Raw genomic sequence first — 57,671 nt, forward strand, 5'->3', positions numbered from 1 at the left:
TTTGATTAATTCACAAACCTAAAAAAATACAATGCCCTCCACAACTTTTGGAACTGATCCGCTTTAATATTCTATATAGGCTAAAGGGTTTTACTTTCAAAATTATATGGCTTATGGGGAAAAGGTGAAGTAACAGTAAAAGAAATTGCCCTGTCTGAGTTAGAATCAGAACAGGGCAAAGGGTTGGGGCGGGCCTTGGCACGGCGCGTTTAGTTTAAAGACCTGAACACCGTGGGTTCGATTCCCATGCACTCCACAAATTGGTAGATATTCTACCGAAAAAATATTGTCCGTCAGAGGTAGGAGTCTGACGGGTCAATCGGTAAAGCCCTCCAAACTGGTATTCGAGGGCCGGTAATACTCCAAGCCGTTGTTTGGAGTCACAATCACAAATGCTATGGCAAGGCCCACAGTATGCGATTCGTGTATCTTTCGCCGGTCTGCCCGTTTAAAAAACGGTCGGGTAATTTATGCCCGCAAAGGTAGCGCATTACGCATATGCGTTAATAAATGCAAATAGTACTAAAGTTTAGTTGACTGTTAAAATAACTATCAACTTGTATTCTGCTCTTCTTTTGGAGGTTTCTTTTAGGTAGTTTCGAGTTGACAATGTTTACTGTTGTTTGCTGAATCCCCTAAAGGAAACCTCATTCGTATTATTGAACGACGCTAGGAAAAGCTAATTTTCTTTCAAATCTAATGGGTCAAACTTAAAACACAAGCCCATGTAGTAAATTTACTATTTCTAGCATAAGCTTTGAAGTATCCGTTAGGTATAGTTTGACCAATAACCAGAACAGCGTTAAAACTGGCACTCAAGCAGGAGAAGCGATTGTTGCGAATACGCGAATACATTTACAAAAGTAGATGACCACTGCGTTAGACACATTTCAAACTACGTCCTGGCGTTATCCAGTCTCTGACCGGTATTCAATAAACTGCCGCGAACCAGATATGAAAAGTTGAGTCTCATCAACTTATTCTGCATTATATGGAATTGAGTTAACTATAGAACAGTCTCAGCATTCCGGCTAAGTTCTAGTCTTTAGTAAGCCTCTTTCGAAACAAAAGAAAGAGCACAAGAAAGGTTACTTCGCCTACCAGCGCCCAGGCTTGTGATTCAACTTTCCAATGAAATGGCTTCCATTCACCACTTAAATAAGCGATACATACGTAACTAACTAATAAGCTTATGACGACAAGCCCAAATGTTCTCATAGACTCATGTTATCTGGTTTGATCATTCTGCTTTAAAAGGCAATCGTTATAGAAAGGATTGTGCTACTAGTGGGTACAATGATTTATTCTTGAATACTCGTAAAATTCATTCGAAAGATAGGAATCTCTTTAACCGTACGCGACGGGTTTTGGTTGACAGTTATTGAAAGGTTAAGACTATTTTGCTACCCTCGCCCGGCGGTTTCCGGCCGGTATTTAATAAATTGCTGCCAACCAGATATGGAAGTTGACTCTTGCCAGCTCATTGTATATAAGCATACGTGTAGAGTTGACTGCATATATCGTAATTTACTGTCATGAAAAAACGTATTCAACTACTGATAAGCCCGTTGATTGTCTTAAGCTTATTGGCTTGCGGTCAGCAGCCGCTGGACAAAAAATACAATAGCACAACCATGTGGTATGACGTTCGGGTGGGATCGAAACCTAAAAACGACTCCCTGAATCACGAGTTATGTGCGCAGGCGGTTGCCGAAAACGCTAAACATGGGGTGAAGAATGAAGATTTTACCTATCAGGAGTTACTTGATCAGGGGTACGAATTGATGGGGAAAGCACACTCAGAAGCGTATGCTGATAGTGTGCAGAAAGCGTACAACCCATAGAAAAGCTGGAGCAGACTAACTTGATGGATTCGATTATACTGTCCTTTGCGCCCGCCGATGGTTTAAAAGGCTGACATTATCAATGTCCAACTACTACTTTTGACGCTTTAAATCGTTCAAACATCTCATAAGTCTGCCGGGCCAATGGATCTTTCTCAATCATTTCCTGCTCAATTTCATCAAAAAAAGGCTGCATAGCCATCCAGACACTGGCTCGTTGTTCAGCAGATAAATGATAATGCTGGAAAAATAATTCGTCCTTTATTGCTTGCTTGCTCGACTCAGTATCAGCCGCGTGATATTGGTCGATTAATTGAAGAATGATGCTTTCCATGTGTTACTTAGGAGTTGATTTAAGCGTGTTATCAATTGTATCAATCATGCGCTGGTAATAGGCGGCTTTTGTAAGTAGAAACCTATAATCAGCGTCGTTTGCTCTAGGCGGGTAATCAATAATTTGCTGCTGAGTTGCTTGCAGGTAAATAATTAATCTTTTACGTTGAGCTATCCACTCAGCACGTTCTTCATCACTCATAATTGGGGCGTTACGGGTAGGTTAACAAATGTACTAGCTAACCGTAATGTCCATAAGTATAAGGTAATAAATTAAATGGATACTAGTAGCGTTTTTGAGTCAAATCGCCTTACTTCTTCGCTTTTTTGCTCAACGACAAGCAGATTTAGAAAGTTACGGATTTTCGCCACTTGCTAATACCTCATTTCAGCAAATCCGCTAAATACGTCTTCACAAGTTTGATGCGTACCTGATAGAAATGATCGTCGGAGGAGAGCAGGCGGGTGCGCCGGAGTTGTGGTAGTTGTAAGGTCTCCGTAGCGAAACGGTGCATTAATGAATCGACCTGAGTGAGCGACTTGACCAGATCAACGTTCAGGGCTGAGTTGATACTTACTACTTTTTGGGCCGCAGCTGGTCCTTCCGTGGCCGGAATGCGCTGATAATCGACGGCTAACGTATCCACAAACAGGTTTTCGTCGCCGTAGATGATCCGGCCATTCACAATGGTAGCCCGTACCGAATGGTCATCCTCTGTTAGCAATGCATCTAAGGCGGGTTGCCGGGCCGATTGCTTGCGTAGAATGAAGAAGTCAGCGTTGTAGCCCGTTTCAATGGTACCGGCTTTTGCTTGCCCCAGGGCAGCGGCTGGATTCCGGGTAACCATTGCCAGCAACTGCGCATTGCTGACATCCAGGGATACGGTATCGCAGAAGTGCCGGGCAAACTTAAGTTCATCCCAAACATGTTTACTGCCGCTGGGTGCCCAGTCGGAGCCCAGGCACACGTTGATGCCGTGATCAAGCAGCGTTTTTACAGGGATCGTATCGCGATAGAGAATCAGATTGGATACCGGCGACCAAACGATGCTGATGTGATTGTCGCGCAGGAAACCGAGGGTAGCCGGGTCGGAATAATCTAATCCACAGGCATGGGTTAGGGTCAGGTGAGCCGTTTTTAGGAACTCAGGATTGGAGAGTTGCGCGAGCGCCTTCTGAAACTCCGTAAACTCCCGCCGACTGAACCCGTCGGGTTTTCCACGTTGAAGATAGCCTGATCGTCCTTCGGCAATATGTGCGATGGATGCATAAAATCGGTTATTGCCGTTTTGAACGGATTGCAGAAAATCATCGAAACTCGGGTGGCGCATCATGGGCCAGCCAGAGGTATCATCATTGGCCTGTAAGGGGCTGCCGGACGGATCGAAATTTGGACCCGGCCGGACAAAGTCGACCACCGAAAATACCTTTTTCGTAACCGGAAGCCCTAGTTCCTGAGGAGCGCCGGTGTTCCGAACGATAAAGCTCGGCAGGCTGCCGTTATTTTCTAACTTAATGGTTTGCTGAAGGAGCGTAGTGCCGCCCGCTACAGCCTGTAATTCAGTAACAACGCCGTACATTTTCTGGATTTCGCTGATGGCCGAGGCCATCGAAACAGCCGTTGCTGATTCTGCCTTTTCCTTCGTAAGCGACTGGACTATGGGCTGTACAAAGCCCAGATAATCGTTTACCCAGCGCGATTCAATGTAATCTTTAAAGCTCTTTATTTCCCGAAGGTATTGCTCATTGTTTCGCCATTGATACCGGTTGCTCCAGACCGCTGGGCTTTGCCAGAGTGGGAAAATATTGTACTCGGAATGGACATGTAAATTGATCAAACCCGGAAATATGACTTCATCATCAGCCAGTTCCAACAGAATTAAATCCGGGAGTGAGAGGGGTACTTTGCCATTCTGAATCGTCTTGATTTGACCATTTTGAACAAGAATCGTTTTGATGGATTCACGTCCCTGAGAATCAACTACATTCCCCATGATGCATAAGGGGCGGCCAGACGATGAGTACATAGAAGTTGAGTATCGTTTTTCTTTTTGTGGATAATCTACTATTTTATATTGTGTAAATAGGTATTAGAGGTAGATTAATTGGTATTGTCGGCTGGGTTGCCGTATTTAGCTATAGAGCGAACTGACACTACAGTTTACCATGGCTACCAGAAAAATCAATCCGTTGCAGACAGAAACACAACGGCTCAATAGACTTTTTATACGACTTGTTTTTGGGTTAGCCTGCCTTCAGTTATCACTGGGTGTTTCGGCCCAAAAACTGAGCGTTACTAAAATGGACGCGCTGGTTGAGAAACAGCTATGGCCTGCTCTCGATGAACTCAGCGATTATGTGTCGCTCCCAAATGATGCGGTCAATGCGGAGGATATTAACAAAAATATTGCCTGGACCGAAAAAGCGTTCGCGAAACGAGGCTTTCAGACGACCGTACTCAAGACCACGCATTTGCCACTGTTTTTAGCGGAGAAATCCATCCCGAAGGCAACACAAACGGTTCTGTTCTATTTTCATTTAGATGGCCAACCCGTACGGGCTAACGAATGGAATCAGAAAGATCCGTGGGTGACGGTATTCAAAGAAAAAACGAGCACCGGTGACTATAAAGAATTGGGGGGGGATCTGCCGAAAACGGTTGTCAACGATGAATGGCGACTGTTTGGTCGCTCTACCTCTGACGATAAAGGGCCAATTATTATGATGTTGAATGCACTCGACATTGCGCAGGTCGAGAAACAGACTCCACCTTTTAACATCAAGATTATTATCGATACAGAGGAAGAAAAAGGTTCGGCAGGCTTAAAAAGCGCGCTGGATTCCTATAAAGAGAAGTTGAAGGCCGATTACATGATTGTCATGGATGGCCCCATGCATTCGTCCAATATCCCGACCCTGACCTTTGGGTGCCGGGGCAATGCTGGTTTCACCATGACAACCTATGGGGCCATCACGCAGCAGCATAGCGGCCATTTTGGTAATTACTCACCCAATCCAGCCTTTCGACTGGCCCGGTTGATTACGTCCATGAAAGATGAGCAGGGGCGGGTGCTGATCCCGGGTTTCTACGATGGGATTACGTTTGACGATGCCACCAAAAAAATCATGGCCGCCGTGCCCGATAATAAACAGGACATCAATAAAACCTTGCTGATTGCCGACGAGGAGAAAGTGGGTGCCAACTATCAGGAGTCGCTTCAGTATCCATCGCTGAACATTCGGGGTATGAAGGCTGCCGTGGTGGGGAAAGGGTCTGGTACCATTATTCCGGAAGAAGCCGTAGCCAGTTTCGATATTCGACTGGTGCCCGAAACGGATGGCAAACGGATGGTCGAGCTGGTTCGTAAACACATTGAAAAACAGGGCTTCACCGTACTGGATCACGTACCAACACCAGAAGAACGGCTGAAATACAGCCAAATCGTGTTCTTCGAAGGTAATGCCGGAACGCCTGCTTTCCGTACCAATATCAACGAACCGATGGGTAGCTGGCTGCGGAAAGCGGTTACGAGCAGCTTTGGTAAAGACCCTGTCATCATCCGAATTATGGGAGGCACCGTACCCGTGGTTCCGTTCATTCAGGCGTTGAAAGTTCCGGCGGTCATTGTGCCGTTAGTGAACATGGATAACAATCAGCACAGCCCGAACGAAAACCTGCGGTTGGGGAATTTACGGACGGGAATAAAAACCTGTCTGGCTATTCTGACGACGCCCTTACCATGACGTATTTTTGTGATTCCGACCTTAGGTCGGAATCACAAAAACTATAAAATTATGAGGCTCCTGCTCCTTTTGTTCACAACCTTACTGACAACGGCTGCTCTGGCCCAGGCGCCTTTTGCTGAACAGCTCGCCAAACACCGCGAAACCTATAAAAAGGATTTACTGGTATCGGCGGGTGGTCCATTAAAAGCGCAGGAGGATTTGGCGTATATCCAGTTTTACGCTCCCGACTCCACCTATCGGGTAACGGCTACGGTGCAATTAACGCCCAAGGCTGAGCCGTTTGAGATGCCTACCTACAATGGGAAAACCAGGCCGCACGTGTCTTATGCCATCCTGTCGTTTGTGCTCAATGGTAAGCCCCAGACATTGACCCTCTATCGGAACCTGAATGTGATCCGCATGCCCGAATACCGAGATTATCTGTTTCTGCCGTTCAAGGATGCCACATCGGGTATGGAAACGTATGGGGGCGGCCGGTACATCGACTTTCGAACCGGCGATATTCAGAACGGCCACCTGACCATCGACTTTAACAAGGCTTATAACCCCTATTGCGCCTATCAGGAGGGTTATCCCTGCCCAATTCCCCCTAAACAGAACCTGCTATCAGTCCCCGTTACTGCTGGCGAAAAGAACTATGGAAAAGCGCATTGATGGGCGCATTTCGCACACCGAAAGGTGCTGAAAGCCAGATAATTCCGGGTTGGATTAGGGAATACAGGCAGCTAAACAACCCTTCATTGTTGCCGCTTTCTGCCGATTTGTGAATATTATTTCAAAGAAACAACTTATTCGGCAAATATCGGGTTGACTAATTAGTGGGGTATCTAAACCCTCATAGATGGGCGGAGTGCCGTCGAAGTAACCCACCTCTCTAATAATACATCCTGACGAACACACGCAGGCTGATCTCACTTAATACCGATAAGGAATGGAGACATTTAGTAAAAAAGAAAAAGAAAAAGCAAGACAAAAAAAGAGAAAAGACAAGGAAGAAAAGCGAGAAGAACGGAAAGCGAGCGCCCAGAAAGGGCAAGGGCTTAATGAGATGTTGGCCTATGTGGACGAAAACGGGAACATAACCTCGACGCCACCAGACCCAAGAAAAAAGAGAACGATCGATCAGGAAGATGTTCAGATCGGCGTATCAAAACAGGAAGCAATGGCCCCGCAGGACAGCGTCAGACAGGGTATTGTTAGCTTCTTCAATGCGTCGAAAGGATACGGCTTTATACGGGATTTACAGAGTCAGGAGAGCATTTTTGTGCACATGAATGGCCTTATAGATGCCGTTGGTGAAAGTGATAAGGTAACGTTTGAAGTGACCAGAACACCCAAAGGGCTCAATGCCGTTGAGGTGAAAAAGGCTGTATAAACGGAATCGACAACTCGGTTTATAAACCATATTTTCACAATTGACACTAATTGGGGATAAATAGGGTTATCTTTATAGACCAGGTGCCACTCGGACACCCGGCTCATCCTTATCTCCTATATTATGAGTAAGCCGATTTACACCTCCATTCCCCCCACCACCGATAATGTATACTGGATGTTGAAGTCCTCGGATGGTAAAACCAGTATTTATGTGCCACGGGATAGAGATCTTGACCGACAGCTAAAGATTAAGTTTCAAGCCGAAGTCGCTGCACGGACATCAATCAAACGGAAAAAGGAGTATCGGTAATCACTAAGGAATAACTACGTATACTACTATAGCCTGGCCTCTCAGCCAGGCTTTTTAGTTAAATGGCTCTTTGGTAAGTGACTGTAAGATAGTTACTTACCAAAGAGCCATTGTTTATTCTTATGGGTTAGTATTACTGTTTGCTGTTTTGAAAAATAAGGTGCTCATCTTCAAGCGGTTCCTTATTGTCGAGCTTAAGGCTTGACGTAGTCGATTCCGTATTTACGTTCCAGGTTTGATTTAGCAGATCGAATGGCTTCGATGTTCCCAAGTTGAGCGTTAACGAGGAAAGCCCATTTCCTCCATAGTAGGTTACAGCAGGTGAATAAATCCAGGACCCTTTGGTCGATTTGTTTCCCTGAGTGGCAGTCACAGACCCATCCGCCGAGAATACGAACGTAATGTCTTTGAAGCTAGACGACTTATCTTCTGTTCGTTGTTGGAACAAACGAACAGACCAATTGCCGGTTGGCATCACCGATTTTACATCGATTGTAGTTGCGGTTGTCGTAGCAGGAGCCACGTCGTCGGATTTTTTGCAGGAAAATGTCGTAGTAACCAATCCCACTAATAGAAGCACAAGAAGTTTCATAGGAAAAGCGCGTTTGGATTTTTGTACAATACGACGTAACCCTGGTTGAAGTTGCGTGAACTACTTAGTAAATTTTACTTAGTATGCATCTGGGTTATCAACTGTCCATAGACTGACTCATTCTTGGCTTGTCATTAAGATTCATTAATCTCCGGGAGGCTTCCAAACACGAGAGAATGGTTGGTGGTTAACCGTACAGAATCAGTGTACGTTTCTATTATCAACTAGTATGGCAAAGACAGGAGCCGACCTACTGGTCGAACGGTTGTTGGAATGGGGTGTCGATACGGTATTCAGTCTTCCCGGCGATGGTATCAATGGCATCTATGAATCACTGCGAAACCGACAAGACAAGATTAAGCTTATTCAGGTGCGACATGAGGAAGCGGCTGCCTTTATGGCCTGCGGTTATGCCAAATTCACGGGTAAACTCGGAGTTTGCATAGCCACATCAGGTTGCGGGGGAATTCACTTGCTCAACGGCCTGTACGATGCCAAATATGATGCTCAGCCCGTACTGGCGATCACCGGGCATACCGCCCATGATATTAGCGGAACGTTTTTTCAACAGGATGTTGATCTGGTCAAAGTATTTGCCGATGTGGCCGTTTATAACGAGCGGGTTATGGGGCCAGACCACGTCGTTAACGTATTGGATCAGGCTATTCGCACGGCGCTGGGTCAGCGTACGGTAACACACATTTCATTCCCGAAAGATTATCAGGACTGGACAATACGTGATGATACCCGCTCGTCGACCAACGTTCCTAACCACAGTAGCGCGACTCAGGTTAGTCAGACAGTTGTTCCCGATGCGAACCAGTTACAGCGAGCGGCCGATCTAATTAATGCGGGAGAAAAGGTGGCAATTTTTGCTGGCCGGGGTTGCCTAGGTGCCCGTGACGAAGTACTCGCCCTGGCCGATGCTGTAGGTGGTCCAATTATCAAAGCCTTGCTGGGCAAAGGTGTTGTACCCGATAATGATCCATACACCACGGGCGGCCTGGGATTGCTGGGAACGGCTCCTTCGCAGGATGCAATGCAGGAATGCGATACATTGATCATGATTGGAACGCGGTTTCCATACCTCGAATTTTACCCTAAAGCAGGCCAGGCCCGAACGGTTCAGATTGATCTTGACCCATCCCATATTGGCCTCCGAACTCCCGTTGAAGTCGGGCTGATGGGCGATAGTAAAGCTGTGTTACAGGCCTTACTGCCATTAATTCATCGTAAAAAAGACCGCAGTTTTCTGGAGAAAGCGCAACAGCGAATGACCTACTGGAACGAATTGATGACCGAACGGGGCACCCAGGATATGATTCCAATGAAACCACAGGTGATTCCGCATACGCTTAGTCCACTCCTGAATGACGATGCTATCGTTACCTGCGACTGTGGCAATAACACGACCTGGGCCGCCCGACATATTCAGATACGGGGAGATATGAAATTTTCAACCTCGGGGCTATTAGCTACAATGGCTTCGGGCTTACCCTATGCCATTGCTGCGTCAGTGGCTCATCCTGGTAAGCAGGTTGTCGCTTTAGTGGGCGATGGTGGCTTCACCATGCTCATGGGCGAGTTGGCTACAGCGGTAAAATACAAACTACCCATTAAGGTGTTCATTTTCCACAACAATTCGTTTGGCCAGATCAAATGGGAACAGATCGTGATGGAGGGCAACCCCGAATTTGCGGTCGATTTACAACCCATTGATTTTGCCGCCTACGCCAACGCCTGTGGAGCAAAGGGTTTCACGATCGACGATCCCAAACAGGCCGAAGCAGTTATTCGGGAAGCGATGACCCATGATGGCCCTGTTGTAGTAGATGCCATTGTTGACCAGAATGAGCCGCCTATGCCAGGAAAAATCACAACTGAACAAGCTATCGAATTTGCCAAAGCCCTTGTTCGTGGGGAACGTGATCGGAGTGAAATTATCAAAAACGTGATCAGCAATCAGTTTCACGAGGCCATTGCTACTAAAGGACGCAGTTTGCTGGATATTTTGCCAGGCAGAGGGTAATTAATCAAATGCTTATTCTTTCTAATGTAGTAGGTTGATCGTTAGGAGATTATATATCAATAGCTATGAGCTTAGAAGAAGAAATAACGATCTATCAATTCGGGCATGGCGTCTATTCCGTTAGTGATAGTCTTGAGCGCTTTAACCAACTGGATGAGCACGCAAAAAAGATATGGTTGTATGAGCTTTATTCGCTGATACAGCAATTGAATCCCGTTGATGCTGATATTGAACAGGCGATAGTTGATAGCTCGTTAAATCCTACAGATACGCCTTGCATTTCGCTGAAAGCTCGCCGATTCAGGCCACGTCTGGTATTCCTGCCTGATGGTGAGCCTGAAAAAATAGCTGAATTGCTACTCTACGTATTTAAGGTAGCTTACCAACGGAGCTACGCGCTGGAAAAGGAAAACCCAGGCGAATGGTGGTATTCGGATTTCTCGAAGCCTGACATCGTACAGACTATACTAGCGAGACATCATGCGCTAGTCGATGATATATACAATAACCCCAGCTTTCGATGCGAATTTGTCACCCTTACTAAGCTGTGGTATAAGCGAATAACAGGATCACAGACAAAATCATCAGAACCAGAACCCATTTCTGAAACCCAGACTCACTTTGATTTCCTTACCTATGACGAGATAATAACGAAGCCTATTGCCGTACATAAGCAAGAGAATGCAATATGGGTACTGCAAAATTCAGTTAACAAAGGATTAGCCAAACAGTATGGATTAAATTCTGATCAGGCAAATCGATTAGTGATGGCTGTGGTTGAGCGGCATATGCAGGAAACGTACAATACCGGACTTTTTTAAGGCCTCACTAATGTCGTTTTTTACCTTCTTGATCGCTATAATCTAGCTTAAAAGCTACGAGTAAAATCAGCCTACTGAGGCCTTTTCGTGCTGAAAAACAGCTTAGTATACGCTTGCTCAGTATAAAAAATCCAGCCTATGAACTGGTGGATGGTGTTTCATGTGTGATAGTGGGTGTTTACTATAAATAACCTGCCGGAGGGTTACCTCTTGAGTGATCAGACTTTTTTTGCTCAGTCTATAAGCCAGCAAACTATAGACCTGGAAAAGCCCGATACACTCTTATTGGATATTGCCCTGTTTCAGGCTACGAATGAAGCCCGTCGGCAGGCAGGTTTACCTCTGCTACAGTATGATCTGGCTTTGTATCAGGCCGCCCAAAAACACGCTCAATCAATGATAGCCTACAACTATTACGGCCATGAGAATTTTCATAGCCTGAGTGAGTTGACGCCCATGAAACGCATTGATAATCAAACAAAGCAGTTTTGGCGAATTGCCGAAAATATTGGCCAATACCAAACGATAGATACACCTGAGTGGTTCTGCGTCCGTTTTAATAAACGAACGCATCAATACGAGTACCTGGATTCTCAAACCCGCCAGATTTTTCAACCGCACACTTATGCTGGTTACGCTCGATATGCGGTAACGCAATGGCTCAATTCACCCCATCACCGGGCTAACTTACTTAACCCTTTGTTCACGCATGTCGGTTGTGCAGGCCGCTTATCGACCAATCCGTTCAGGGAGCGAAAAGCGCCATTTGGGCGGTTGGTGCAGAATTTTGGGACAAAACGTTTATTCGCTCAGGCTGATCATTAGGCGTATTCCCTTCTCTACCGATCAGCCTATTTTTTTGCCCAGATCAGTCCATAATCCATCTGCGTCGGAATATTTTCGGCAGTCGGCTTAAGGCCAGCCGCCGAAAACCAGCTTCGGTATTCGGCGCGGCTGTAACAACGGCCTTTGGTATTCCAGAACAACTGGGCCGAATAATCGGTAACAGCTAGTGGGCCATCTAAGTCATCATTCAGAAAAGCGTCGTGTACCCATAGTTCGCCACCGGGGCGCAGGGCTGAGGCAAAGCGATGGGCAAGCAGCTGGCAGGTGGGTGTTGGCCAGTCGTGAAAAAGACTGGCTGCCAGTAAAATATCCGCTTGGGGAAGCGCATCGGTTAGCATGTCGCCCGATAGAAACGTTACCCGATCTTTCACCGTATCTGCCCCCGACCGACCACTTTGGCTGAATTCATCCAGTAGTTCAGTCGCTACGGTCAATACCGCCGGACGATCCAGTATAGTTGCCGTGGAGTCAGGGTTGATCAGCAGCCATTCGTAGGTGTAAAAGCCGGTGCCTCCTGCAACATCCAGTAAATGCCCTTCTCGTTTGGTCAGGTTCATGGCTACAATGGGCGAAAGATGACGGGCGCGTCCGGCCAGGCCAAGGGTAAATTTTCGAGACAACTCAGGGTCGTCCATAGGGGAGGGTTCTTCGCCTTCCTTCACAAATGAAATACCGTCTGGTGCCTGAAGCGGACCATCGTTTTTAAGTCGGATAGCCATTTCGAGTACGCCTGGATCGTCCTTTTCTAAACCCGTGTAGCCCGTTAAATTAGGCGTTTGGGTTTGTACCAGATAGCGACCTAATTCGGTGATGCCTAGCCGTCCCAATTCGTCCTGCTCGAGTAGTTCCATAGCGCACAAAGCCGGAAATAATACCATTGCCGGACGTTCGCCTACCTGTAAACGATTGCGTAAGTCAAGTGGGGATAGGGGGGCACTACTTAATTCCTCAAATACATGCAGATGATGAACGGCTGCCAGTAACAATCGGGAGCCAAACATTGCTCGCAAGTGGCGTGTAATTGGAGCGAGGTCGGGTTGGGTCATAACGGATATCCTAAACTAAAAGATGAGCGACAAAATTGGACTTCAAAGATAGAGCTCATTAACTAAAGGAGACAGGACATACGCCATATCTCTGAAGACGTGGTGTATGTCCTGTCTCCTTTAGTTAATGCTCTTTTAGAAAAAAAGTAGTGAGTAGCTAGCCCATAGTAATGGGTTTTGTGTCTTAGTAAAGAACCCTAACACGATTTAATGACAAGCACAGCTATTCAAACAGTTTTCCAGCGCTTTGCTTCCCTGAAGGTGGGCGTTATCGGCGACTTTGCCATTGACCTTTATTTTACGCTACAAACCCAAACCGGCGAACTATCTCTTGAAACAGCGCTGGAGGTATTTTGGGGCAGCCAACCCAGTGCATCACTAGGTGCTGCGGGTAATGTCGTTCAGAATCTGGTCGCTCTGGGCGTCTCGGATATTCAGGTGATTGGCTGTGTAGGCAATGATTTATTCGGGCGGGAGATGCAGCATTTATTCCGTTCGCTGGGTGTGCAGACGCAGCATTTACGGGTACTCGACCAGACTTGGGATACCTGCGTGTACACCAAACCGAATCTAAACGGCCAGGAGGCTAACCGGATCGATTTCGGTATTGCCAATACGCTGGATGATGCCGTTTTTATAGATCTGATCATGAGCCTGGAGCAAGCCATAACTACGCTCGATGTACTGATCATTAACCAGCAGTTTGCTAATCCGTTACTCGCTACCAATCGGGCTACTATCCTTAATGACTTAATTGCCCGCTATCCCAATGTTCAGTTTTTGGTCGATATGCGTGATGTCGGAAAGTTGGTACAACAGGCTACGCTAAAAGTAAACACAGCCGAACTCGCCAAATTTCTGGGCATCGAAGCGCCCGAACACCCTGATCTGGACTGGTGTATCCAACAGGGCAATACCTTTCGCGAACAAAGCGGTGGCCCCTTGCTGATCACACGCGGTCACGATGGGATTTTGTACCTGGATGATGCCGGCGCACAGTTAGTTGCAGGACTGCCACTACAAGGGGAACTCGATACCGTTGGCGCAGGCGACACCGTTGTGGCAACCTGGGCGGCCTGCATAGGTGCTGGTGCTTCACCCGAGCAGGCCCTGGCGATCGCTAATCTTGCGGCTGCCGTTACGGTTCAGAAATTAAATCAAACCGGTACAGCCAGCCTGGCCGAAATCCTTGCCCTGAATAACACCTACCATTCTCATGACTAACGAAACCTTACAACAGTACCGTCAGGAGTTACATGATCACCTGACCAATGAGTTATTGCCTTTCTGGACGCAACGGGCCGTCGACCGCGCAAACGGCGGCTTTATCACTCACTTTGATCAGTACGGGAACGATTCGGGCGAAGATGAGAAATCGCTCATTGCGCAAACCCGTTCTATTTATACCTATTCGTCAGCTCATCGGGCCGGTTATGGTACTGGCGAACTGGCTGATATGGCCCGTCACGGCGTCGACTATCTGTTGACTAACATGTGGGATCAGGAACACGGCGGCTTTTACTGGATGACGAACCGCAAAGGTGAGGTGCTGAACGATCAGAAAATCGTGTACGGTCAAAGTTTTGCCATCTATTCCCTGAGCGAATATACACTGGCAACGGGCGATACGCGTGGTATAGATTATGCACGGAAGGTGTTCGATCTGTTGCAGAAATATGTAGTGGATACCTGCCACGGTGGCTATTTCGAAATGTTTCACCGTGACTGGACGCTGAAAGGGCCGGGTGCTGCCGGAGGTGACCGTAAAACGCTCGATGCCCATATGCACTTGATGGAGGCTTTTACAACCCTGTATGAATGCACCAAGGAGCCTATTCATCGTCGTAAACTACTGGAAGTCATTGAACTTCTGGTTACGAAAATCATGCACCCAACCTATGGTACAGGTGTGCCGCAGTTCTGGGCCGACTGGCGGGTGGCTCCTCAAATCAAGTTCGATGTCATTTGGGGCTGGGATCGGTTTACGGAAGATGGCATTAAGCGGGAGGCTGAAGATAACACCAGCTATGGCCATAATGGTGAGTTTGCCTGGTTGCTGATTCACGCCCTCGATATACTTCAACTCCCTTATGATACTTATCACGATCAACTGTTAAAATCCTTCTCACACGCCGTTGACTACGGGGTAGACTGGGAGCATGGGGGCGTTTTCGTAGAAGGATCGCATAGTGGTGACGTATACGATCGCGAAAAAGAATTCTGGCAGCAGGCTGAGGTGCTGATTGGTTTTTTAGATGCCTATCGGATTCTTGGCGATGAAAAATATTGGAATGCCTACGCAAACGTCCACCGCTTTGTACTGGACAAAATGGTTAACCATAAAGTAGGGGAGTGGTGGCCGCTTATGACCCGGCAGGGTGTTCCCATCTGGACGCACATGAGCCATTCCTGGAAAATCAACTACCATACCGTTCGTTCGGTAGTGCAATCGATTCGGCGGCTGGATAAACTGATAACTATAAAAAGCGATTAAAAATGTACTCTTATTCCAGTTGATTGCTTAAACGGATTGAGCTTATTATTATGTAGAAAAAGTGCAAAATTATAGTTGTATATTTTAATTTACTTCAATAACTTGACCGTTAAATCAACCCTTTTACGGTCATGAAAACCTCACTTTTGGTAATTGCCCTTTTGCTGAGTACCGTTCTGCGTGGTCTGGCTCAGGCCGACAACGATGCTATTAAGCGCGTGCTGCTTAATGAGACCGAAGGTTTTTTTACACGAGATAAAGCGAGGTGGTCAAATGCCTGGGCGCATACCCCTTATGTCAACTTTGCCGCTAACTTATATGGCGGAGATTTCAGGCTCATAAAAGGCTGGAGCGATCTGGAAAAACAATTTGCCAGTCAGTTTAAAAGCTCCAAAGTAACGGATAAAGTTATGGTTCAGAACGCCAATTACACGATTCACCAGAATGGTAATATGGCGTTTGTTAGCTACGATCAGACCTTAGTAGATAGCCACGGGAAAACCACGTCGAAAGAAACCCGGGTGGTGGAGAAGCTGAACGGACAATGGAAGATAATCAACGTGATCGCGCTTACGAATCTCCAGAACTTTGCGAAGAAATAAGGCGTGTGGAAGTAAACAAAAACGGGCTGGATTCCTCATCCAGCCCGTTTTTGTTTATTCAATAGTGTTTAGCCTGTTAAGCACCAAACTGTTTCACCAGTCCTTCCAGCGTATGCAGTGGCTGAACGCCTGATTGACGCCAGACAATCTTGCCGTCTTTAAACATAATCATCGTTGGAATGCTCCGAATCTGATATTGCTGAGCGGCTGCCTGCGCTTTATCCACATCAATTTTAATGACCCGGACTTTGTCGCCAGCGCGTTCAGTAAGTTGTTTCAGGATAGGAGCCTGTTGTTTACAGGGACCACACCAATCGGCGTAAAAATCGACCAGAACCGGCTTATCGCCCTGAATGAGGTCTTTGAATGATTGCTTGTTCATAGAAATGTTGTTTGAAGTCCGACATTTGTAGGTTGAGGTTTGGAGTTCATTACAACGTCAAACCTCAACCTACAAACATGAAACTACTTTTATTGTTCTTCGTTGACGGGTTCATTCATGATTGTATGACCCATCTTATCGCGCTTTGTTTGCAGGTAACGTACATTATGAGGATTAGACTTAATTTCGATGGGTACCGTGTCGATGATTTCCAGTCCATAACCCATTAAACCAGCTCGCTTTTTCGGGTTGTTTGAGATAAGCCGTAGTTTACGAATACCGAGATCCCGTAGGATTTGCGCGCCAATACCATAGTCGCGGGCATCCATAGGCAAACCCAGGTCCAAGTTCGCTTCGACGGTATCACGGCCCATCTCCTGAAGTTTATAGGCTTTCAGTTTGTTCATCAACCCAATGCCTCGCCCTTCCTGAAACATATACACAATTATACCCTTGCCCTCGGCTTCCACCATCTCCATAGCAGCATGTAGCTGTGCGCCACAATCGCACCGGCAGGAGCCGAAAATGTCGCCCGTAACGCAGGAAGAGTGCACACGAACCAGAACGGGTTCATTTGGCTCCCAACTGCCTTTAATGAGCGCCAGGTGCGTATCGCCCGTGTTGCTTTGCTTGTAAGCAATCAGGTCGAAGTGCCCCCAGGCGGTGGGCATATCCACACCAATTTCCCGATGGATCAGCGTTTCGGTGCGGAGCCGGTATTCAATCAGATCCTGAATACTAACGAGCTTCATCCCGAAACGGTCGGCCATCACCCGTAATTGGGGTAATCGGGCCATAGTACCATCTTCGTTCAGTACTTCGATTAGCACACCTGCGGGTGACAGACCTGCCATTTTCGCCAGATCGACGGCCGCTTCGGTGTGGCCCGCCCGACGAATAACGCCACCCTCTACCGCCCGAAGTGGGAAAATATGACCAGGGCGTCCCAGGTCATCTGGTACAGTGGTGGGGTCAACCAGCGCCTGAATCGTTTTTGACCGGTCTGAAGCTGATATCCCTGTGGTACAGCCACGACCCAATAAATCAACCGACACCGTAAAGGGCGTGGTATGAACCGATGTATTGCTCGTGACCATCATGTCTAAACCTAGTTCGTCGCAGCGTTCGACCGTTAGCGGAACACACATGAGTCCACGGGCTTCGCGTACCATGAAATTGACCATTTCAGGCGTAACCATTTCGGCCGCACAGATCATATCTCCCTCATTTTCGCGGTCTTCATCATCGACTACGATCACAATTTTGCCCGCTTTGATATCGGCAATAGCTTCCTCAATGCGGTCCAGCCGGATAGGTACTATGTCGGCCTGGTTTAACTCGTTACCGGCAATTGGCTGTTGGCCAGTGCCTTCAGAGTTGGTACTATTATTGCTCATCTTTTTTGGTCTATGCGTGTCGGTGAAAGTATATTTGGTAGCTAATTCGCTGGCTGTCCAGATGGCCAGAAAATACAGTTGACCTACACTCAGTTTGATCTGAAAACTGATTTTAAGAAAGATACGTTTCGCCGGATGCGAAAATGTCCGTTGAGCCGTTTTCAAGCATAGGCAGGACTAAATTAAAAAACGATAAAAAAGACCCTCTGTGCGAATTTTACGATTGTGGCTGATTGAAATTGGGGCGAAGGCCAGTGTAGTGGCTTATTGGATAATTATGGCGCTGGTTGGCCTACTGATCTTCGGCGGATCGCCTGCCGCTCAGGCCCAGAATGCCTGTGCAAATCCACTATTCCCCGGTAATTTTTCGCTTACGAAAGATAAAATCTGCGTTGGCTCACCCGTTAGTATTACGAATGTTCCTGGCAATATAATCAATGCCGGGTATAATTTTCAGTATGATGGTAAGAGTTCGATTGACAAAGTTACCCTGTCAACATCGACCACTTTTTCCTATACTGCTCCTGGCTCGTATACAATTATACAGGGAGGTAGTGGTAACGGAACGGGGACGGGCACGATCTTGTGTAAGGAAGTTACCGTTCTGCCCGTTGATCAGGTGAAGTTTACGGCTAAGTCTTGCTCAGGCCGAAGAGCCCAGGTCGTTCCCGATGCATCGACATTAGGGCAGTATGATCTGTACGAAATTTATTGGGGCGATGGTGTTCGGGAACAAAAAACACGCGCCGAGATGGCTCTTGAGCTATCTCATACCTATTCAAATGCGGGGTCCTATACGATAACGCTACAGGGAATTTACAACGCTCCAGCCAGTTGCCGATCAACAATAACCCAGGCAGCACCTATTACGGTTTCTGCTACGGCCGCACAGCCTATTATCACAGCTTTAAAAACGGTCAGTGACAATTCGATTGACATTACCTATCAGGCCAGCACTGGCTCATCGGTGCAGCTTTATCAGAAGGTAAACGGAACCTATACCGCAACAGGCCAGAATGGTACGGGCGCAGGGTCGTTTACCGTTCAGACCGATGCCAAACAGGTTCAGTGCTTTCAGGTACAAACGCAGGACGCCTGTAATAGCACCCCCCTAAAATCCGACGAAGTATGCAGTCTGGTACTAGATGCCAAAGCGGCTAACAAGCAAAATAACCTAAGCTGGCAACCCTACGCCGGGACTATATCGGCAACAACGCAGTTTAGAAAATACGTTATCTATAAAAACAACCTGCCTTCTGGTACACTAACGAATAGTGCTGCCAGTACCTATAGTGATGCCAGTAACATTACCTGTGGGGCGCAGTATTGCTATACGCTTGAAGCCACTATTTCGGGTACTGCACAGACCGTTGTCACATCGGCACCTACCTGTGTACTGGGCATTAACGGGGAACTACCGGGTGACCTGGGCAGCACGGTTGTATCAATAGAAGATAACCATCCCCGCCTGGTGGCCTCGTTGCCAACCACAGGTGCATCGGCCAGTTATACGCTCATCATCAGCCGCGCCAGTGGCTCTTCGGGTGCGTATCAGGAAATTGCCACAGTCGCGAATAAGAATACATTTATTGATGAAACCGTAGACCCATCGACAGGTTCGTATTGTTACAAGGTAACCTACATTAGTAATTGTGGACTGAAATCAGCCCCGTCGAGCCCGGTGTGTACGGTTTTTTTAACGTCAAAATCAGAGACTGGCATTGACTGGACGGCCGAATCTCCCTTTAATCCGGAGAAAACAGGTAACTATGTGATCGAAGTAATCGATTCCGTGAATAATACCAGACGAGAGATCACAAATATTGGTGTTAATACGCATTATGATTTGAGTGCTACGGATCTGGACATACAATCGCAGAAATACCGGATCATTGCTATTTCTGAAAATGGAACAGTTAGCTATTCGAACTTCTTCACTTTTCGGCGCGAAGCTAAAATCTGGATACCTGATGCATTCACCCCAAATAATGACGGGCTGAATGATACATTTGTTGTAAAAGGAGTCTATTTCGATCAGTTTAGACTGATCATGTACGACCGCTGGGGAGAAGTTGTTTATGACACAAGGGATAAAAACCGGGGATGGGATGGTAAAGTAAAGGATCAGGATGCCCAACCCGGCCAGTATATGTACCGCGTTGAAGTAATTGATCTGACCGGCGTGAAAACTGTTCGGACCGGTGCCGTGTTGTTGATTAGATAATGGGAAAGGAGTGAAGTAGGTGGAGTAAGTGTAATGCGTAAGTTCGATTCACTCACTCCACTTATTACACCTACTCCACTACTTACTAACTACTTAAGACTATGAATATGATGGATATGTTCGGGAAGATGAAGGAAGTTCAATCCCGAATGAAAGATGCTCAGGAAACCCTAAGTGCCGTTACCGAAACGGGTGAATCGGGAGCTGGATTAGTTAAAGTGACGGTGAATGGCCTGAAAAACGTCCTGAAAATAGAAATCGATCCTGATCTGATACGGCCCGACGACCGTGAAATGTTACAAGACCTCATTGTTGCAGCTACCAACAAGGCAATGGGCAATGTTGAAACAAAAGCCCGTGAACACCTCCGTCAGGCCACCGAAGGACTATTGCCTAACATTCCCGGCCTAAATCTGGATGGTCTGATGGGCTAAAAAAGGTATACGGTATACAGTTTATGGTTTTCAGTAGTCGGTTTTTAGCAGAGTCTTTGCCGCCGGATACTGAAAACCGTAACTTGTAAATCGTAAATTTGCGGTGTGACTACCCTTGCCATCGTTATTCTTAATTACAACGGACAACCGTTTTTAGCCAAATTTCTGCCTGCGGTTCTGGCCACTGCCGATGGACACCCGGTTTATGTAGCCGATAGTGCTTCTACTGATAACTCCGTTTCCTTTCTGCGAGCTACGTTCCCCGACGTTCACGTTATTGAACTTCCTCGTAATGAGGGGTATGCAGGAGGTTACAACCTGGCTCTCGATCACATTCGAACCCACTATGGGGGTGCTACCTATTATGTTCTTCCCAACTCCGATATTGAAGTAACACCTGGCTGGATTTCGCCTGTGCTTGATCTGATGGAAGCCAATCCGACTATTGCAGCCTGCCAGCCCAAGATTCGTTCATATAGTGAGCGCGAGCTGTTTGAACATGCGGGAGCTGCCGGTGGCTTTGTCGATTGGTTAGGCTACGTTTTCTGTCGGGGACGTGTGTTTGCTACGTTCGAAACCGATCATGGACAATACGACGACAACCGGCCGATTTTCTGGGCAACGGGCGCCTGCCTGTTTGTAAAGGCTGAGGTATTTCACCAGACGGGTGGTTTCGATGCATCGTTTTTTGCCCACATGGAAGAAATTGACTGGTGCTGGCGAATCCAGCGATTAGGCTACCAAGTCTGGGCCTGTGGCCAGTCGACGGTATATCATGTTGGGGGAGGTACGCTCCACAAATCTAATCCGCATAAAACCTTTCTGAATTACCGGAACAGCCTGCTGATGCTCTACAAAAACTGGCCCGCGGATGGCTGGTTATGGGCCAAAATTCTTTTCCGGCTGGTGATGGATGGCGTATCATCACTGCTCTTTATACGGGAAGGGCAATGGCCTGATGTGTGGGCTATTGTGCGGGCGCACTTCGCTTTTTACGGCGCAGTACCGAAACTTCACCGGCAACGGAAGGTATTGAAGCAACAGCAGATAACCGAGGTAAAACTATACCCTAAAAGTATTGTCTGGCAGTATTTTGCCAAAGGCAGGAAGACGTTTGGAGAAATGAATAATGGTTAATGTAAAATGGATAATGACCCAGCGTTGAGATCATTATCCATTTTACATTAACCATTATTCATTTATACGTTTACAACTCCCAAATGGTTGGGTGTGCGTGCCGACGCATATGCTTTTTCATTTCCATCCAGAAAGCCAGTATTAGATAAAGAACAACTGGGGAGCCAAGGGTCAGAAAAGAGGTGTAGATAAAATATAAACGAATACTGCTGGCTGAGATATTCATCTTTTCCCCTAAACGGGAACAGACACCGAATGCCTGGCTTTCAACAAAATAACGAATCTTATTCATTTTTTTTGTTCAGAAGTGTGTAATACCCGGTCAGTACTAAACTGTAAAACTAACGATGGTATTTGATAGAATGTTTGCCGTTTACGAAGAAAGCCAATATAAACTTAGTGAAATTAGGTAAAAAGTCCCTCTAAACTAATTGAAGTCAGAACATTTTTGTTTTCTTTGTGTTGTGACGGGGTTAACGGCACATAAGTGCCATTTTCACCATTACATTTAACAAAGTTCGTTGATTCTCAACTAAATATCTTAACAATTTGATGTTACGGTATTTGTTTCCTGAATCTTTGTTAATAACTGACCCCTTAAATGTTTAATTGTTTAATTGTTTACGTTTTATGCAAACAGGTGAAGTAAAATTCTTTAACGAAAGTAAAGGCTACGGATTCATTGTTGAAGATGGTACCAACAGAGACATTTTCGTTCACATCACTGGCTTGAATGGGATCACCATTCGGGAAAAAGACCGGGTGCAGTTTGAAGTGGTAGACGGCAAAAAAGGACTCAATGCCGTAAAGGTGCAGAAAATTAGCTAATTAGATTACTCTCCAGCATCGACTAACGAAATAGAAACCCCACCCGGTTTTCAGGTGGGGCTTTCCTTGTTTAATTACCTGTCCAGCCCTTTACCTGATCCAGGCTAGGCATGGGAACATCCATTTTTAATTTCTTGCGAACGCCCCCAAGGTCGTTAAAGAGTTTGTTGGGATTGCCTGCACGAAGTTGTTCTACCGTTTGAAAGCCTAATTTCTGTACCGCTGGAACCCACTCTATCGGAACGCCAGCTGCTACAAAATCACTTTCATCAGATTGCTCCAGTTTCTTTTCGGGGCGCATCTGAGGAAAGAACAGGACATCCTGAATGGATGGCTGGTTAGTCATAATCATCGCCAGCCGGTCGATACCCAGACCCACACCCGCCGTTGGCGGCATACCGTATTCAAGAGCACGCAGAAAATCTTCGTCCAGCGCCATGGCTTCTTCGTCACCTCGTTCGGCCAGGCGCAACTGCTCTTCAAAACGTTCGCGCTGATCGAGAGGATCGTTCAACTCTGAGTAGGCATTCGCAATTTCTTTCCCGTTGCAAATAGCTTCGAACCGCTCTACCAAACCCGGTTTACTCCGGTGCTTCTTGGTCAACGGCGACATCTCAACGGGGTAATCTGTAATGAATGTCGGCTGAATCAGGTTCGGTTCACAGGCATCACCGAATAGCTCGTCAATTAACTTCGACTTGCCCATGGTACTATCGACTTTAATACCCCGACTTTCGGCCACTTGCCGAAGTTCAGCTTCCTCCATAGCCGATACATCCACACCCGTATATTCCTGAATAGCCTCGAACATGGTCAGGCGTTTCCAGGGGCGTTTGAAATCAATAACATTTTCACCAACCGTAACTTTGGTGGTTCCCGCTACATCCAGCGCCACTTTTTCGACCATCTCCTCAATGGTATCCATCATCCAGAGGTAATCTTTGTAGGCCACGTAGAACTCAACCTGGGTAAACTCTGGATTGTGCGTACGGTCCATACCTTCGTTCCGGAAATCTTTGGCAAACTCGAACACACCATCGTAGCCACCCACAATCAGGCGTTTCAGGTATAACTCATTGGCAATCCGCATGTAGAGCGTCATGTCGAGAGAGTTATGATGGGTACTGAATGGGCGTGCGGTTGCTCCACCGTGGATAGGCTGCAAAATGGGCGTTTCGACTTCCAGATAGCCTTTTTGACTCAGAAACTGTCGAATTGAATTGACCAGTTTCGTCCGTTTTACGAACACATCGCGCACTTGCGGATTCACGATCAAATCCACATACCGCTGGCGGTAGCGTTGCTCCGGATCTGTAAAGGCGTCGAAGGTTTCTTTTTGCCCCTGTTCATTGATGACTTCCTTTACCACAGGCAATGGACGCAACGACTTATTCAGGATCTTAAATTCCTTCACGTAAACCGACAGTTCGCCGGTTTTGGTCGTGAATACATGACCCCGAACACCAATGATATCGCCAATGTCCAGCAGCTTTTTAAAGACGGTATTATACAGTGTTTTATCCTCGCCGGGGCAGATGTCGTCGCGCCGGAAATAGCATTGTATCCGCCCGGTAGAGTCCTGTATCTCGGCGAATGATGCGCTACCACTAATGCGGAATACCATCAATCGGCCTGCCAGTTGAATATTACCCCAGCGCTCATCGTCCGAGAAATCCTGTTCGGGTTCAGCAGTTGGGAAAGCCTCCCGGATGTCGGCAATGGTGGCCGTTACGTCAACTAGTGCAGCGGGGTAGGGGTCGATTCCCATCCGCATTAATTCTTCGCGCTTTTGTCGGCGGTTTATTTCTTGTTCACTCAGTTGCATGATTGTCAATAAGTTGGTCAATCAGCAGGTTGACCAGTAATTAAGGCCGCAAAAATAGTGAAAAGGATTGGCGTTTGCAGAGTAGCGGCATTAGTTACCTACGGCTTTACTTCCACCATCGCCTTAATCACTCCATTGGCCGGGTTGAGCCAGCTGGCAAATTCGTCGCTAACCTGCCCAAAGGCTACCCGATGCGTAATGTAGGTCGTTGGATCGACCTGGCCATTTTTCATGGAGGCAATCACATGCTCGAAATCCTGTCGGGTTGCATTTCGACTGCTCATGAGGGTGCCTTCCCGCTTATGAAACTCCGGGTGACTGACCGAAATTTCGCCTTTCTGCAAGCCAACCAGGACATAACGGGCGCTGTGGGCCATATACTGAAAGGCATTGTTAATAGCACGCAGACTTCCCGTTGCATCAATTACTACAGTAGGCATTTCGCCGTTTGTGATCGTTGCCAATTGCTCCAGCACATCTGGATCTGTTGCCAATACCGTGTGTTTTACGTTCAGCCGATTTTGGCAGAAGGCAAGTCGTGATGCATTGATGTCGAGGGCAATCACGTTACCCCCGGCAATGCGGGCAAACTCCATTACGCCCAATCCTATGGGACCAGCGCCAATAACCAGCACCCACTCCCCCGGCTGTACACCGGCCCGGCGAATCCCGTGTGCGCCAATGGATAAAGGTTCTACTAAAGCCAGTTCGTCAAAACTTAGTCCATTGCCATGCACTAAGGAGTAGGAGGGAACCGATAAGTATTCCACCATGCCTCCATCTTCATGCACACCACTTACGCTAAGGCTTGCACAGCAATTGGGCTTGCCCGATCGGCAGGCAATGCAATGCCCACAGTTAAAATAAGGAATAAAGGTTACGGCTTCGCCGGACTCAAATCCAGGAGCATCGTCGGCTTCAACGAGTTCTCCGGCTAGTTCATGGCCTAGAATACGAGGATAATTGAAAAACGGCTGTGTTCCTTCAAACGCATGGAGATCGGTACCACAGATGCCAATTCGCCGAATCCGTATGATGGCATTTCCGGGAGTCAACTCCGGCTTGATACCTGATTGATAGATTAACTGCCCTGGCGTTGTACAGACTAAGGTTTGCATTAAAGTTTGTCGTTTGTCGTTTGTCGTTTGAGGTTCACAGAGGCCGGAAACATCGAACCTCAAACGACAAACTTATTTTAAGAAGCATTAGCTAAGGCCCGGTCGAGATGAACGTACCCGCCATCTACGTAAAGGAGTTGACCAGTAGTGTGACTGGAGCGATTGGATAGTAAAAATGCAGTGGTATTGGCAATTTCTTCGGCGGTTGTCATCCGGTTTTCGAGGGGAATATGCGCAACGATCGACGCCAGTTTTTCTTCTGGATTGGGTAAGGTATTGATCCAGCGTTCATAGAGGGGTGTCCAGCATTCGGCCACAACAATAGCGTTAACCCGGATGCCGTATTTGAGTAACTCGACCGCCCACTCGCGAGTCAGTGCGTTGCGGCCTCCGTTGGCAGCCGCATAAGCAGAGGTGCCTCCCTGGCCGGTATCGGCAGTTTTGGAGGTGATATTAACAATAGCTCCCTTTGATTCCTTCAGCGCAGGTAGCGCATGATGCACGATCAGGTAATAATGCACCAGATTCTTATGCAGCGAGGCTATAAACGACTCGTAATTGCCGTTTTCCAGACCAACGCCATCATTTACGCCAGCATTATTAACAACCCCATCGATCCGTCCAAATTGGCTCAGCACAGCCTGAACAGCTTTAGCTGATTCTTCGGGCTGGGTCAGTTCAGCTACAACCTGAAAGGCCTGATGTCCGGCAGCTTCAATTTCCGCCACGACTTTCTGATTATCGGCTTCATTTCTTCCAATAATAACAGGAATAGCACCTTCGGCGGCTAACACGTTTACAATGCCTTCGCCAATGCCCTTGGCACCACCCGTAACGAGGATAACCTTGTTTTGCAGTTGTAAGTCCATATCTATGATTAACTCAATACATGTTCGATGAAAAAAAGAAAGCCCTCACGCAAGCCGGTGGGGCTTTCCGAACTACCAACCTATGAAAAAACTCCTACATAATGGAGTTATTGCCGTTGTCTGAAGCAGCTTAACCTAATTCAGAGATATATCATTCGTAACTAATTTTAACCACAGGGACACAGAGAATAAGGAGTTGTATTGGATTGATATTGAGGTGATTAGTGTTTTGTATTCTCTGTGTCTCTGTGGTTAAAATTTAGTTGGATATTTCACTAATGTGAAGCGGTTAGCGTCACGTTCTTGACGGTAAAGTTCTTTATGGCGAAATACAAAATGGGTAAAAAGCAGATAGCCGGAACCAAATAGGCCGTCTGCATGGTGGTTAAGTCAGACACTCGGCCCATAATAACCGGGAAAAAAGCCCCGCCCGCTATGGCCATAATGACCATGGATGACCCAAGCTTGGTTTTTGATCCAAGCCCCCGAATACTCAGCGCAAAGATGGTTGGGAACATGATCGACATAAAAAACTCAACGCCAATCAGCGCATAAACTGGTATCAATCCATGACCAAAAACGGCAATAGCCAGCAACCCAATGTTGAGCAGGCTGTAGGCGGCTAACAGATGGGGCGGGGTTATATATTTCATCAGGAACGTTCCAAAGAAACGCCCGATCATAAAGCCCAATAACGCGCCCGATAGCATATAGGCCCCTGTTTTTTCGTCAATACCGCCGACTAATCCCACAAAACGGATGAAAAAACTGCTGACACAAACCTGCGCACCTACGTAGAAAAATTGGGCGATTACGCCGACTATCAGATTTTTCTCGGTCAGGATAGAGCCCCGACTGGCCGTTGGCGAATCATCTACTTCATCGATAACAGGCAGCGCTGTACGGCTAATCAGCAAAGCCACGAGCAAAACGACGCCCCCGATCACCAGAAAAGGAACCTGTACCGAGGAAGCTTCTTCTTTCAGATAAGCTTCGAACTGGCCAGGTACCATTGCTTGCTGCTCGGTAGCTGACAGATTCTTACCCGACAGTATAAACCTGCCTCCGGCAAGAGGTGCCAGAAAAGCAGCTAACCCGTTAAACGACTGGGCAAAATTAAGCCGTTGCGTGCCTGTTTCAGGGTCACCCAATACCGTGATATAGGGATTTGCAGCTGTTTCCAATAAAGTCAGTCCACTCGCAATGACAAATAAGGCCACCAGGAAAAAATTGAACTCCCGTAGTTCTGCCGCCGGGTAAAATAGAAATGTGCCCCCTGCAAACAGCAATAGTCCGAGTGTAATCCCCGCCTTGTATCCGTAGCGTTTCATAAACAAGCCCGCGGGTAAAGCCATCAGAAAATAAGCGATGTAGGAAGCTGAATCAATCAGAGCCGATTGAAGGTCGCTCAGTTGACAGGCTTTCTTCAGGTGCGGAATCAGAATCGGATTCAGATTCAATGCAAATCCCCAAAGAAAGAAGAGAACCGTTATTAAAGCGACGGCGAAGCGGGTATCAGGTTTAGACACAGGACTTTTTTGGGTTTAGGTGTAAATCCCGTAAGATTACGGTACAAAGTAACTCTATTTCTTAACTCCTATTTTGTAGGAATTTACCCAGATACTAAGCTATATTGGCATGACTTCAGAAATAAGGCTATTCCTGAAGAATATTTTTATGAAACCCCAATTATTAAAAGTAAGTACTGGACCTACCCGTTCGTTCAGTGTACGGCAGGATCAATCGCCTAATATAAATAACCGTTGGCATTTCCATTCTGAAGTTGAGTTGATTCAGTTTCACAAAGGCACTGGCACCCAGTTTGTTGGTGATAATATTAAACGATTCGGGCAGGGCGATGTGGTGCTTGTAGGGGCCAATCTGCCCCATTATTGGCGCTATGATGAGCAGGAACTGCCTGATAATCAAAATTTACAGCCTTACGCTACCGTTATTCATTTTACGGAAGATTTCTGGGGAGATCGGTTTCTGACGCTACCCGAAACTAAGCCGATCAAACAGGTTCTGGAAAAAGCGAAACGAGGAATTCTGCTGACGGGGGCTGACCAAGCCTCGATCGGTTCAAAAATTGAGACGCTTTATCAGTTGGAAGGCGCTTACCAATTAATTGCGTTGCTAGATTGCTTACTGGCTATTGCCCAGACAAAAGAAGTCGAATTGCTCTCCTCACTCGGTTTCGAATACGACTTTGCGGATGCAGAAAATGAGCGGATCAACGCCATTTATGAGTTTACATTTAGAGAGTTTAAACAGAAAATAAGGCTGGATGATGTTGCCTCTGTGGCGGGTCTTTCCCCCAATTCATTTTGCCGATATTTCAAGTCTCGTACGGGTAAGACCTATTCGGAGTTTCTGACAGAAATACGGGTTGGCCATGCCTGCCGTCAACTAATTGACAATCGAAGAAGCATTCAGCAGATCTGTTACGAAAGTGGATTCCAAAACGCAACCTGCTTTTTTGAGAAATTTAAAGCCGTTACAGGACAAAGCCCCCTGAGTTATCAGCGTTTCCACCGTAATAATCTATAACTATCCGTCTATTGCCATTGGTGGAGTTGGCTGACCACTCCTCTATATTTTGACCGATCGACAGTAATTTTCAGTATCATTGTGCTATCAAAATGATATTACTTATTCATCTGAATCCTTACGGTCATGGAAGAGAAAAAACTTATTGCCGTTTCTGGTTATCTGTTTGTGTTGCTTGCTTTGGTGTGTTTTGGCCTGGCAGCCCTATTTGTAAGTTATGGCTCAGTTGTCGGCGCTTTATTATTTGTTGCGGGTGGATTCATTCTTAAAGGCATTGTCGTGATTTACCCCAATGAAGGGATGGCCGCTACGTTTTTCGGGGATTATGTAGGGACAATCAAGGAAACCGGTTTGCGTTGGGTAAACCCGCTTTATAGTAAAACTAAGATCAGCCTGCGCGCTCGTAACCTGAATGGACAGACCCTGAAAGTCAACGATAAAATGGGTAACCCTGTGGAGATTGCGGCCGTAGTCGTCTGGCAGGTGAAAGACACGTCCAGAGCCCTATTTGATGTGGACAACTACGTGAATTTCGTGCAGATTCAATCGGAAGCGGCCGTTCGGAAGTTAGCGAACTCGTATCCCTACGACCACATGGAAGACGAAACCTCATCGGTAACCTTGCGGGATAGTACGGGCCAGATCAATGTATTTCTGGAGCAGGAACTGAACGAACGACTCGAACGAGCCGGGGTTGATATTATTGAAGCCCGCGTTAGCCACCTAGCTTATGCCTCTGAAATTGCGGGCGCTATGCTCCAGCGTCAACAGGCATCGGCTATGATAGCCGCCCGACGTTTGATTGTGGAAGGGGCAGTTGGTATGGTTGAAATGGCGTTGGAACGCCTTGAGAAAAATGGCGTTATTGCATTAGATGAGGAACGTAAAGCCGCAATGGTCAGTAATCTGCTGGTTGTGCTCTGTGGTGAAAAGTCAGTTAGCCCCGTTGTTAATGCTGGAACGTTGTATAATTAAAGGAGGAAAGGGAGGATGGAGGAGAGGGAATAAAGGGAGAAAAGGCTGACGCCCGAACTCCTCTCACCCCTTTCCTCCCTCTCGTCCTTTTCCTCCCCCTTCCTATGGCTGCTGAAAAGAAAGCATTTGTCTTACGAATACAACCCGAAACGCTGAAGGAACTGGAACGTTGGGCGCAAGACGAGTTTCGGAGCGTGAATGGGCAGATTGAGTTTCTGCTTAACGATGCGCTTAAGAAACGGAAAAAGCGGGTGCAGGCATCTAATAGTGAGTCATCAACGCCTTCTGATGAGTAACAGCTATTCGGGTGCAACAACAATACCTTTAGCCGAAGCAGTTTTAGCATCCTGCTCCACTAGTGTATTGTACCGATCTATTACGAGTAGTCGGCCCAATAGACTTCGGTCATTAATATTATGGACTTGTACGTAGTGCTGTAATGTTTTGTCGTGCGCCCTCATCAAGGGCTCATAAATGTCGGTGTGAAATCGCTCCAGTGCCCGTAACCGACCCGCATCGTAGACAAAGTAGTCGAAATGATCGGTGTTTTGTGCCATCTCTGGCTGATCCGCGAAGTAGGCCGGATGAGTAAACGTACGATTGAGTAAACCGTGCCGTTGTCGTAAATGCCTGACAACAACCAGCGATCCATCCATACAAATCTCGAAAATTGCCGGTCTGCTAGGCACGTTGGGCTCATCACGCGCGAGGACTCTAAAGTCCCTATACTTATGAATAGAAAAGTCAAACCAGCCGAACTGACTAAGTTGATTCGCCGATAACGTACGCACTCGCCCATCAGCCTGGCGAAACAATACGGTTTCCATTAACCAATTATAACTTAAATCGCCTTCTAAAACGGTCTTGTCCCTGAGCGTTAGTTTACCGGATTGCCAGGTTGGCTTGGGCAAGGCAGCCTGGATAGAAAAAACATGAAAAAGTACAATTGTAATGAATGATGTAAGAAAGTAGCGTATTTTCATCGTTGTTGACGTTAGGTAAGAAGCGGAATCTCTTCGTGTCTGACACCCTCATAAATACATGCATGGGGTAAGACGCCTACATCAAGTTACTGAATAGGTAAGTAGCTTGTTATCAGCTAAAAAATTATCCTATTCTCTATTATTTAATTATGTTTAGATAGAATAGAACGGATGGGAGAAAAGAAATGAAATATTCTATTTTCCTACTTTTAGGTTAAATACAGGATATGCAAGAGATTTATTATACGGTCTAAAAATAATTTCCACTTTTTTGTCGCTCTTCAAATAGTACAATAGCTAAAAGCCCTCTGTCGACACATCGGTAAAAATGTGATGGCAGAGGGCTAGCGATTAGTACTCGTTTACGAGGGTTATCTACTATTGGTTGACGACGTAACGAATTCACCAATCAAACGAACACCTTCCAGCGTCAATGACGGAACGATGTCGGTAAAAACATCGTGCAACGATGGAATCCGACCCGAGAGGCCACCTGTTGCTACGGCTATGCAGTTGCCGTTGAGTTCGGTTTGAATCCGGCTCACCAGGGAGCGAACCAAGCCTTCATAGCCCAGTACTACGCCCGCCTGAATAGCATGCGTCGTACTGGTTCCAAGCGCCGACGAAGGCACTTCAATGGGCACTTCGGGTAGTTGGGCGGTATTGGCAAATAACGACCGGATGGCAGTTTTAAGGCCAGGTGCAATAGCCACTCCCAAAATTTTGCCTTTCCCCGACACAGTGGTGAACGTCAGGGCCGTACCAAAATCGACAACAACACATGTCCGTTTATAGCGCGTATAAGCTGCCAGCGCATTAGCCACAAGGTCGGCTCCTATTTCGTGCGGACGCAGAATCTCAAGGGGTAATAGCGGATAAACGCCTGGCCCTACTACTACAGGGTCAAATCCAAACAATTCGGCTAGCATGGCCCGCATAGTAGGCGTTAAATCGGGCACAACGCTACTCAGTACGGTAGTTTTGATCGCACTCAATGGGATACTGGCTTCGAGCAACCAGAGCCGCAACCGACGTTCGTAGGAATCTGCTGATTCTTCACGCCAGGAAGGAGTACGCCAGATGTGTTGCCAGGTAGTTTGGTCATAAAGTCCGAAAACGGCGTCGGTATTGCCAATATCAACGATAATCTGCACAGGAGCGGGAAATAGACGGTTGTCGGGGCGAAATAAGGGGAAAAACCGCAGATTCTCGCTCTATGATAAATTATGTTTTTGACAGGATTAACAGGATAAGGCAGGATTTTACAGTCAGTACTACTCTATAAAGCCTGTAATCCTGTCAGAGATTGGGCAAATAATACTGTAGGATTGATTAAACCACCAGCTTTTTAGGCTGTGTAGTCATGAAGTCTTTCAGATAGAATGGCTCGAAAGTGGCCAAATTCTCGAATTGACCTGCGTCATAAACTGAGGTTGCCAATTGGCCAATCGTGCGGGCTGATGGGACAATATGGATAGCAGGAAAGAAAGCGTTTGGGTGTTCGCCCAATAGTGACCGGCATTTTGCGGCCCCATCGCCGAAGAACACCACCGGGCCTAGTGTCAGCCAGTTACTGAATGAATTTTCGTCAATGATTTGTGCCGATGTGGGTTGGATTTCAAGCCCACTTGTGTCATAAAAGGCACAATAGACCTCCATCCGGCGGGCATCAATCATGGGGCACAGGGTATAACCGGCAGGAAAGTATTCTCGCACCTGACCAGCCATACCTGCTAACGTATTTACGGCCAGCAGCGGTTTGTCTAACGCAAAACATAGCCCTTTAGCCGTTGATACCGCAATACGCAGCCCCGTATAGGAACCTGGCCCCTTGGCTACGGCCACTGCATCCAATTGCCCTAACTCATATCCTGCCTGCTGAACAACATCACTGATAAGTGTTGTAAGCATAGATGCAGACGTGCGTTCTGTAAAGAGTTCATAACAACCCAACAGGCTGCCACCCTGATGGAGAGCCACGGAACAATTGGCTGTGGAAGTATCTAGAGAGAGAATGAGCATGGAAGGGAGGAAAGGGAGGAAAGGGAGGAAAGGGAGGAAAGGGAGGAAAGGGATATTCTTGCGTCAGCAACCCTTTCTTCCCCCTCCTCCCTTTCCTCCTTCCTCCCTTTATTATTTTCCTTTTAAAATAGTTGAGTACCGACCCATGTCCTTGAAGAGGTCCAAAGCGGCTTTCATTTCAGGATCCGTAGCAAATGAGGCTTCTTTGAGGCCTTTTTGCAGGTAATAATGGCCCGCAATTTCCTGCTCAAGCAACGTCCGGATCTCCGTTTTAAACGTATTCAGGTCGGCGTCTTTGCTGTGCGACATCTTGGTCTTAAGCGATTTGAGTTGATCCTGAATCTGATCGAAGTATTTTTCTTTCTTAGCTGAGGCTTCGAGAGTGCCGAGGTCTTTTTCAACCTGTGTAGTGTAGTCGTATTCTTTGTCTCCTACCCACTTGGCAAAATCACTGTACTCAGCGTCTGTCAGACGGAATTCACGGGCGGGTTTAATACTCGGGTGTTCGTGACGGTATTTCACGGCATAATCGAAAATCAGCCCTTTATTCGTCAGGCTAAGGGCAATAGGCGTTGGTGTTTGGGCTTCAATGACTACATCAGGCAGAACACCACCCCCATCATACACCACCCGACCGGCTTTAGTTTTAAATGCTGTTTTCAGAGAGTCGGGAATTTTGCCAACACTACCATCTGGGTTGCGGTGACTGTAGTCGATGGCCTGAATACAACGTCCACTTGGAATGTAGTACTTAGCTGTGGTGATTTTAAGCTTGGTATTAAACGATAACTCGCGGGTGGTTTGCACTAAGCCCTTGCCGTACGTACGCTGACCGATCAAAACACCCCGGTCGTAATCCTGAATTACCCCCGATACAATTTCGGCGGCCGATGCGCTGTGGTTGTTCGTCAGCACAATAATTGGCATTTCGAGGTCAAGTGGTGGATTCAGCGCCGTGTAGGTTTTGTTCCACTCGGTCACTTTCCCCTTCGTTGTAACAACCTCTGAATCCTTTGGAATAAACGTATTACAGATGTCGATGGCCATGTTGAGGAGTCCACCGGGGTTTTCACGAACATCAAGAATAAGTTTCTTCATGCCCTTGCCCTTCAATTCCTGAAAGGCTGTACGCACCTCCCGTGAAGCCGTTGCTGTAAAATCCTTGAGGTCTATGTAGCCAACATCTTCCGAAATCATGCCGTAATAAGGCACATTGGTCATTTTTACTACGTCGCGAATGACACTGAGCTCAACGGGGTTTTTCTCCCCGTATCGCTGTACAGTTAGCTTTACAGCGGTGTTATTCTGCCCTTTCAGCAACTTGCCCGGATCAGACTCTTTGCGCGTTTTTATATCAATGCCATCAATTTTTATGACCTCATCACCAATTTGAAGGCCTGATTTTTCGGCAGGCGTTCCTTCATATACCATCAGTACAATACTCTTTCCCTGGCGCTGTCCAATAAGTGCACCAATGCCGTTGTAACGACCGGTGGTCATGGTCATGTAGTCCTCGATTTCATCCTCCGCAAAAAAGTTGGTGTAAGGATCGAGCGCCTTCAGCATGGCGTCGATACTGGTTTTCACCATCCGGTTTGGATTAATCTCATCTACATAATACAGATTCAATTCTTTGAACAACGTGGCGTAGATGTCGAGGTTGCGGGCGATTTCGAAAAAACGATCATCGTTTTTAAACGAGAAAAAACCAATGCCACCGGCTACAAGCACTGACGAGGCTAAAAGAGTAAGGCGTTTAGGGAAGCGCATAGTAGCTTTTGAATGAAGAATGTATACTGAAAAATGTATAATGAATGCTGAAGAGTTGACGAGACATATTCTTCATTATACATTCTTCATTATACATTTTGCTATAGCTAATTTCATACCTTTTTCTATCTCTTCAAACGAAATTATCTGTTTTGCGGTATAAAGAAAGGCAATATATTCCGGTCTTGATTGACCGGGTAAAGGCTTTTCCTGATTAAATAGATACTTATTGAGTCGATAAGCTTCCCGTACCCGTCTACGAATGAGGTTACGGTCAACGGCGCGCTTAAAGGTTCGTTTCGGTACCGTAATGACAATAGCTGGCAACAAAACGTTGCTTTCGGGAGTAAATTCGGGTTGGGGGAGATAGAGCACCCGAAATGGAAAAAGGTAGAACGTCCCTACGGTCTGACGTGACCCGGTCGCACTACCCTTTTTAAATAATTCTCCGAGAATTTTTTTGCTGCAAAGCCGTTCCGATTTACTGAAGGTTTGCGGCATACAGTTTAACGTTTGTAGTTCGTAGTTTGATGCTTTCTATGATCTAAAACATCAAACGTCGGACATCAAACCGCTCCGGCGGCCCGGGTCAGACTATTAAATTTTAAAGCGTTCGCCTTTTTTCTCGTCAGAGACGGTCAGTTTGTGACGGCCTTTGGCACGACGGCGGGCCAAAACCTGACGGCCATTGGCACTAGCCATCCGCTCACGGAAGCCGTGTTTGTTTTTCCGCTTACGATTTGATGGTTGGTACGTTCTTTTCATGATCTATCTTGTCCTAAAACTCTTGTTTTTCCAAATGAGTCCGCAAAGATACGCGAACAGACTTAGTTTACCAAGCCTTGTTTTAGATTTGTAATCAGTCAATGAAGTGTAGTAAGTGAAATAAGTGTAGTAAGTTGCACAGAATACGCTTTACGCTCTGAACTTGCCAAACAACTTCACATACTTAACCTACTCAACCAACACCAATGCATTATCGGCTTTCTTCTGATCAAACTACTCCTCATTACATCGCCATTGACGCTCGGCTAACCGATATTAGTGCACCGGAGGTAGAGCTACAATTGCCAGCCTGGCGACCAGGACGCTATGAATTGCAGCAGTTTGCCAAAAATATTCAGCGATTTTCTATTGTCGATGGTCAGGGAAATCCGCTCCCGTTTCGTAAAATCACGAAAGATCGCTGGCTGGTACAGACAAACGGTGCCACCGAACTAACCGTCCAGTACAATTATTACGCGCTGTTAACTACGCCTAATCAACTGAATGCGGGTAGTAGTTTTGTGAGTGATACGCTACTGTATGTGAATCCTGTTAACCTGTGCCTGTATGCCGAAGGACGGATTACGGATCCATGTACGCTGGAACTTGATATTCCTGATACCTGGACAATTGCCTGTGGTCTTACTCAATCAGGTCCTAAAATGCTTCATGCAGCTAATTTTTATGAACTGGTCGATTGTCCGCTTATAGCCGCGCCCGTTATTCAGCACATTCAGTACGGAGTTGGGGGAACGCCTTTTCATGTCTGGATTCAGGGTGGTCGCCGGACGGATGGTGATCCTACTTTTGATGTCGAACGAATTGTGCGGGATTTCACCCGGTTTTCACAGAAACAACTCGATCTCTACGGCGAATTTCCGGAAGAGACGTATCATTTTCTGACGCTGATTTTACCCGTACCCTACTATCACGGCGTCGAACATCGTAATTCAACGGTGCTGGTACTTGGTCCCAATGATGAAGGGGAAGGGCTATACCAGGATTTACTGGGCGTATCGTCGCATGAGTTATTCCATGCCTGGAATATTATCCGCATTCGGCCTGTTGAACTGCTGCCATATGACTTTACGAAGGAAAACTACTTCTCAACCTGCTTCGTGGCAGAAGGTGTAACAACCTACTATGGTGATTTGATGCTTCGACAAGCTGGCGTTTTCTCCGATGAAGCTTACCTGAAGGAGCTTCAGGTACTGTTTAAACGACATTTTGAGAATAACGGACGAGCGTTTCAGTCGCTTACCGAATCCTCCTGGGATTTGTGGCTCGATGGTTACGATAAAGGCGTGCCCGACCGCAAAGTGTCGGTCTATCATAAAGGAGCCATTGCCGCACTGATTCTGGATCTACATATCCGCCGACTTACCAATCATGCCCATTCCCTGGACGACGTAATGCGCATCATGTGGCAACAGTTTGGAAAACCCTTCATGGGCTATACACTGGATGACTATCGGACAGTCACCGAAACCGTAGTGGGCGAATCGCTGGAGTGGTATTATGAGCTATGTGTTTTTGGTAATCAACCTCTCGAAACCAAACTCAATGAGTATCTGGATTGGGTTGGTTTACAGGTCGTTTACGAAGAGCCGACTACCGATCATCCCGGTGGTATTCGGCTACTGGAATTAGACGATGTTGCAGGTGCCAGGCAACGGGCGCGCTGGTTTGGGGGTAGTTTGACTCAACCTATGCACGAAGGACACGCCGAACTGGTGCCGGAACAAAAGTTAGGCAAAAACGTAGTCGCGAAATAACGATGGCGCCAGGCTCTTGCCTGGTGTCAACTATTTTCCGGCCTCTGGTCGGTAACTTAAATTCAGTAACAATTTATCGGCCAGAGGCCGCAGAATAATCGGTGCCAGGCAAGAGCCTGACACTATCCTGGTAACAAACCCTTATTGACTAGTTAATGAAACGTTCCTTTTTATTCTTTTTATTAATACCCAGTTGCCTACTGGCCCAGTCGAAACCTGAAAAGCCCTGGATGCTTGGGCCGTTTCAAAAAGAGAATGCGTACAACCCGATTTTGGCGGCTAAAAATAATACAACGTTCAGTTGCCCGGTACGCCATGAAACGGTTCGCTGGGAGGAAAAAGATGTATATAATCCATCAGCCGTAGTGCGTAATGGAAAGGTTTATATGATTTATCGCGCTGAAGATACGGTTCGACGGGTGGGTGGTATGTCGCGGCTGGGGTTGGCGGTCAGTAGCGATGGAATTCATTTCAAACGAATGCCAAAGCCCGTTTTTTATCCCGCTAACGATCCCATGAAAATCTATGAGTGGGAGGGAGGCTGCGAAGATCCGCGCGTAGTTGAAAGCGCCAATGGCGTGTATGTAATGACCTATACTGCCTACGACGGCGACAAAGCCCGTCTCTGCGTAGCCACATCGCGGAATCTGATTAACTGGCATAAACAAGGCCTGGCTTTCGATGATGTCGACAACGGGAAATACCGTAACAACTGGTCAAAGTCGGGGGCTATTGTTTGCAAACGGGTTGGCAGTCGATTAGTGGCACAGAAAATAAACGGCCACTACTGGATGTATTGGGGAGATAAACCGCAACTCCGCCTGGCCACTTCCGATGACCTGCTGCACTGGAAACCACTTGACACAGAGGGCGGCAAACCACTGGTTGTTGCTGAGTCGCGCAAAGGAAAGCATGACTATCGACTGATTGAACCAGGTCCATTTGCCATGCTGACGCCAAATGGTATTTTGCTGATTTACAATGGGATGAATGATGCAAAGAATGGCGATGTCAATCTGGCTGAAGGAGCCTATGCAGGCGGTCAACTACTTTTCGATGCGAATGATCCGACCAAACTCATTGATCGGTCGGAAAGCCACTTTATTAAACCCGACCAGCCTTATGAGATGGAGGGGCAAGTGAATCAGGTATGTTTTCTGGAGGGAATGGTCCCGTTTCGAGGGCGGTGGTTTTTGTACTACGGTACGGCCGACTCGAAAATTGGCGTGGCCGTAGCCAAACAATAAAGTGGATCCGCGGTAGCGTTAGTCTAACCGATTTGGTGGAAGTTATGAGAATAGATGTACAGTTCTATGTCACTAATGAGAAACGAATGGTCAAATTTCTCGTCTAAGCGTTCATAGTTGTGCTGGTACCCTATTCCATAGCTAAACCTAAATCGTTTATGAAGAACACTTCTTTTTTTAGGCAATTGCTTGATGACGAATCGTATCTTGAAAACGTAACCCAACGGGTTAATCAACCTGAAACGAGTATAAAACAAGTTCACCGATTAGCAATTAGTTTACTACTCGTTTGCCTGCATCGACAATTACAAACTGATATTGGTAAAGGATTAGTGTTGCGAATTTTAGAGAAACATGCGCGTTTGACAGCCTCTATCCCCGATTTTGACTTGACGATTACTACTGATTTCGTTGAACTGGTAACGGAAGGGCACTACCTGTTGAGTACCTTACTCCCTGGTAAAAAGAGTGCAATTATGACAATAATTGTACAGCATACGAAGCTTTCCTTTAGTGATATTGATCCGATTGTAGGACTATTTGCTTATACTCTATTTACCAGATTAGCCTTTGAGTTAATAAACCAGGAGGGTACCACTAGTTTTATGATACCCTCTGCCGAATTGGAAGAGTTTGCACCTGAACTGAGCAACAAGGATTATATGGCAATTGGAGCCTATTCTGTCTTGTCTTTGTCCAGGCCTGTTTCTATCGCTACAGCAGGTTCGTAATATGCCAGCATATCCTTATTATCTCCTACAATACCAGAGCTAATGGCCTGTCAATTTTTCAGTATGGGATTATGACTGAAAGCTGGGCGGTATAGGTGCGCTATAAATGTCTTTGTTAACCGTAATGATGTACATGTTAATGAACGGGCATATTCAGCCATTTCCACTCAAGTTCTATGCAAACGTCCCGCTCTCAAACCCTGTCTTTCGACGAATACGTCAAACAGGATGCAACAGCATTAGCTGAACTGGTTCGCACGGGTGAAGTAACCCCCAGCGAACTTCTCGAAACGGCCATTGCGCGAGCTGAAGCCGTTAATCCTAAGCTCAATGTTATTGTAACGCCCCTATATGACAAAGGGCGCGACATGGCCAATCACTTACCGGAGGCTGGACCATTGCGGGGTGTGCCATTCTTATTGAAAGATCTGGAGTTAGAGTGGGCGGGAACACCAATGAAATCGGGCAGCCGGGGCTATCAGAACTATGTATCAACGGCGGATAGCGAAGTGATCAAACGGCTCAAAGCCGCTGGCCTGGTTTTCTTCGGAAAAACCAACACGCCGGAATTTGGCCTGACACCCTACACTGAATCGAAACTGTACGGACCTGCCCATAACCCCTGGAAGTTGACCCACTCGCCGGGTGGGTCGAGTGGTGGGTCAGCTGCTGCTGTAGCTGCTGGAATTGTTCCGGCTGCAACCGCAACCGATGGCGGAGGTTCCATTCGGATTCCGGCTTCATGTTGCGGATTGTTTGGGCTAAAACCCTCACGGGCGCGTGTTACGCTCGGCCCCAACTTTGGTGAGTTATGGAATGGGGCCGTAGCGGGCCATGCTGTTACACGAAGCGTGCGTGATAGTGCGGCTCTGCTGGATGCCATAGCTGGCCCGCTGGCGGGTGATCCATATGGTATTTCGCCACCCGAGCGACCATTTCTACAGGAAGTTGGTCGAGAGCCGGGTAAATTGCGAATTGCATTCGCCACACAGGCGCTAATGCCCTCACAAACGACTGATCCGGAATGTGTTAAAGCCGTTCAGGAAACGGCCCGATTACTCGAAGGATTAGGGCATACGGTTGAGGAAATTCCCCTTCCCTATGAAAAAACGATTGTTACCGAAGCCTTTTTTGTGAACGTACTCGGCGAAACGGCGGCTGTCCTTCGTCAGTTGAGTGAATACCTGGGGAGGCCCGTTAAACGGACGGATGTAGAGTTAAATACCTGGGCGCAGGCACGACTGGCTGAAGGCTTCTCAGCTGCTGATGCTGCTTATCAGAAACGCCGGTGGAATACGCTCAACCGCAGTATGGGGCAACTGCACGAAACCTATGATCTGTTTCTGACGCCAACCTTACCCCGGCCGCCTATTGCGATGGGTACATTTCAAAACAAGGCCTCGGAAGAGCGTCTTTTAAAATTAGTTGACTCCTTCGGCGGTTTGAAATACCTGAATGGCAGCAAAACGGTAGAGGCATTGGCCGAACGGTCACTGGGCTACATTTCGTTTACGGTCATTACCAATATGACTGGTCAACCGTCCATGTCGGTACCGCTGCACTGGTCGGCAGATGGGTTGCCTATTGGCGTTATGTTTGCGGCTAAACTCGGCGATGAAGCAACTCTGTTTCGGCTTGCGGGGCAGTTGGAACAGGCCAAGCCGTGGTTTGATAAACGGCCGACTTTGTAATCGCCTTAGTACAACGTTTGAACAAAAAACAGTTTCTTATGAAAAGGTCTATTTTCATCGTACTCTGCTGTTCAGCTTTTTCAAGCCTATACGCGCTGCCGGATTTACCTGCTAAAACGTATTCCAGACAGGATACTTTGGTAGCTGTGCAACACCTCTTTGCCGATAAACGATCATCGGGGAAAATATATACAATGGTAGGCGGGTGTTATGTGTTGGGTGGACTTTTTGCCCCACCAATCTGGGTGGTAGGTGCCATACCAACGGGTTTTGGCCTGATCAGGCAAACTTGGTTTCGGCGTAATCGGGAGGAAGCGTTGCTCCAGGATTACCAGGCTGGAATTGCTTTGCCGAAACGGATTCAGCGTCGGTTGAAGGTAGCGTATTTTTAATTTTGTTTATATAATGGCACTTATACAGTATGATAACGATGTGGAGAGTTACATTGTTACCAGCTCAGTTGCATAAGTAAAGATAGGACTTCGAGAGGCCAGATACGTATGGGAAATAGTGATGTCCAGGTTAAAACGAACTGCTATAGCTATGCATATTGACTGTGGCCTATGCACCATCCGTTCCTGGAAACGGGGGGATGAACAGAACCTGCTTCATTATGCCAACAACAAAGAGATTTGGCTGAACCTGCGAGATCGCTTTCCACATCCCTATACACAAGCCGATGCGCATCAATGGATTGAGCTAGTGGTGGGTGCTTCTCCTGAAACGAACTTTGCTATCACTGTAGAGGACAAAGCAGTAGGGGGTATCGGTTTGATTCTTCATGAAGACATAGAGCGTTGTTCGGCTGAAGTAGGATACTGGTTAGGCGAAACGTACTGGGGACGTGGCATTCTGACAGCCGCTTTAAAGGCCTTTACTCAATACGCCCTGGATGAATTTGTACTAACTCGCCTGTATGCCGTTCCGTTCCTTCGTAATACGGCTTCAATGAAAGTGCTCGAAAAAGCAGGCTATCAACGGGAAGGTATCATGCGTCGAAGTGCGATTAAGGATGGCCAGGTCATCGATCAGGCTTTATATGCTTATGTCGTTTAAAATATGGAAACTAAGATACGGGCGCTCTCCACCCTGTTAAAGATTCTTAACGTAGCCGTTTAGATAGAGACGAGTTTTACTTAAGCATACGGGTAGCTAAGATTATGCTAAGGCGAACCTGGCAGCATTATTCGCTGTAATCCAGCTCTTTTCCGTACGTTTCCTCCATCGTGAGCAATGACCAGAGGCCAAGCGCAAAACATACGATGGCGACAATGGCCGCTGAGTGGATCACACCCAACGAAGGTTTCATAGCTTGAAAAGCCGGAATCGTAAGCAATGTAGTTGCCCGAACGTTGTTGGCTACAGACGTGGTGGCTGTAGCCCGGAGATTGGTGCCGAAGCTCTCCGCCGTGATGGTCAGGAACATGGCGATGTAGCCGATGCTAAAGCCCATAGCGAGACAAACGGCATAAAACGCGCTCGTTGAACTAATGCCACCAAACAGGTAAACAAGCACGAAGACGAAGGTAAGTCCCATCATTAAGCCAATCGCCTTTCGGCGCGATTGGAGCCATTGGCTCAGAATCCCACTGAACAAATCGCCAAGAGCGGTACCGATATACGTATACATCACGCAGCGCCCTGGTTGAATGGCTTCCTCGATACCTAAGGCCTTGCCAAATTCATTGCCGAAAGTGGCCAGGATGCCGATAACCAGATAGGTGGGAACGGCGATGCCCATGCAGCGCAGATACCGAAGGATAGACGTTTTGTTGCGAAACAATGCCAGAAAATTTCCCCGCGATACGCCCGTCTGTTGTACTCGTTTGAACATACCTGATTCGAGGATACTGACCCGTAGGAGAAGCAACCCCAAGCCCAGCCCACCACCAATGAAGTAGGTTGTCCGCCAGTCGAACAGGGTAACGGTGAAATAGGCGACTACTGCGCCAAACAAGCCCACGCCAGCTACTAACGACGACCCATAACCGCGCAGACGAGGGGGTAGAATCTCGCTCACGAGGGTAATGCCTGCGCCTAACTCACCCGCCAGGCCCAATCCCGCAATGAAGCGTAGCCAGGCGTAAAGCTGCGGATCATGGACAAAACCACAGAGAATATTTGCCAATGAATAGGTAATGATGCTGCCAAACAGAACAGACAAGCGCCCTCGTTTGTCGCCCAGAATACCCCATAGGATGCCGCCAACCAGCAAACCGGCCTGTTGATAATTGATAATCTTACCACCAACCAGGGAGATGTCAGCTTCAGACAGGCCAAGGTCTTTCAAACTAGGGACCCGGACAATATTGAATAATAGAAGATCATATACGTCCACAAAATACCCCAATGCAGCTACAATGACTGGAAGGGTAAACAACGGGCGTAGGGAGTTAGAAGAGGAGGCCATACGTTTACAGGGTAAAAGAAAAGAAGAAGACGTAAACGAAAGGAGTGGTCCACCTGAGCGACCATCTTTGGTTTACGTCTTCTTTAACCGAGTTTTATTCGCTTACCAGAATCGGATGTAAAGCATTGAAACCAGCATCACAATAATAACAGCCATTGCCAGGTTGGTTGGTGCCAGTTTGAACATGGACGAGTCGATAGCCAGTCCTTTGGGGTTTATTTTTGGCCCGGCCAGACTGATGAGTATCATCAGGCCAACGGTCAAAAAGAACGCCCAGCCCATGGCAACCAAGAACGGAATCTCGTACACACCCTCGCTGTTCAGGAATGAGGAATACATGATCGTTTCGGGGCCGAACAGCCTAGGAGCGAAGTTGTTAAATAGAACCGCAAAACCAAAGCCTCCCAAAATGCCAACGATAGCCGCGACACCAGTGGTGCGTTTCCAAAAGAAACCCAGCAAAAACACCGCGAAAATACCGGGGCTGATGTAGCCGGTATATTTTTGAATGAACGTAAAGCCACCTTCACCACCAATACCAAGCGCATCCTCCCAGGCCAGCGCAATAGATAATGCTACCGCCACCAGAATAGTGATTCGCCCGATCCAGAGTGAACGGGCTTCACTCGCGTTTTTGTTAATGTACTTCTGGTAAATATCGAGGGTAAAAATGGTCGAAATCGAGTTGGCTTTACCCGCCAGCGAGGCCACAATAGCGGCTGTCAGAGCGGCTACCGACAAGCCTTTCAGACCGGTTGGCAAGAACGTAAGTACTGCCGAGTAAGCATTATCGCCCGATACAACCCCGTTGCGGAGCATTTCGCCCTGTAGCCCGCCATTCTTGTGAATCACATAAGCGGCAATGCCGGGCAGCATCACAATGATTGGCATAAAAATCTTGAGCAGGGCTGCGAAGAGAATACCGGTACGGGCCGTTTTAAGGTCGGCCCCCAGGGCACGCTGGGTAATGTACTGATTACAACCCCAGTAATTGAGATTAACAACCCACATGCCACCGAGATACATAGCAATACCCGGCAACGTTAGGTAGCGCTTGATGTCAGGCTGGGACGCACCAGGATCCGGTTTTTCGAAAATCATGTGGAAATGGTCGTCGGCATCTTTGATCATGGCACCCAGTCCCGAAATAATACCCCCGTCCAGTCCTAATGTCAGGCTAACCTGTTGCAGGGCCAGATAGGTAGTAACCAGACCACCAATGATAAGCACCATAACCTGAATAACATCCGTATATCCAATGACATTCATGCCACCCAGGGTGATGAAAATCGCGAACAGACTCAGGCAGATAATGATGGTATGAAAACTGTCGCCCCCTACCAGGCTGCTGATAGCCAGCGCACCAAGGAATAAAATGGAAGTCAGGTTGACAAATACGTACAGGAACAGCCAGAAAACGGCCATGATCAGGCTTACCGTTTCGTTGTAGCGCGTGCTCAGAAACTGCGGCATCGTATAGATGTGGTTCTTGAGATAAATGGGAATGAACCACACTGCTACAATGATTAGTGAGATTGCCGCCAGCCATTCATACACCGCAATAGCGACCCCGAAGCGATAGCCATCGCCCGACATACCAATGAACTGCTCAGCGGAGATATTAGAGGCAATCAGGGACGCTCCGATGGCCCACCAGGTTAGTGACCCCTCGGCCAGAAAGAAATCTTTAGTGTCTTGTTTGGTTTTTTGATTTCGACGGTAAATCCAGTAGCCGTACGAAGAAACACCGATAAAATAGAGAAAGAAAATAACGTAATCGGTTAAGGTAAGTTGGTTCATTGTGGCAGTACGAAATATAGGTTGTGAAATCAGCCTGTAAAAAAGCAATTATTTCTCCAAATAGGCTTACTGTCGGCTAAAATCATTTAAAGATTAGCTAATTCAGTACTATATATACAGCTGATTAAACACAGAGACACCGAGAACACAGACAAATACATTATCTCTTTGTTCTCGGTGTCTCTGTGTTTAATCAGTTATTTCTTAGCCTGCTCCACTTTTTGCTGGATTGGTATTTTGGAAACTTCGCGCTCGCGTTCAGTTTGTTCTACGTACACCGCGTAGTCGGCGGGTTCAATTCGGATACCGAAATGGTTGGCATAGGCTTGCGTGAATTCCGCTCCGAAATAGAGAATAGCAGCTGTGTAATAGATCCACGTCAGAATAACGATCAGAGAGCCAGCTGCACCATAGGTCGAACTGGTGCTGGTGGTTTCGATGTACAAACCAATCAGGTAGCGCCCGAGCATGAACAGCAGCGCCGTAAAGATGGCTCCCCAACGCACATCTTTCCAGCCTATTTTGGCATCGGGCAGTACTTTGAAAATAACACCAAACAAAATTGTAATGACCGAGGTGCTGATCAGAAAATTGATCGCACTAATTACATAAACGCCAAATCCGGGTAAAAAACGCGTGAGTTGATTGCTTAACGCTAGCACCATTCCGTTAACAATTAACGATACCAGCAGGAGGAAGCCCAGACTAACTACTAACGAAGAAGACAACAATCGGTCTTTAATCAGTTTTAGCCAGCCTTTCTTCGGCTTGGGTTTAACCCGCCAGATCAGATTAACCGAATCCTGAATTTCGACGAAGATACTGGTTGCACCGAGCACCAGCGTAACAATGCCAATAGCCAGGGCAGTACTGGTTTTCCCCGACAGGCCCACGCTTTTTATCATGTCCTGAATCTGCTTGGCGGCTTCATTGCCTACCAGACCATTGATCTGGCCGAATATTTCGCCACGAATGGCTTCTTCGCCAAAAAAGATACTAGTCAGGGAGATGACCAGTACGAGCAGCGGAGCCAGCGAAAAAATAGTGTAATAGGCCAGAGCAGCACTCAATTTCAAACAGCGATCATCGAGAAAGCCGTTGAATGAATCGCGTAAGACAATCCAGGCGTTTGAAAAGAAGCCTTTATCGGTGTTAGTTTTCTTAGTTGCCATAGGCATTGGTATTGAGTCAGCGAACAGCTTCGGGTAGAGCCGCTTCAGAAGATGCATCATGGATGTAAAAGGCTATCCTAAAGTTGAACAAGCGGATTCAGTTACCTGAATAACCCAAATAGACGGCTGTTGTTATCAAACCAGGCCTTATATCAGGATAGGGGCGAAATTGCCCAGGCGGTTTGTGTTCAGTAGCGGACAGAAGCTGTACGTTTTCGGACAGTGAATTCCTCCTAAAAGCCTTTATTCCGCTTCTAAAAGCCCTTTTTTCGTTTGGCAGGCTATTTGTCCTGCAAAATTACAACTAATACTTCCGTCGTTTACTGCCATGCGAAGAGCCTTCTTGGGGGAGTTTGAAGAAATTGTGTTACTGGTTGTGGCCGCCTGCCTGACAGATGCCTATGGGGTCAACGTCTGGGAGGATGTTCAGCAGCAGACCGGACGCTCAATAACCATGAGTGCTGTTCATGCCACGCTCTACCGACTGGAAGAGAAGGGCTATCTGGCCTCAACAATGGGTGGCGCAACGGCCGAACGGGGTGGGAGACGCAAACGATTTTTTACGCTGACACCCCTGGGCGTACGGGCGTTAAATGATATCCAGGAGGTGCGAAGTCGCCTTTGGAAAGCTATTCCACCGGGCAAGTTTCAATTGATTGGGGGGTAAGGGAAGGAATGAATAATGAATAATGAATAATCGGGCTGCCCGTGCGGTACAATGATGAGTAAGTTTTTGGGTCTTTGGTCAACTATGATGTTGGTTCTTCCGTATCAATTATCAATTTTTCATTATCCATTATGAATGCACCACCCCGCTGGGCCGATCGCCTTTTAGAAAGCTTCCTCTCTCCTCGCTTATTGGAGGATGTGCAGGGGGATTTGCATGAGGTGTTTTATAAACGTATTCAGGAAGTGGGTCTTTCTAAAGCCCGTCGGGAGTATAGATGGGCGGTGTTACATTATTTGAGGCCGTACTTTTTTAAATCGTTCCGGCGCTCCGACCAACCGACATCTAGTTACTACAGTACATATCCTCAACCCTCATTATTTCAGTTTGATATGATTCGCAATTATCTGAAAATCGCCTGGCGGAACATCGCCCACAACAAATCGTTTTCGGCTATCAATATCCTGGGCTTGGCCCTTGGAATGGCCTGTTGCTTCGTTATTGTGCTCTGGATTCAGGATGAACTCAGCGTAGACGCCTATCATGCCAACGGTCCGCAGCTTTATAATGTGATGGAGCGTCAGTTTTACGATGGCAAGGTAGAGGCTGGGAACGGGACCCCTGCTTTGCTTGCTGAGGAATTGAAAAAAGAATTTCCCGAAATCGCATATGCGGCCGGGCTCTCCTGGGAAGAAGAACGCACGTTTTTGGTGGGGGATAAGCTCAATAAAGAGAAAGGACGATGGGCGGGGGCCGATTGGTTTAAAATGTACAGTATTCCATTACTGGCTGGCACCGCCGAAACCGCCTTGAACGCGCCGACTACCATTGCGATCTCACAAAAACTAGCGCAAAACTATTTTGGTAGCCCGCAGGCGGCTATGGGTAAAAGCATTCGGATCGGCAACAAAGAGGATTATCAGGTTAGTGCCGTTTTTGATGTCCCGGCAGCCAGCTCGGTAACCTACGACTATCTGCTGAGTTGGAAGGACCTGCTAAATCATAACGAATGGTTGAAAGATTGGGGGACCAACGCGCTTGAAACCCGCATTCAGCTAGTTGTAGATCGGAATGGCGTACCTGCTGATCCGGCCCGTCTGGAAGCCAAGATGAAGTCGTTTCTGAAAAGCCGCAATCCGGGCATGACCAAGAGCGGTTCTGCTATTCAGCTTTTTCTGCAACCCTATCAGGAGGCTTATCTGTATTCCAATTTCAAGAACGGTTATCAGGATGGGGGGCGTATTGACTATGTACGGCTGTTTGGGATTGTGGCCGTTTTTATCCTGCTGATTGCCTGCATCAATTTTATGAATCTGGCAACAGCTCGCTCCGTTAAACGAGCCCGTGAGGTGGGCGTTCGAAAAGTGGTTGGTGCCGGGCGTGGCTGGCTAATCGGGCAGTTTATTGGCGAGGCTATGGTACTGACATGCATGGCTTTACTGATTGCGCTGGGCGCTGTCTGGCTGTTGCTGCCTACCTTCAATAGCCTGACGGAGAAGCATATTGCGTTTCATTTTACCGATGCTTCATTCTGGGTTATCCTGGTCGGGATGGCACTTGTTACGGGTTTGATTGCCGGAAGCTACCCTGCCCTCTTTCTATCGTCGCTAAACCCGATTCGGGTATTGAAAGGTACTGTACGATTTGGGGCAGGCGCGCGATTTTTCCGCCAGGGACTGGTGGTTTTTCAATTTGCCCTGTCGATATTGCTCATCATCGGAACCATCATCGTATACCGACAAATCGACTTTATTCAAACCAAGAATCTAGGATTTGATCGGGAGAGAATGCTTTATGTGTCGTCGGAGGGTGAGTTGGGTACTAAATACAATACGTTTAAGGAAGAGTTGTTGCAAATGCCGGGGATTCAGTCCGTAACCAAAATGGATGGCACACCCACCAATGGATTTGGAAGCACAGGAAATGTGCAGTGGCCTGGAAAAGACCCGAAAGCCAGCATTCAGTTTCAGTTCTCTAAGGTTGATTACGATTTCACGAAAACGTTGAAAGTAAAAGTTACCGGGCGAGATTTTTCGAAGGCTTTTGGGGCAGATTCGGCCAATTTCCTCATTAACGAAACGGCTGCCCGGCGGATTGGCTACAACAATCCAATTGGTAAACCGCTGACCATGTGGGGCAAAACCGGAATCATTGTGGGGGTTATTGCCGACTACCACCAAAGCTCGATGCATACCGCCATTGAACCATTCATCGCCAAATTAGGCGACGGGCAAATTATTATTGTGCGCGTTAAAACTGGCCAGACGAAACAGGCACTCGCGAGTCTGGAAGTGCTGGCTCGGCAACTAAATCCAAAGTTTCCGTTCCGGTACCGGTTTGCCGATGAAGCGTTTCAGACTTTGTACCGTAGCGAAACCGTTGTTGGATCGCTGGCTAACTACTTTGCCTTTCTGGCCATTTTCATTTCTTGTTTAGGATTGTTTGGTCTGGCGGCTTTTACTGCCGAACAACGCACAAAGGAAATCGGGGTTCGTAAGGTACTGGGCGCGTCGGTGGTGAGTGTCGTTGCGCTGCTTTCACAGGATTTTCTAAAACTGGTTCTGGTCGCTATCCTCATTTCGTCGCCACTTGCATGGTTTGGGATGAGTCGTTGGTTACAGGATTACGTCTACAAAATTGATCTTTCCTGGTGGATTTTTGCCTTGGCCGGATTGCTGGCAATCGGAATCGCATTGCTGACAATCAGTTTTCAGAGTATAAAAGCCGCCTTAATGAACCCGGTGAAGAGCTTGCGGAGTGAGTAGAGTGGTGATCACAGAAATAGGTATTGCAAACCCAGTACAAACAATAGTTCCTTGACAAGCGGCCTTTTGGTTAGTTGAACAGCTAATCAAAAGGCCGCTTGTCCGTTGGGGGACAATACGCTGTCCATTAACGGACAAATTTAACAGACCATAAGGCCGTAACATGTTCTGAATGGGCCATTTAGGCCATGTTAGTTGTTTGGCAATAGATTTGTACGATAAAATATAAACTAATACAAAAAAGCCATGCGTCGCACGTATTTAGGCGAGTTTGAGGAAGTGGTGTTGCTGATGGTCGCCATTTTGGATGGGGAAGGTTATGGGGTTACCGTCAGCCAGGCATTGGAGGAGCACACGGGTCGAATCGTAACGTTCGGCACGGTACACAATACCCTTATCCGCCTGGAAGAAAAAGGATTTGTGACTTCGGAATTAGGTGGAGGTACAACTGAACGGGGTGGACGGCGCAAGCGCCTGTTCCGGGTGACAGCCCTGGGCAGCCGGGCGCTTCAGGAAATTCAGCAACTCCGGCAGGAGCTTTGGCAACTAATTCCACCTAAAACGGTACAGTTAAGTGGTTTATGAACGTGCCTAATAAAATCCCGCCCCGCTGGGCTCACTGGCTCTTAACCAGACTTCACCCTAAGGAAACTCTGGAGGAAGTAGAGGGCGATCTGGATGAGCTGTACGTATACTGGTATCGTAAGGCGGGAAAAACACAAGCGACTTGGCGCTATGTGCTCAATGTAGTATCGGTGCTACCGCCCTTTGTGCGAAGACGAGAACACAAACAACACGAGTATCAACCTTCAAATTTGTACCCTGCTATGCTCCGTAATTATGTCATTGTTGCCTGGCGGAATCTTGTACGTCATAAGGCTTTTTCATTCATCAATATTACTGGGCTGGCCTTAGGCATGGCCTGCAATCTACTGATTGGTTTGTGGATGCACGATGAGCTTAGTTATGATCGTTTTTTTCCAGATGCCGAAAAGATCTACGTAGTTCATTATAATCTTGAGCGTAATGGCGAAGTGCTAACTACCTTATCGACCCCTGGCCCTTTGCAAGGGGTCATTCAAAAGGATATTCCACAGGTAGCCCATGTGACTAAGGTGGCCAACTGGCCAAATGTGCTGGTCAGAACAACCAACCCGACAGCAGACGAGAAACCGTCCAAAGAGCAAGGCTATTATGCCACCGAGGATTTCTTCAGCGTATTTGATGTGCCTACTTTATCCGGTCACCCCAAAGAGGCCTTAGCGAATCCGACTCATATCATTATTAGCCGTAAAATGGCCGAAAAATACTTTCCTCATGAGCCTGCGTTAGGAAAGCAATTGCAGCTTAATAATGATAAGCTCTACACGGTAGGGGCTGTTATTGAAAATTTACCAACCACATCGACACTGCAATTTGACTGGATTGCTAATTTCAGGACATTCGAGCAGGAGTGGATGAAAACCTGGGGAGATAACCCATTTCAAACCTACGTTCGCCTGAATCCACAAACAACATTGGCACAGGCTGAGGCAGCTATGAAGGGCATTTATGGTCGTTACACCGATTGGAAAAGTGCTAAAGAAGGCAGAATCTACCCCATTTTACAGCCCATCGTCGACCAGCATCTGTATTCGGTTTATCAGAATGGAAAATCAACTGGTGGACGTATCGAATATGTACGTATTTTTTCCCTTGTGGCTCTGTTCATTCTGGTTATTGCCTGTATCAACTTTATGAACTTATCCACGGCCCGGTCGGCGTTGCGGACTAAAGAAGTTTGCATTCGGAAGGTAGTTGGGGCTCGGCGTTTCGCTCTGGTGGGCCAATTCCTGAGCGAATCGATGGTAATGAGTCTGCTGGCGGCCGTTATCTCGTTGGGTATCGTCTGGTATGTCTTACCAACGTTTAATACATTGTTGGAAAAACAATTGGCACTTAACCTGATGAGTCCTGGGCTTTGGCTGGGCATCAGCGGGCTAATACTCATAACCGGTTTATTAGCTGGAAGTTATCCAGCCTTATTCTTGTCAGGTCTACCTCCGCTTCGTATTCTGAAGGGATTCCTGTCACTTGGCACTAATCCGGCAACGTTCCGTCAGGTGTTGGTTGTGTTTCAGTTTTCGCTGGCCGTTTTCCTGCTTGTCGGTATGCTAACGATTGGGCGACAAATGCGCTATTTGTATACGAAAAATCTCGGTCTGAATCGGATGGACGTTGTAGCGATTCCCTTGGAAGGGGATATTCTCAAATCAGGCCATCCAGAACCGTTCCGGCAGCAGTTGCTGCGATTGCCTACAGTAGCATCTGCCGTAACCGTTAACAAATTGCCTATCAACATCGATAGTGGTTCGGGTGATCTAAAGTGGTCCGGGAAAGACCCTGATAAACCAACGGAAGTTTCAGGTGATTTTGTCGGGACTGACTTTGCCAAAACCATGGCTATTCCTGTATTGGCTGGGCACGAGTTCAGGACTCATAATCGAATTGATTCGGGCGGATATATCCTTAATGAATCAGCGGCTAAACTGATGGGCATGGCTAATCCGATAGGCCAGGAAATAGAATTCTGGCGTGGTAAAGGCCCAATTATTGGTCTGATTCAGGATTTTCATTTGCAGTCGCTTCATCAGCCCATTACTCCGCTGATTCTGGCGTTCGACGACGGAAATGCTAGTTATGTGCTGGTAAAAATCCGTGCTGGTCAAACAGAGAGGGCACTCTCCGATATTGAGCGGCTCGTCAGGCAATTTAACCCGGATTACCCATTTAGTTATCAGTTTCTGGATAGTGCGTATGATAGCCTGTATAGAAGTGAGCAGCAGGTTAATAAATTGGTTGATGTATTCGGGTTGCTGGCCATGCTGATTTCATGTCTGGGATTGTTTGGACTCGTGGCTTACATGGCGGAGCGCCGAACCAAAGAAATCGGTATCCGGAAAGTATTAGGCGCATCTGTACCCGGCATTTTAGCCTTGCTGTCGAAGGATTTCCTTAAACTGGTTTTAATCGCTATTGTCATTGCTTCACCTCTTGCCTGGTGGGCTATGAATCGCTGGTTGCAGGAATTTGCTTACCGCATTGATGTGGAATGGTGGGAGTTTTCCCTGGCAGCTCTGCTGGCTATTGGTGTTGCTTTGTTAACGATCAGTTTCCAGAGCATTAACGCGGCTTTAGTGAATCCAGTGAAAAGCTTACGCAGCGAATAGCGTGGAGACGAGAACGCAGAAAAGGCATCCTACCCAGCTCCATGCTCCCTGCTTTAAACCCTAAAATGGTACGTTTACTACGACAGGCAAGAGCCAATCTTTTGGATACATTGAGACTGTAGTGGGTTTTATAACAAAATTAAACCAATGAAAATAACAGTATTGCTTTCTATAATGCTAACGCCCCTATGTTTTAGCGCTGGAGTAGCGCAGGTTCGTGAAACAAAGCTTTCCCTGACTAACACAGATGGACTAATACCAATTAATACAAAGGTATTTGTAGAGACTTACCTTGGTAAGCCAAGTGTTCGAGTCGTCGATTTGGGCAGTGTTATGACAGAAGTGTCCTATGCTAAAATTAAAAACAGTCGCTTCCAAAATGGCATAATCGAGTTGGAACTAGCTGGTAAACTCTTAAGTAATGCAGGTGAGCTTGCCCGTGGATTTGTGGGCATTGCATTTCGAATTGCCGACGATGATTCCAAATTTGAATGTATCTATTTGCGGCCAACCAATGGTCGGGCCGATGATCAGGTCCGACGAAACCACTCGGTGCAATACATTTCATACCCCGGCTTTCCCTGGCAGAAAAACCGAAAAGAAACACCAGAAAAGTATGAATCGTACGTGGATCTAGTAGAAGGCGAATGGACAAAAGTGAGGATTGAAATTCAGGGAGATAAAGCAAAACTGTACGTTCATGGGGCTGCACAGCCCACGTTAATCGTAAACGATCTGAAACACGGCCCGAATCAGGAAGGAGCAATTGGGCTTTGGGTTGGCCCAGGAACCGACGCTCATTTTAGGGACCTGGTGGTAACTCCCAAAGAGTAATCCCGTTGCCATGAAATCACCCCGCTGGGCCCACTGGCTCTTGACCCACCTGCATCCCGAAGAAACACTTGAGGAGGTTGAAGGCGATTTAGATGAACTCTACGCGTACTGGTATCAGCGGGCGGGCAAGACGCAGGCTACCTTGCGCTATGTGCTGAATGTGGTGTCGGTTTTACCGCCCTTTGTCCGCCAACGGAAAATTAGTAAACAAGGATACGAACAGACCTCAATTTTTAGCCCCGTTATGATCCGGAACTATTTTAAAATCGCTTTTAGAAATCTGCTGCTTAATAAAGCTTATTCGGCCATCAATATTGCCGGGTTGGCTATAGGCATGGTCGGCTGTCTGGCAATTGGCCTGTTTGTATGGGATGAATGGAAGTTCGATAAAACCATACCCGATAGCGAGAACATTTACCGCATTTATACCGAACGAACCAAAGACAATACAACCACTAAGGCAGCAGTTGTTGCTCCGGCTTACGCGAGCTTCCTGCAACAGCACTATCCTGAAGTGGATACAACTGCCCGGATATTGATGGCTCCCGATCGATTTTTGATGGATGTAGGCACCCAGAAAAACTATGAAGATAAAGGCTGGTTTGTGGAGTCGTCTTTTCTTCAGCTATTTGCTTTGCCACTAGAAAAGGAAGTGGTGACTGCTGACATTCTTGATATTCCGAGAACAATTATTCTTACCAGCGAACTGGCAAAAAAATATTTCGGAGAGGAGAATCCCGTTGGTAAAACCATCAAAATCAATACGTTTGATTATACCGTAAAAGGCGTGCTTGCGCCACTGCCGGATCATTTTCATCTGGATTTTCATTTCCTGATGTCTTTCTCCAGTGTGGGTATCCCGCCAAGCCGAATGGAAAGGTGGACCTGGAACCAGTTTTATACCTATGTAAAAGTAAAACCGGGAACGGATATTGGGCTCCTGCAAAACAAATTACAGGGGTATGTAAAAACCGAAATCATCAAACCCGGCGATACGGTCATGCTCCCTTTTTTTCAGCGGCTCCAGGCTATTCATCTTGGCTCGGCTGATTTTACCTTTGACAATGCCATCCGTGGCAATGAAAGCTATGTAAACGCATTGATGATCGTAGCGCTGTTTGTGCTTGTTATTGCCTGTTTCAATTTTATCAACCTGGCTACAGCCGTATCGTTCCGAAGAGCCAGAGAAATCGGAGTCAGAAAAGTAGTTGGTGCAGGACGCTGGCAACTCGTTTTTCAATTTCTGGGCGAAACGATATTGGTGGCCATAATGGCTATGCTCATTGCGTTAATCGCTATGTTGATCGTCGTTCCAGCCTTGAATCGTTTCACCGACAAAGCAATAGCCTTTAACCCGTTCACAGATCCGCAACTGTGCCTGTTGCTCCTGGGGGCAACCCTATTGGTGGGTATACTGGCGGGGAGCTATCCAGCCATCATTGTATCTGGTTTCCAGCCGGTGAAGGTGTTGAAAAATATACAACTATCCCGCAACGGTACACCCTGGCTTAGGCAGGTGCTGGTTGTTGTGCAGTTTGGGCTTTCTTCATTGCTTATTATTTCAACTCTTGTCGTGTTCAGGCAAACCCAGTATATGAACAATAAGGATCTGGGGTTTAGTAAAGAACAGCTTATCTATTTTCAGGCACAGGGCGATGTAGCCGGGAAAGGGCTGGAAACCTTTAAAAACGAACTCAGACGTTCTCCCAATGTAATTGCTGTTACATCGGGCTATGGCCTTCCGGGCGACCAGTTTGCGGGGGACGGTGTTACACTTCCAGGCAGGAATGGCGGAAAAGACTATTCCGTAAATATGTTTGTTGGCGATCATAACTACCTGAAAACAGTTGGGTTACAGCTTATTGCTGGTAGGGATTTTTCAAAAGACATGTCGACAGATGTGCAGGAAGCCTTTATCATTAACGAAACCGCTGTAAAGGAGTTTGGCTTTAGCTCCCCTGAGAAAGCATTGGGCCAGCGAATAAATTGGCACGAATGGGCACCCACCGACACGACTAATCCGATTAAAAAAGGAAAGATAATAGGGGTAGTCAGAGATTTTCACTACAAAAGCCTTCATGAGAAAGTTACGGCTGCCGTGATCCACATGGTGCCGCAGGAACTGTTTAAAGTGGCAGTAAAAGTCAGAGAGGCCGATATGCAGAAAACGATAGCGTATATCAACACCGTATGGAACAGGTTCTCCCGCAACTTTCCTCTGGATTATAAGTTCATGGACGAGACCTATGGGAAAATGTACAGTATTGAAGAAAAACTATCCGAGCTGCTCTGGCTATTCGCGGTCCTTGCCATCATTGTAGGTTGTATGGGATTGTTCGGGCTTGCCGCATTCAGCGTGGAACAGCGTGTCAAAGAAATTGGTATCCGGAAAGTACTGGGAGCCAGTGTGCTAACAATCATGGGGCTGTTGTCAAGAAATTTTATCATACTGGTTTTCCTGGCTTCCGTTATCGCCACGCCCATAGCCTGGTGGACCATGAGTAGCTGGCTGAACGACTTTCCATATCGGATTTCCATCGACTGGTGGATATTCGCCTTAGCTACCCTGATGGCGGTAGGGATTGCTCTATTGACGGTCAGTTTCCAGAGTATGAAAGCGGCTTTAATGAACCCGGTGAAGAGTTTGCGGAATGAATAAGCCCTACAACAGGATTTTTTTAACTGACCCCCTTACAACGTAAAAAGAATACGTTGTAAGGGGGTTAACATTGCGCTGGGATGTATCGTGAAGGCGTCTTTACTCATGCCTACCCGAAATTCTAACTACATAGATAAATTACCTTAAACAACCCGAACAAAGCCAAATGGAAACGCCCAACGCAACGATTAAAAATGCCTGGCCTTACCAGCAGGATAAGATGAATTTGCCAGTTCCTGATCTGGAGGCAGCGATCCCATTTTACGAAACGATTATGGGGTTTCGGGTGGTTTCCCGACAAGACAGCCCCTATAAATCAGCTACGATAGATAAGGATGGATTTCAGATTGGGCTGGCCGAAAATGGAGGTGATCCAACCCAGGATGGCTGTTTCTTTGAAGTAGATGATGTTGAAAAGGCATTCGCGGAATTAAAGGCAAATGGGCTGGAAAAAAGCGAACCGAAATTTGATCATCAAACCTATGGCACTACTGAATGGAAAGTCTTTTTTGTTGTTGCGCCAGATGGGCTTTGCTACTGCTACGGCGAGCGACAAAACTGATTGCTCGAGGTGGGCTTTTATACACGGACTGAAGCCCATGGGTATGATCAAAGCATCCTAGACAGCACTGCTCTAGTCTGGGTTCTCTGCCTGCCGTACGCGGGGGCTTTTAATTTGTTTCCGGCCCAATTTGAATGAGCCTGTAAGGCGGAGATTCTGGTTCTGGTAACGTGTCGTTTGACGCTGATGGAAGGCGTTGGTGGTAATTACTTCATCAATGAAGGTGTATCGTGACAGGGGTGTGTCCATCCGAAGGCTCAGGTTAAATCGATCGTCGGCCGATTTTTTACTGAACGTCAGGCTGTAGTATTTCCAACCGCTCCGATAGCCCTGTAACTGGATGCTGTTTGCATCGAAGAACCCATAGAAGTCGATACTATAGCCTTTGGGTAGTTTATGGCTGTAGTTCAGAACGAATTGGCGCATCAGACCACTATTGGTCAGTTGCATAATAGGACTCTCCAACTGGACGTACTGCGTGGTCAATGTACCACCCAGGCTAATTTTGGGAGTGGGTTTCCAGGTTAGATTGACCGACACACCCAGTCGTTTATTTCGGCCAATATTTTGAAAGGTGGTTTCAAAAACACTATCGGGCCGGGCCGTTCGGATGGTCTCGATGCTGTTTTGGTTGTGGTTGTAAAACAGGGCGATATCGGTAAATAACCGGGTGCCATTTCGGGAATAGCTAAGCTGATATCGGCGGGTAATTTCAGGCTGGAGGTAGGGGTTGCCGAATTGAATATTGAGCGAATCGCTCCGGTTTACGGTTGGGTTCAGGTACGAGAAATAGGGGCGAACCAGCTTCACCGTATACCCCAGTTTTAGC

General features: G+C 47.1%; 53 protein-coding genes (1 of these 53 running past the window's edge). 31 read left to right on the forward strand and 22 right to left on the reverse strand.

Going from position 1 to position 57,671, the window contains the following annotated elements; genetic code table 11:
* The first annotated feature begins 1,535 nt into the window (after positions 1-1,535).
* Positions 1,536-1,844 (forward strand): hypothetical protein, encoded by a 309-nt coding sequence (locus ACYVGO_RS29780; RefSeq protein WP_460972436.1) that lies wholly within the window; start codon positions 1,536-1,538, stop codon positions 1,842-1,844.
* Positions 1,845-1,923: 79 nt separating this feature from the next.
* Here the strand turns inward: ACYVGO_RS29780 and ACYVGO_RS29785 are convergent, their stop codons facing one another.
* The 3 genes from ACYVGO_RS29785 to ACYVGO_RS29795 all read right to left on the reverse strand — a co-directional run bounded on the left by ACYVGO_RS29785 (position 1,924) and on the right by ACYVGO_RS29795 (position 4,204).
* Positions 1,924-2,178, reverse strand: a complete 255-nt coding sequence (locus ACYVGO_RS29785; protein WP_460972437.1) for a hypothetical protein — start codon at positions 2,176-2,178, stop codon at positions 1,924-1,926.
* Positions 2,179-2,181: 3 nt separating this feature from the next.
* Entirely contained in the window at positions 2,182-2,379 is a 198-nt protein-coding gene (locus ACYVGO_RS29790) for a hypothetical protein (protein WP_460972438.1), read from the reverse strand.
* Positions 2,380-2,560: 181 nt separating this feature from the next.
* Positions 2,561-4,204 (reverse strand): amidohydrolase family protein, encoded by a 1,644-nt coding sequence (locus ACYVGO_RS29795; protein ID WP_460972439.1) that lies wholly within the window; start codon positions 4,202-4,204, stop codon positions 2,561-2,563.
* A gap of 139 nt (positions 4,205-4,343) precedes the next feature.
* Between ACYVGO_RS29795 and ACYVGO_RS29800 the strand changes: the two genes are divergently transcribed.
* From ACYVGO_RS29800 to ACYVGO_RS29815, 4 genes are all read left to right on the forward strand, one after another.
* On the forward strand, positions 4,344-5,921 hold the full coding sequence (locus tag ACYVGO_RS29800; RefSeq protein ID WP_460972440.1) for a M20/M25/M40 family metallo-hydrolase: 1,578 nt from the start codon (positions 4,344-4,346) through the stop codon (positions 5,919-5,921).
* Positions 5,922-5,972: 51 nt separating this feature from the next.
* Entirely contained in the window at positions 5,973-6,578 is a 606-nt protein-coding gene (locus ACYVGO_RS29805; RefSeq protein WP_460972441.1) for a DUF1684 domain-containing protein, read from the forward strand.
* Between the two features lie 277 nt (positions 6,579-6,855).
* Complete coding sequence (locus ACYVGO_RS29810) at positions 6,856-7,299, forward strand: cold-shock protein (RefSeq protein WP_142774822.1); 444 nt, start codon at positions 6,856-6,858, stop codon at positions 7,297-7,299.
* A gap of 123 nt (positions 7,300-7,422) precedes the next feature.
* Entirely contained in the window at positions 7,423-7,611 is a 189-nt protein-coding gene (locus ACYVGO_RS29815) for a hypothetical protein (RefSeq protein ID WP_142774821.1), read from the forward strand.
* Positions 7,612-7,744: 133 nt separating this feature from the next.
* On the opposite strand, the gene ACYVGO_RS29820 is transcribed toward ACYVGO_RS29815, so the two are convergent.
* Positions 7,745-8,203, reverse strand: a complete 459-nt coding sequence (locus ACYVGO_RS29820) for a hypothetical protein (RefSeq protein ID WP_460972442.1) — start codon at positions 8,201-8,203, stop codon at positions 7,745-7,747.
* Positions 8,204-8,432: 229 nt separating this feature from the next.
* Here ACYVGO_RS29820 and ACYVGO_RS29825 point away from each other — a divergent pair, with 229 nt between their 5' ends.
* The 3 genes from ACYVGO_RS29825 (at position 8,433) to ACYVGO_RS29835 (ending at position 11,878) form a co-directional block, all read left to right on the forward strand.
* Positions 8,433-10,232 carry a thiamine pyrophosphate-dependent enzyme gene (locus ACYVGO_RS29825; RefSeq protein ID WP_460972443.1) on the forward strand — a complete coding sequence of 600 codons (1,800 nt, stop codon included), beginning with the start codon at positions 8,433-8,435 and terminating at the stop codon, positions 10,230-10,232.
* A gap of 65 nt (positions 10,233-10,297) precedes the next feature.
* Entirely contained in the window at positions 10,298-11,053 is a 756-nt protein-coding gene (locus ACYVGO_RS29830) for a DUF5958 family protein (RefSeq protein WP_460972444.1), read from the forward strand.
* A gap of 210 nt (positions 11,054-11,263) precedes the next feature.
* Complete coding sequence (locus tag ACYVGO_RS29835; RefSeq protein ID WP_460972445.1) at positions 11,264-11,878, forward strand: CAP domain-containing protein; 615 nt, start codon at positions 11,264-11,266, stop codon at positions 11,876-11,878.
* Between the two features lie 26 nt (positions 11,879-11,904).
* Here the strand turns inward: ACYVGO_RS29835 and ACYVGO_RS29840 are convergent, their stop codons facing one another.
* The gene (locus tag ACYVGO_RS29840; RefSeq protein WP_460972446.1) at positions 11,905-12,945 is read right to left on the reverse strand and encodes a methyltransferase; all 1,041 of its coding nucleotides are present in this window, start codon (positions 12,943-12,945) and stop codon (positions 11,905-11,907) included.
* A gap of 210 nt (positions 12,946-13,155) precedes the next feature.
* On the opposite strand from ACYVGO_RS29840, the gene ACYVGO_RS29845 reads away from it, so the two are divergent.
* The 3 genes from ACYVGO_RS29845 (at position 13,156) to ACYVGO_RS29855 (ending at position 16,041) form a co-directional block, all read left to right on the forward strand.
* Complete coding sequence (locus ACYVGO_RS29845; RefSeq protein ID WP_460972447.1) at positions 13,156-14,169, forward strand: bifunctional heptose 7-phosphate kinase/heptose 1-phosphate adenyltransferase; 1,014 nt, start codon at positions 13,156-13,158, stop codon at positions 14,167-14,169.
* Positions 14,162-15,439: an AGE family epimerase/isomerase gene (locus ACYVGO_RS29850; protein ID WP_460972448.1), complete on the forward strand. Its 1,278-nt coding sequence runs from the start codon at positions 14,162-14,164 to the stop codon at positions 15,437-15,439. The genes ACYVGO_RS29845 and ACYVGO_RS29850 overlap by 8 nt, the downstream gene beginning before the upstream one ends.
* 131 nt (positions 15,440-15,570) lie before the next feature.
* Positions 15,571-16,041: a hypothetical protein gene (locus ACYVGO_RS29855; protein ID WP_460972449.1), complete on the forward strand. Its 471-nt coding sequence runs from the start codon at positions 15,571-15,573 to the stop codon at positions 16,039-16,041.
* Positions 16,042-16,117: 76 nt separating this feature from the next.
* Here the strand turns inward: ACYVGO_RS29855 and trxA are convergent, their stop codons facing one another.
* Positions 16,118-16,423 carry a thioredoxin gene (gene trxA / locus ACYVGO_RS29860; protein ID WP_142774812.1) on the reverse strand — a complete coding sequence of 102 codons (306 nt, stop codon included), beginning with the start codon at positions 16,421-16,423 and terminating at the stop codon, positions 16,118-16,120.
* Between the two features lie 89 nt (positions 16,424-16,512).
* Positions 16,513-17,820 carry a bifunctional 3,4-dihydroxy-2-butanone-4-phosphate synthase/GTP cyclohydrolase II gene (locus ACYVGO_RS29865; protein WP_460972811.1) on the reverse strand — a complete coding sequence of 436 codons (1,308 nt, stop codon included), beginning with the start codon at positions 17,818-17,820 and terminating at the stop codon, positions 16,513-16,515.
* Between the two features lie 208 nt (positions 17,821-18,028).
* Between ACYVGO_RS29865 and ACYVGO_RS29870 the strand changes: the two genes are divergently transcribed.
* The 3 genes from ACYVGO_RS29870 (at position 18,029) to ACYVGO_RS29880 (ending at position 21,615) form a co-directional block, all read left to right on the forward strand.
* Positions 18,029-20,044 (forward strand): gliding motility-associated C-terminal domain-containing protein, encoded by a 2,016-nt coding sequence (locus ACYVGO_RS29870; protein ID WP_460972450.1) that lies wholly within the window; start codon positions 18,029-18,031, stop codon positions 20,042-20,044.
* A gap of 101 nt (positions 20,045-20,145) precedes the next feature.
* A complete protein-coding gene (locus tag ACYVGO_RS29875) occupies positions 20,146-20,478 on the forward strand; it encodes a YbaB/EbfC family nucleoid-associated protein (RefSeq protein WP_142774810.1) in 333 nt (110 codons plus the stop codon).
* A 105-nt stretch (positions 20,479-20,583) separates the two neighbouring features.
* On the forward strand, positions 20,584-21,615 hold the full coding sequence (locus tag ACYVGO_RS29880) for a glycosyltransferase family 2 protein (RefSeq protein ID WP_460972451.1): 1,032 nt from the start codon (positions 20,584-20,586) through the stop codon (positions 21,613-21,615).
* A 70-nt stretch (positions 21,616-21,685) separates the two neighbouring features.
* Here ACYVGO_RS29880 and ACYVGO_RS29885 read toward each other — a convergent pair whose 3' ends face one another.
* Positions 21,686-21,907, reverse strand: a complete 222-nt coding sequence (locus ACYVGO_RS29885; protein ID WP_142774808.1) for a PspC domain-containing protein — start codon at positions 21,905-21,907, stop codon at positions 21,686-21,688.
* A 338-nt stretch (positions 21,908-22,245) separates the two neighbouring features.
* Between ACYVGO_RS29885 and ACYVGO_RS29890 the strand changes: the two genes are divergently transcribed.
* Complete coding sequence (locus ACYVGO_RS29890) at positions 22,246-22,443, forward strand: cold-shock protein (protein ID WP_142774807.1); 198 nt, start codon at positions 22,246-22,248, stop codon at positions 22,441-22,443.
* Positions 22,444-22,513: 70 nt separating this feature from the next.
* On the opposite strand, the gene lysS is transcribed toward ACYVGO_RS29890, so the two are convergent.
* The 4 genes from lysS to fucP all read right to left on the reverse strand — a co-directional run bounded on the left by lysS (position 22,514) and on the right by fucP (position 27,784).
* A complete protein-coding gene (lysS, locus tag ACYVGO_RS29895) occupies positions 22,514-24,268 on the reverse strand; it encodes a lysine--tRNA ligase (protein ID WP_460972452.1) in 1,755 nt (584 codons plus the stop codon).
* A gap of 98 nt (positions 24,269-24,366) precedes the next feature.
* Positions 24,367-25,386, reverse strand: a complete 1,020-nt coding sequence (locus ACYVGO_RS29900) for a zinc-binding alcohol dehydrogenase family protein (RefSeq protein ID WP_460972453.1) — start codon at positions 25,384-25,386, stop codon at positions 24,367-24,369.
* Between the two features lie 77 nt (positions 25,387-25,463).
* Positions 25,464-26,255 (reverse strand): L-fucose dehydrogenase, encoded by a 792-nt coding sequence (locus ACYVGO_RS29905; protein WP_460972454.1) that lies wholly within the window; start codon positions 26,253-26,255, stop codon positions 25,464-25,466.
* Positions 26,256-26,530: 275 nt separating this feature from the next.
* Positions 26,531-27,784: an L-fucose:H+ symporter permease gene (gene fucP / locus ACYVGO_RS29910; RefSeq protein WP_460972455.1), complete on the reverse strand. Its 1,254-nt coding sequence runs from the start codon at positions 27,782-27,784 to the stop codon at positions 26,531-26,533.
* 109 nt (positions 27,785-27,893) lie between these two features.
* On the opposite strand from fucP, the gene ACYVGO_RS29915 reads away from it, so the two are divergent.
* The 3 genes from ACYVGO_RS29915 to ACYVGO_RS29925 all read left to right on the forward strand — a co-directional run bounded on the left by ACYVGO_RS29915 (position 27,894) and on the right by ACYVGO_RS29925 (position 30,076).
* Positions 27,894-28,805 (forward strand): AraC family transcriptional regulator, encoded by a 912-nt coding sequence (locus tag ACYVGO_RS29915; RefSeq protein WP_460972456.1) that lies wholly within the window; start codon positions 27,894-27,896, stop codon positions 28,803-28,805.
* Positions 28,806-28,931: 126 nt separating this feature from the next.
* A complete protein-coding gene (locus ACYVGO_RS29920; protein ID WP_142774801.1) occupies positions 28,932-29,780 on the forward strand; it encodes an SPFH domain-containing protein in 849 nt (282 codons plus the stop codon).
* A gap of 104 nt (positions 29,781-29,884) precedes the next feature.
* Positions 29,885-30,076, forward strand: coding sequence for a type II toxin-antitoxin system antitoxin (locus tag ACYVGO_RS29925; RefSeq protein ID WP_142774800.1), 192 nt, complete (start codon positions 29,885-29,887; stop codon positions 30,074-30,076).
* Positions 30,077-30,079: 3 nt separating this feature from the next.
* Here ACYVGO_RS29925 and ACYVGO_RS29930 read toward each other — a convergent pair whose 3' ends face one another.
* The 6 genes from ACYVGO_RS29930 to rpmH form a co-directional block, all read right to left on the reverse strand.
* On the reverse strand, positions 30,080-30,763 hold the full coding sequence (locus ACYVGO_RS29930; RefSeq protein WP_460972457.1) for a hypothetical protein: 684 nt from the start codon (positions 30,761-30,763) through the stop codon (positions 30,080-30,082).
* Between the two features lie 371 nt (positions 30,764-31,134).
* Positions 31,135-31,917 carry a type III pantothenate kinase gene (locus tag ACYVGO_RS29935; RefSeq protein ID WP_460972458.1) on the reverse strand — a complete coding sequence of 261 codons (783 nt, stop codon included), beginning with the start codon at positions 31,915-31,917 and terminating at the stop codon, positions 31,135-31,137.
* Between the two features lie 178 nt (positions 31,918-32,095).
* Complete coding sequence (tsaB, locus tag ACYVGO_RS29940; RefSeq protein WP_460972459.1) at positions 32,096-32,785, reverse strand: tRNA (adenosine(37)-N6)-threonylcarbamoyltransferase complex dimerization subunit type 1 TsaB; 690 nt, start codon at positions 32,783-32,785, stop codon at positions 32,096-32,098.
* Between the two features lie 111 nt (positions 32,786-32,896).
* Positions 32,897-34,555 (reverse strand): S41 family peptidase, encoded by a 1,659-nt coding sequence (locus ACYVGO_RS29945; RefSeq protein WP_142774796.1) that lies wholly within the window; start codon positions 34,553-34,555, stop codon positions 32,897-32,899.
* Between the two features lie 75 nt (positions 34,556-34,630).
* The gene (locus tag ACYVGO_RS29950) at positions 34,631-35,056 is read right to left on the reverse strand and encodes a ribonuclease P protein component (protein ID WP_460972460.1); all 426 of its coding nucleotides are present in this window, start codon (positions 35,054-35,056) and stop codon (positions 34,631-34,633) included.
* Positions 35,057-35,152: 96 nt separating this feature from the next.
* Positions 35,153-35,320, reverse strand: a complete 168-nt coding sequence (rpmH, locus tag ACYVGO_RS29955) for a 50S ribosomal protein L34 (protein WP_046576258.1) — start codon at positions 35,318-35,320, stop codon at positions 35,153-35,155.
* Positions 35,321-35,526: 206 nt separating this feature from the next.
* Here rpmH and ACYVGO_RS29960 point away from each other — a divergent pair, with 206 nt between their 5' ends.
* From ACYVGO_RS29960 to ACYVGO_RS29985, 6 genes are all read left to right on the forward strand, one after another.
* Positions 35,527-37,095 carry a M61 family metallopeptidase gene (locus ACYVGO_RS29960; protein WP_460972461.1) on the forward strand — a complete coding sequence of 523 codons (1,569 nt, stop codon included), beginning with the start codon at positions 35,527-35,529 and terminating at the stop codon, positions 37,093-37,095.
* Positions 37,096-37,250: 155 nt separating this feature from the next.
* Entirely contained in the window at positions 37,251-38,342 is a 1,092-nt protein-coding gene (locus ACYVGO_RS29965; protein ID WP_460972462.1) for a glycoside hydrolase family 130 protein, read from the forward strand.
* Positions 38,343-38,500: 158 nt separating this feature from the next.
* A complete protein-coding gene (locus ACYVGO_RS29970; protein WP_460972463.1) occupies positions 38,501-39,073 on the forward strand; it encodes a hypothetical protein in 573 nt (190 codons plus the stop codon).
* Positions 39,074-39,249: 176 nt separating this feature from the next.
* Entirely contained in the window at positions 39,250-40,764 is a 1,515-nt protein-coding gene (locus tag ACYVGO_RS29975) for an amidase (RefSeq protein WP_460972464.1), read from the forward strand.
* Between the two features lie 38 nt (positions 40,765-40,802).
* Positions 40,803-41,156, forward strand: a complete 354-nt coding sequence (locus ACYVGO_RS29980; protein ID WP_142774790.1) for a hypothetical protein — start codon at positions 40,803-40,805, stop codon at positions 41,154-41,156.
* A gap of 151 nt (positions 41,157-41,307) precedes the next feature.
* Positions 41,308-41,820: a GNAT family N-acetyltransferase gene (locus ACYVGO_RS29985; RefSeq protein WP_460972466.1), complete on the forward strand. Its 513-nt coding sequence runs from the start codon at positions 41,308-41,310 to the stop codon at positions 41,818-41,820.
* Positions 41,821-41,947: 127 nt separating this feature from the next.
* Here the strand turns inward: ACYVGO_RS29985 and ACYVGO_RS29990 are convergent, their stop codons facing one another.
* The 3 genes from ACYVGO_RS29990 to ACYVGO_RS30000 form a co-directional block, all read right to left on the reverse strand.
* On the reverse strand, positions 41,948-43,174 hold the full coding sequence (locus ACYVGO_RS29990) for an MFS transporter (RefSeq protein ID WP_460972468.1): 1,227 nt from the start codon (positions 43,172-43,174) through the stop codon (positions 41,948-41,950).
* Positions 43,175-43,276: 102 nt separating this feature from the next.
* On the reverse strand, positions 43,277-44,974 hold the full coding sequence (locus ACYVGO_RS29995; RefSeq protein WP_142774787.1) for a sodium:solute symporter family transporter: 1,698 nt from the start codon (positions 44,972-44,974) through the stop codon (positions 43,277-43,279).
* 197 nt (positions 44,975-45,171) lie between these two features.
* Entirely contained in the window at positions 45,172-46,146 is a 975-nt protein-coding gene (locus ACYVGO_RS30000; protein WP_142774786.1) for a YihY/virulence factor BrkB family protein, read from the reverse strand.
* A gap of 328 nt (positions 46,147-46,474) precedes the next feature.
* On the opposite strand from ACYVGO_RS30000, the gene ACYVGO_RS30005 reads away from it, so the two are divergent.
* From ACYVGO_RS30005 to ACYVGO_RS30035, 7 genes are all read left to right on the forward strand, one after another.
* Complete coding sequence (locus ACYVGO_RS30005) at positions 46,475-46,813, forward strand: PadR family transcriptional regulator (RefSeq protein ID WP_142774785.1); 339 nt, start codon at positions 46,475-46,477, stop codon at positions 46,811-46,813.
* Positions 46,814-46,944: 131 nt separating this feature from the next.
* Positions 46,945-49,578, forward strand: a complete 2,634-nt coding sequence (locus ACYVGO_RS30010) for an ABC transporter permease (protein WP_460972469.1) — start codon at positions 46,945-46,947, stop codon at positions 49,576-49,578.
* A gap of 246 nt (positions 49,579-49,824) precedes the next feature.
* Positions 49,825-50,163, forward strand: coding sequence for a PadR family transcriptional regulator (locus ACYVGO_RS30015; RefSeq protein ID WP_460972470.1), 339 nt, complete (start codon positions 49,825-49,827; stop codon positions 50,161-50,163).
* Positions 50,160-52,787, forward strand: coding sequence for an ABC transporter permease (locus ACYVGO_RS30020; RefSeq protein ID WP_460972471.1), 2,628 nt, complete (start codon positions 50,160-50,162; stop codon positions 52,785-52,787). Before ACYVGO_RS30015 ends, ACYVGO_RS30020 begins: the two co-directional genes overlap by 4 nt.
* Before the next feature lie 147 nt (positions 52,788-52,934).
* On the forward strand, positions 52,935-53,621 hold the full coding sequence (locus tag ACYVGO_RS30025; RefSeq protein ID WP_142774783.1) for a hypothetical protein: 687 nt from the start codon (positions 52,935-52,937) through the stop codon (positions 53,619-53,621).
* 10 nt (positions 53,622-53,631) lie between these two features.
* The gene (locus ACYVGO_RS30030; RefSeq protein ID WP_460972472.1) at positions 53,632-56,280 is read left to right on the forward strand and encodes an ABC transporter permease; all 2,649 of its coding nucleotides are present in this window, start codon (positions 53,632-53,634) and stop codon (positions 56,278-56,280) included.
* A 166-nt stretch (positions 56,281-56,446) separates the two neighbouring features.
* Entirely contained in the window at positions 56,447-56,842 is a 396-nt protein-coding gene (locus ACYVGO_RS30035; RefSeq protein WP_460972473.1) for a VOC family protein, read from the forward strand.
* 72 nt (positions 56,843-56,914) lie between these two features.
* Here ACYVGO_RS30035 and ACYVGO_RS30040 read toward each other — a convergent pair whose 3' ends face one another.
* Positions 56,915-57,671, reverse strand: the 3' end of a protein-coding gene (locus ACYVGO_RS30040; protein ID WP_460972474.1) for a TonB-dependent receptor domain-containing protein. The gene runs 1,631 nt beyond the window's last position; only the last 757 of its 2,388 coding nucleotides appear in the window; its start codon lies off the right edge, out of view — the gene reads right to left on this strand; its stop codon occupies positions 56,915-56,917.

Source organism: Spirosoma migulaei (assembly GCF_054776855.1).

What these genes read in the sequence shown, in the direction of transcription:
- ACYVGO_RS29975 (WP_460972464.1), top strand. Translation starts at nt 39,250, where the DNA reads ATGCAAACGTCCCGCTCTCAAACCCTGTCTTTCGACGAATACGTCAAA.
- trxA (WP_142774812.1), bottom strand. Translation starts at nt 16,423, where the DNA reads ATGAACAAGCAATCATTCAAAGACCTCATTCAGGGCGATAAGCCGGTT.
- ACYVGO_RS29825 (WP_460972443.1), top strand. Translation starts at nt 8,433, where the DNA reads ATGGCAAAGACAGGAGCCGACCTACTGGTCGAACGGTTGTTGGAATGG.
- ACYVGO_RS29905 (WP_460972454.1), bottom strand. Translation starts at nt 26,255, where the DNA reads ATGGACTTACAACTGCAAAACAAGGTTATCCTCGTTACGGGTGGTGCC.
- ACYVGO_RS29960 (WP_460972461.1), top strand. Translation starts at nt 35,527, where the DNA reads ATGCATTATCGGCTTTCTTCTGATCAAACTACTCCTCATTACATCGCC.
- ACYVGO_RS29890 (WP_142774807.1), top strand. Translation starts at nt 22,246, where the DNA reads ATGCAAACAGGTGAAGTAAAATTCTTTAACGAAAGTAAAGGCTACGGA.
- ACYVGO_RS29780 (WP_460972436.1), top strand. Translation starts at nt 1,536, where the DNA reads ATGAAAAAACGTATTCAACTACTGATAAGCCCGTTGATTGTCTTAAGC.
- lysS (WP_460972452.1), bottom strand. Translation starts at nt 24,268, where the DNA reads ATGCAACTGAGTGAACAAGAAATAAACCGCCGACAAAAGCGCGAAGAA.
- ACYVGO_RS29920 (WP_142774801.1), top strand. Translation starts at nt 28,932, where the DNA reads ATGGAAGAGAAAAAACTTATTGCCGTTTCTGGTTATCTGTTTGTGTTG.
- ACYVGO_RS29980 (WP_142774790.1), top strand. Translation starts at nt 40,803, where the DNA reads ATGAAAAGGTCTATTTTCATCGTACTCTGCTGTTCAGCTTTTTCAAGC.
- ACYVGO_RS29965 (WP_460972462.1), top strand. Translation starts at nt 37,251, where the DNA reads ATGAAACGTTCCTTTTTATTCTTTTTATTAATACCCAGTTGCCTACTG.
- ACYVGO_RS29815 (WP_142774821.1), top strand. Translation starts at nt 7,423, where the DNA reads ATGAGTAAGCCGATTTACACCTCCATTCCCCCCACCACCGATAATGTA.
- ACYVGO_RS29985 (WP_460972466.1), top strand. Translation starts at nt 41,308, where the DNA reads ATGCATATTGACTGTGGCCTATGCACCATCCGTTCCTGGAAACGGGGG.
- rpmH (WP_046576258.1), bottom strand. Translation starts at nt 35,320, where the DNA reads ATGAAAAGAACGTACCAACCATCAAATCGTAAGCGGAAAAACAAACAC.
- ACYVGO_RS29810 (WP_142774822.1), top strand. Translation starts at nt 6,856, where the DNA reads ATGGAGACATTTAGTAAAAAAGAAAAAGAAAAAGCAAGACAAAAAAAG.
- ACYVGO_RS29790 (WP_460972438.1), bottom strand. Translation starts at nt 2,379, where the DNA reads ATGAGTGATGAAGAACGTGCTGAGTGGATAGCTCAACGTAAAAGATTA.
- ACYVGO_RS29930 (WP_460972457.1), bottom strand. Translation starts at nt 30,763, where the DNA reads ATGAAAATACGCTACTTTCTTACATCATTCATTACAATTGTACTTTTT.
- ACYVGO_RS29785 (WP_460972437.1), bottom strand. Translation starts at nt 2,178, where the DNA reads ATGGAAAGCATCATTCTTCAATTAATCGACCAATATCACGCGGCTGAT.
- ACYVGO_RS29900 (WP_460972453.1), bottom strand. Translation starts at nt 25,386, where the DNA reads ATGCAAACCTTAGTCTGTACAACGCCAGGGCAGTTAATCTATCAATCA.
- ACYVGO_RS29865 (WP_460972811.1), bottom strand. Translation starts at nt 17,820, where the DNA reads ATGAGCAATAATAGTACCAACTCTGAAGGCACTGGCCAACAGCCAATT.
- ACYVGO_RS29915 (WP_460972456.1), top strand. Translation starts at nt 27,894, where the DNA reads ATGACTTCAGAAATAAGGCTATTCCTGAAGAATATTTTTATGAAACCC.
- ACYVGO_RS30005 (WP_142774785.1), top strand. Translation starts at nt 46,475, where the DNA reads ATGCGAAGAGCCTTCTTGGGGGAGTTTGAAGAAATTGTGTTACTGGTT.
- ACYVGO_RS29830 (WP_460972444.1), top strand. Translation starts at nt 10,298, where the DNA reads ATGAGCTTAGAAGAAGAAATAACGATCTATCAATTCGGGCATGGCGTC.
- ACYVGO_RS29885 (WP_142774808.1), bottom strand. Translation starts at nt 21,907, where the DNA reads ATGAATAAGATTCGTTATTTTGTTGAAAGCCAGGCATTCGGTGTCTGT.
- ACYVGO_RS29875 (WP_142774810.1), top strand. Translation starts at nt 20,146, where the DNA reads ATGAATATGATGGATATGTTCGGGAAGATGAAGGAAGTTCAATCCCGA.
- ACYVGO_RS29820 (WP_460972442.1), bottom strand. Translation starts at nt 8,203, where the DNA reads ATGAAACTTCTTGTGCTTCTATTAGTGGGATTGGTTACTACGACATTT.
- ACYVGO_RS29970 (WP_460972463.1), top strand. Translation starts at nt 38,501, where the DNA reads ATGAAGAACACTTCTTTTTTTAGGCAATTGCTTGATGACGAATCGTAT.
- ACYVGO_RS29805 (WP_460972441.1), top strand. Translation starts at nt 5,973, where the DNA reads ATGAGGCTCCTGCTCCTTTTGTTCACAACCTTACTGACAACGGCTGCT.
- ACYVGO_RS30000 (WP_142774786.1), bottom strand. Translation starts at nt 46,146, where the DNA reads ATGGCAACTAAGAAAACTAACACCGATAAAGGCTTCTTTTCAAACGCC.
- ACYVGO_RS29950 (WP_460972460.1), bottom strand. Translation starts at nt 35,056, where the DNA reads ATGCCGCAAACCTTCAGTAAATCGGAACGGCTTTGCAGCAAAAAAATT.
- ACYVGO_RS29795 (WP_460972439.1), bottom strand. Translation starts at nt 4,204, where the DNA reads ATGTACTCATCGTCTGGCCGCCCCTTATGCATCATGGGGAATGTAGTT.
- ACYVGO_RS29995 (WP_142774787.1), bottom strand. Translation starts at nt 44,974, where the DNA reads ATGAACCAACTTACCTTAACCGATTACGTTATTTTCTTTCTCTATTTT.
- ACYVGO_RS29925 (WP_142774800.1), top strand. Translation starts at nt 29,885, where the DNA reads ATGGCTGCTGAAAAGAAAGCATTTGTCTTACGAATACAACCCGAAACG.
- ACYVGO_RS29855 (WP_460972449.1), top strand. Translation starts at nt 15,571, where the DNA reads ATGAAAACCTCACTTTTGGTAATTGCCCTTTTGCTGAGTACCGTTCTG.
- ACYVGO_RS29990 (WP_460972468.1), bottom strand. Translation starts at nt 43,174, where the DNA reads ATGGCCTCCTCTTCTAACTCCCTACGCCCGTTGTTTACCCTTCCAGTC.
- ACYVGO_RS30025 (WP_142774783.1), top strand. Translation starts at nt 52,935, where the DNA reads ATGAAAATAACAGTATTGCTTTCTATAATGCTAACGCCCCTATGTTTT.
- ACYVGO_RS30020 (WP_460972471.1), top strand. Translation starts at nt 50,160, where the DNA reads ATGAACGTGCCTAATAAAATCCCGCCCCGCTGGGCTCACTGGCTCTTA.
- ACYVGO_RS29840 (WP_460972446.1), bottom strand. Translation starts at nt 12,945, where the DNA reads ATGACCCAACCCGACCTCGCTCCAATTACACGCCACTTGCGAGCAATG.
- ACYVGO_RS29945 (WP_142774796.1), bottom strand. Translation starts at nt 34,555, where the DNA reads ATGCGCTTCCCTAAACGCCTTACTCTTTTAGCCTCGTCAGTGCTTGTA.
- tsaB (WP_460972459.1), bottom strand. Translation starts at nt 32,785, where the DNA reads ATGCTCATTCTCTCTCTAGATACTTCCACAGCCAATTGTTCCGTGGCT.
- ACYVGO_RS29845 (WP_460972447.1), top strand. Translation starts at nt 13,156, where the DNA reads ATGACAAGCACAGCTATTCAAACAGTTTTCCAGCGCTTTGCTTCCCTG.
- ACYVGO_RS30010 (WP_460972469.1), top strand. Translation starts at nt 46,945, where the DNA reads ATGAATGCACCACCCCGCTGGGCCGATCGCCTTTTAGAAAGCTTCCTC.
- ACYVGO_RS29800 (WP_460972440.1), top strand. Translation starts at nt 4,344, where the DNA reads ATGGCTACCAGAAAAATCAATCCGTTGCAGACAGAAACACAACGGCTC.
- ACYVGO_RS29850 (WP_460972448.1), top strand. Translation starts at nt 14,162, where the DNA reads ATGACTAACGAAACCTTACAACAGTACCGTCAGGAGTTACATGATCAC.
- ACYVGO_RS30035 (WP_460972473.1), top strand. Translation starts at nt 56,447, where the DNA reads ATGGAAACGCCCAACGCAACGATTAAAAATGCCTGGCCTTACCAGCAG.
- ACYVGO_RS30015 (WP_460972470.1), top strand. Translation starts at nt 49,825, where the DNA reads ATGCGTCGCACGTATTTAGGCGAGTTTGAGGAAGTGGTGTTGCTGATG.
- ACYVGO_RS30030 (WP_460972472.1), top strand. Translation starts at nt 53,632, where the DNA reads ATGAAATCACCCCGCTGGGCCCACTGGCTCTTGACCCACCTGCATCCC.